Source organism: Nitratireductor aquimarinus (genome assembly GCF_017255295.1).
Lineage (GTDB): Bacteria > Pseudomonadota > Alphaproteobacteria > Rhizobiales > Rhizobiaceae > Nitratireductor > Nitratireductor aquimarinus.
The window spans coordinates 221928-279598 of record NZ_JAFKDE010000009.1 but is presented as its reverse complement, the minus strand read 5'-3'; the positions used below and the strand labels follow the sequence as shown (position 1 = coordinate 279598).

The window sequence follows — 57671 nt, the reverse complement described above, 5'->3', positions numbered from 1 at the left end:
CTCCGCTTCGATCAACGGTGTGCCGGTGGACAGCGCGCCGGTGCGGATGGCGATGCGAAGCATCTCATAGACGAGCTCGACAAAGGGGACGGCCTGGGCGCCACCCTTTTCGGTATCCGCCTGCTGAGCCTCGCCCTGACGCAGCGCGCCGGCGATCTGCCAGAAATCATCGCCGGCAATGACGCGCTCCTCAAGCTTGCGCAGCCAGGAAGGTGCGGTCTGACCGGACGGCATCATGCGCTCGCGCGGCAAAGGCCCTTCGATGACCCAGGCTCCATTCATTTGATGCTGCTCCCTGAGGATATTCATGTGGCTCAAATCGCTCCCTGATCAACCTGAGGAGCCCGAACCGCCGAAGCACAACCAATATTCCATAAAGCGTGCTCCATTCAAACCTTTGTTTGCATCCCTTGACGTATTCGTTTTTGGATGCTTTTTTGTATGCAAACTTTGTAACCAATCATCGGCATAACAATCAATGACAATCTGGACGCTCGACGAAACGCATGATCCCAACGCGGAAAGCTGGGTTCCCAGCGCCAATCTGGAGACCTCGGCGTTCGGCCTGCAAAACCTGCCCTATGGCGTCGCCACGGCAGGCAATGATGCAGAAGCGATGATTGTCGTTGCCATTGGCGACCAGGCGCTCAATCTGTCGGCCTGCGCCGCAGCGGGGCTTCTCGATGAAATCTTCGGCGCGGATGCGCGCGGCATTTTGTGTCGTGACGATCTGAACGCGCTGATGGCGCGCTCGCCGGCGGAATGGCGTGCGCTGCGTCTTTGGCTGCACCGCGCCCTGCGTGCCGGCTCCGAGATGCAGTCGAGCATCGAGGGGTCCCTTCTGCCGATTGAAACCCTGCAGATGCGCATGCCGGCCAGGATCGGCGACTACACGGATTTCTACTGCTCGGTCGAGCACGCCACCAATGTCGGCAAGCTGTTCCGGCCGGACAATCCGCTGCTTCCGAATTTCAAGAGCCTGCCGGTTGGCTATCACGGGCGCGCGTCCTCCATTGGTGTGTCGGGTGCAGAGGTGCGTCGTCCCAATGGTCAGATCCGGGTGGATGGCGACATCGTTTTCGCGCCGAGCCGCATGCTCGATTACGAGCTGGAACTGGGCGCGTTCATCGGCGGCGGCAGAAACGACAGCGGCGTGCACCGTCTGCCGGAAGCGCGGGAACGGCTGTTTGGCGTGTGCCTCGTCAATGACTGGAGCGCGCGCGACATTCAGGCGTGGGAGTACCAGCCGCTTGGTCCGTTCCTTTCCAAGAGCTTTTTAACGACCATCTCGCCCTGGGTGGTGACGATGGAAGCGCTGGCTCCTTTCCGGGTGGCGGCGCGCGAGAGGCTGGCGGACGATCCGGCGCTGCTCGACTACCTCGCCGATCAGGACGAGGCCGAGGGCGGCGCTCTGAACATCGATCTGACGGTGCGTCTTGAGAGCGCGGCGATGCGGGAGCGCGGCGATCAACCGCTCACCGTGACGCGCGCCAATGCGGAGGGGCTCTACTGGACCTTCGGACAGATGATCACGCACCACATGTCCAATGGCTGCCCGATGATGCCGGGCGACATGATCGCCAGCGGCACGATCTCCGGCGAAAAGCCGGGGTCGCAGGGTTGCATGCTCGAGCTGACGCGCCGCGGCGCGGAGCCGCTGGATCTGGGCAATGGAGAGAGCCGCAGCTTTCTGCAGGACGGAGATGAAATCGTACTCGAAGGCCGATGCGAACGGGAGGGTTTCCGGGCAATTGGCTTTGGCGAGTGCCGTGGAGCCGTGCTCCCGGCATCTGACTGGTCGTAGGCAAAACAGGGAGGACCGAATGTTTAACGACTGCAAGACAATGGCACAGAAGGCATCGCGCTGGATGCGCCACATGGGCGTGGCGGCTGCCGCGCTCGCAATCACCGGCGGGGTCGCCATGGCCCAGGAGCTGAAGCAGGTCACGGTGGTTCTGCCGGGCTCTTCCGCGATGGCCTGGTATCCGATGATCGTTGCGCAGCAGCGCGGTTTCTTCGAGGAAGAAGGCCTCGAGGTCACGATCAAGAGCCTGGACGGATCGGGTGCCGTTCTTCAGGCCATGGAAGCTGGCCGCGCTGAATTCGGCGCACCTGGACCGGGCCCGGTGCTGAACGCCGTTGCGCGCGGCGCTGACGTAAAATTCTTCTACAACCTGTTCTCGCGCGGCCTGTTCGTGCTTGCCGGTGACCGCAATGACGGCATCGAAAGCGCAGAAGGCCTGCGTGGCACGCAGATCGGCGTGTCCACCGCCGACGGCGCCGAGGTTTCGTTCGCCCGCAGCGCGCTTGCATCCGTTGGTGTCGAGCCGGACGAATACAAGTTCGTGACCATCGGTCAGGAAGGCATGGCCGTGACGGCGTTCGATCGTGACACGATCCACGCTTTTGCAGCATCCTTCACCGGTATCGCGGTGCTCAAGGACCGCGGCGTGGACGTGATCGACCTCACGCCTGAGGGCCTCGACCTGTTCGGCAACGGTCTGGCTGTTCGCGGTGAGATCTACCGTGACAACCCGGAGATGGTGGCCGGCTTCGCTAAGGCGATCCACAAGGCAACCAAATGGGGCATGGAGAACCCGGAAGGCGTTCTCGAAGACGGCGAGACCTACAATCCGCAGGAAGTGGAACGCCGTGAATATGCGCGTGCTCTTCTCGAGACCGTGAACCAGCAGTATGCGCCCATCGGCGGCAACACGCTCGGCTACCTGCCGGAGAGCGGCTGGAATGCATGGCACAAGAGCCTGCTCGACACGGGCGAACTTGATGCAGCGATCGAGGATCTGTCGGTCGTCTACACCAATGAGTTCGTCGAAAACCTGGAGGCCAAGTGATGCATGATGTGCGGTCGGACGGGGACGCGATCCTTCGTCTTGATAATGTAAACAAGCATTACCGCCGCGCACGATCAGGCCAAGCCGACATCATCCATGCCGCCAAGGATGTGTCGTTTGAGCTGGAGAGGGGCCAAATGGCCTCTCTCGTCGGTGCGAGTGGGTGTGGCAAGTCGACTGTTCTGAAGATGATTGCCGGCCTGATCCCGCCGACGGGCGGAGAAATCACGCTCAGAGGCGAGGCTCTGACCGGGCCGAATGAGCATATCGGCATCATGTTCCAGCAGCCCACGCTTCTGCCGTGGCGCAGCGTGATGGAAAACGTGCTGCTGCCCATCGAAATCCGCGAGGGGCGGAATGCCGCGAATGCTGCACGCGAACGCGCAACGCAACTTCTCGAGATGGCGGGACTTGCCGAGTTTGCCAATGCAGTGCCGGCAGAGCTTTCCGGCGGCATGGCGCAGCGCGCGGCCATTTGCCGGATGCTGGTGACCCAGCCGGAAATCCTGCTCCTGGACGAACCGTTCGGCGCGCTGGATGAATTTACGCGCGAGCAGATGAATGTGGAGTTCGAGCGGATCTGTCGTTCGCGCGAGGCCACGGCCATCATCGTTACGCACTCCATCCAGGAAGCGATCTTCCTGGCGGATTCCGTCTTCGTGATGTCGCCGCGACCGGGCCGGATCGTCAAGCGCATCGACATCGATCTGCCGCGTCCGCGTACGCCCGACATGATTACCGGCAACCGCTTCAACGAATATGTCCGCGAAATTCACGACCTGTTGTTCGGAAGCGGAGAGGGGGCCAGCCATGACTGACAAGGAAACTGTCGATCCCGAGGTGCTGATCGCGCTTGCCGAAAATGAACGCAAGACGCTGATCGAGCGCACGCCGCAATGGCTGCTCGTGCTGCTGTTCGGTGCGGCCGTTGTCACGGTGTGGCACATGGCCGTCACCTATAGCGGCATCTCGCAGCTGGTTCTGCCGGGGCCCTATCAGGTTCTGCAGGACCTCATCTTCACGCTCAACAATCTGTTCACCGGCGGTTATGTGGCCCATGCCACATGGATCACGCTGGTCGAGGTTGTCTTCGGCTTCCTGTTGGCTTCGGCCATCGGTCTCACGCTCGGCATGATCATCGGCGCGACCACGCTGGGGCGCAAGGCTATCATGCCCTATGTGGTGGCGATCAACACGATGCCGAAGGTGGCCTTCGCGCCGTTGTTCGTGGCGTGGTTCGGCTTCGGCATCGAGTCGAAGATCATGATGGCCGCGTTCATCTCGTTCTTTCCCGTGACGATCAACACGGCGGCGGGCCTGGCGGCAACCGACAGCAACATGTCGATGCTGTTCAAATCTCTTGAGGCGAACCGCTGGCAGACGCTCATCAAGCTGCAGATGCCCTATGCGACGCCCTACATCTTCGCCGGTCTCAAGCTGGCGGCAGTGTGGAGCGTGATCGGCGTTGTCGTCGGCGAGTATATGGGCGGCGGCGAGGGCCTGGGCGAGCTGGTCCGTGTCGCGGCAAGTCAGCTGCGCGTTGGCCGTGTTTTCGCGCAGATCCTTCTGCTCAGCCTGATGGGTCTCTCGGTGTTCGGTTTCGTGACACTGCTCGAGCGCTATTTCGTGCGCTGGAGGCGTTAGATCGCCGCGCGTTCGTTCGGATGCACAAAGGACGATCGAAACACTTGATAGAGGATCGGGCCGAAAACCGGTTTCCGCTTTTCGGCCCGATCCTCGAAATTTCTCCCCACAACATTGTTGTGTTTCCCAACTTGCACCCGCCTATCCGGCGGGTGTCTTTTTGTCTGGGAGCCGTTCTTTCGCGCAAACGCCATTCGCGGTTGCGTCGCGGTTCCTTCGCGGATAGGGTCGCCGCCGCATGCGGTTCCGCCTTTCGCGGATGAAAAGGGAACCCGGTGCGGTCTGCCAGACAGACCAATTCCGGGACTGCCCTCGCAACTGTAAGCGGCAAGTTCTTTCCAATGCCACTGGCGAAAGCCGGGAAGGCGGACCGAACGTTCGAGCCGCGAGTCAGGAGACCTGCCTCATGCATAGACCATGAACGCCGGACGAGGTGCGCCGGCAGGAGGCCCAGAATGCATGCAGGCGCTTTGCCGGCAACGAGTCCGTCTATCGGGACGTCACGTCTCCGATCCGTTTCCCGATTTCCTTTGGCGCAGGCCGAACTGAGCCGATTGTTCCAATGTGGTGCGCCGCATTCGGGCGGGTCGCGCCATGCGCGTTGATCTGGCAGGCTTTGCCCGTGAAGGCGCGCTTGGCGACCACCGGGCGCTGATGCGTCTTGTCGAACGGGCGGACGCGCTTGGTTTCGGCGGCATCTGGTTCAACGAATTTCATTTCGGTCGCGAAACGCTGCCCTATCCGTCCACGCTTCTGCTTGGCGCGGAGGTTCTGGCGCGGACGGAGAGGCTGCGGTTCGGCACGTCGATCCTCGTTTTGCCGCTCTATCATCCGCTGCTGCTTGCCGAGCAGATCGCGCAGCTCGATTTTCAGAGCGGCGGGCGCGTGGATGTGGGGATCGGGCGCGGCACCGAGCCCGGCACATTCACCGCGCTCGAGATTTCGCGCGATGACGCATCAAGGCGGTTTGCCGAAGCGCTGAGGATCATGATCGACGCCTGGACGAAACCACATTGTTCGGCGGATGGCGGGCCGTGGCGTTTTTCCAACGTCTCCGTCGGGCCGCCGCCGGTGCAAAAGCCGCATCCGCCGATCTATGTCGCCGGCGTCTCGGAAGAGACGGTCGACATCGCCGCCAGGAACGGTTTTCCGCTTCTCCTGAGCCTCGAACCCAATGAAGCGCGGCAATTGCCCGTGTTTCATGCAGCACTTGATCGCCATGGTGGATCGCGCGCGCCGCTCGTTGCTTCATCGCTGTCGCGTTACGTGATGATCGCGCCGACCCGGGCGGAGGCCATGGAGCGGGTCGATGCGCTTCTGGAAAAGCTCAATGCACGGCGCGCGGCACGGGCGCTGGAGCGTGGAATGCAGCCGCCTGCGCTGCGTGATCGCGCCGCCATGCTGGCGGATTTCACCATCGCGGGAACGCCTGAGGATTGCCTTGCACAATTGCGCGCGCTCTCGGCGGGGACCGGCGCGAACAGCATTCGCTGCCTGTTCAGCGCCAACGGCCTGATTGCCAACGATGTGGCGCTCGCCGGCATGGAACTGTTTGCAGCGGAGGTCATGCCAGCGCTCGGCCAGCCAGACCGATCCCTATCCCAAGTTGAAAGCGCCGGCGGCATGCCGGCCATAGAAGGAGTGAATTGATGTCGCGATTAATCGGTCTGCGCGGGCTTGCGGTCGCAGGTTTGGTTCTGGTGTCTGTGCCCGCCTTTGCCAATGAGGCAGGCTTTCCCTACACGGATGAGAATTGCGGCTACACCACCACCTATGAGGCGCCGCCGGAACGGGCGGTGACACTGAGCAACAATGCCACGGAGATGATGCTGGCGCTCGGTCTGGAAGACCGCATGGCCGGCACCTCCTATATGGCAAACCTCAAGATCAGCCCCCAATACGAGGCGACGTACAACACGGTCCCCGTGCTTTCGCCGCTGGTCGCCACCACCGAACAGCTCATCGAGGCGGAGGCCGATTTCGTCTATGCCGGTTATCCGGACGGGTTCAGCGAAAGCCGCCACACGCGCGATCAGCTTCACGATCTGGGCATGAAAACCCGCTTGAATACCGAGGGCTGCAATCTCGGCAAGTTCGGTTTCGACGAGCTTTATGCGGAAATCCGCTCCATGTCGGCAATCTTCGGCGTGCGCGAGCGCGGCGAGGCTTTGATCGCCGACATCGAGGAGCGCCTTGCCGAAGTGGAAGCAAAGCTCGATGGCGTCGAGGCCATGCCGGTGTTCATCTTCAATGGCGGCGAATCCGCACCGCGCGCCGTGCTCGGAAACACCATGCTTTCGCATGTGGTCGAGCGGGCCGGCGGGGCGAACATTTTTGGCGATGTGGCAAACCGCTATGGCCAGGTCTCCTGGGAGCAGATCGCCGAACGCGCGCCTGAATACATCGTTGTCTATTATTCAGGCACGGCCGGTGGCCAGGTGGTCGGCGATCCGGCCGGTGAGCTGGGGCAGGCGCGCATCGAGATCCTGAAGGCCAACCCGACGGTGGAGAATGTGCCCGGCATTTCGGGTGAGAAATTCGTCACCATCGATTCCGTCTGGGGACAGCCGGGGCCGAGCTCCATCGATGCGGTGGAAAAGCTCGCACGGGCATTCCATCCCGACCGGATCGAAAAGTAGCCGGCTTAGATACGGTTTCTAACGATGCATGCACCGGCCTCCAGAAAGGAAAAGGCGAACAGCCATGAAGCGCTGATCGCCATCCTCCAGTCCGCGCCGCCCGCGCGGGGCGGGGCCGTGCAGCATGGTCTTGAGGGTGGGGCGTCGCGGCGTGGCGTTACCGGCTATGCGCTGGTCATCGTCCTGATGGTTGTGGTGCTTCTCGGCGTCTCTCTTGCCGGGTTGATGCTTGGCTCGGTGCATATCCCCGGCGGCACGGCGCTTGCCATTCTCGCCAATCTCGTGCTCGGCGACGGGCTTGTCGAACCGGACTGGCGCACGGCTTACGAAACCATCGTCGTTCAGACGCGCATGCCGCGCGTTTTCCTTGCGGCTCTTGTCGGGGCGAGCCTTGGCGTGACGGGCATGACGATCCAGTCCATCGTTCGCAACCCGCTGGCGGGGCCGGGCATTCTGGGCGTTTCGTCCGGTGCTGCCACCGGCGCGGTGGTGGTGATGCGCTGGGGGCTTCTGGGATTTGGCGCGTTCACGCTGCATATTTCGGCCTTTCTGGGCGGGCTCGTCACGCTGTTTGTCGTGTTCTGGGTGGCGCGCACCGGCGGCCAGATGACCCCGACGCGGCTTGTGCTCGCGGGCGTGGCGATGAGCGCCATTCTGAGCGCGCTGACGAGCCTGATCGTGCTGACATCGCCGGACCCGCAGCTTGCTTCCCGCGTCCTGTTCTGGACGCTGGGCGGTTTCGGTACGGCGCAATGGAAGCTCATTCCCATACCGCTTGCCGCCCTTGCGCTCGGGCTTGGCGTGATGCTGGTGCAGGCGCGCCGGCTGAACCTGCTGATGGCCGGAGACGAAAGCGCCGTGGCGCTCGGCCTCAATGTGCAGCGCTTTCGCCAGAGCATGTTCGTGCTGGCGGCAGCGCTCACCGGCATCACCGTGGCGGTGTCCGGTGTGATCGGCTTTGTCGGGCTCATCATGCCACATATCGTGCGCTTTCTTGTCGGTGCGGATCATCGCCGCGCATTGCCGGCGGTGGCGCTTCTGGGGGCGAGTTTCACCATTGGCGCGGACCTTGTGGCGCGCACGGTCATCGCGCCGCTGGAGCTGCCGGTGGGCATCGTCACCGCGCTGGTGGGCGGGCCGTTCTTCATCTGGCTGCTGCGGCGCGATGCGCGCGCGCTTGGCGGTGCGCGATGAGCATGGAACCGGGAACGCTCGACCTGCGCTCGGTCACGTTTCGCGCGGGCGACAGGGTGCTGGTCGATGATGTGTCGATCAGCGTGGGCAAGGGCGAGATGGTCGGTCTTCTGGGGCCGAACGGCGCCGGAAAATCGAGCCTTCTGCGCACAATCTATCGCATCAACCGGCCGTCGTCCGGCTCGGTTTTCGTCGATGGCGAGGATGCCTGGCGGCAGCCGACCGAATGGGTGGCGCGCAATGTGGGCGCGGTGCTGCAGGACATGCCGGCGGAATTTCCGCTGACCGTGCGCGATGTGGTGGCCATGGGGCGCTCCGCGCACAAGCGGCTTCTGGAGGCAGACACGGCGCATGATCACGCGCTGATCGCGGCGGGGCTCGAATTGCTTGGGCTGACGGCGATGCAGGAGCGCGCGTTCCGCACGCTGTCGGGCGGCGAGCGGCAGCGCGTGCTCGTCGCGCGGGCGCTGGTGCAGCAGCCACGGCTGCTCGTTCTTGATGAGCCGACGAACCATCTCGACATTCACCATCAACTCCAGCTCCTGCGTTTCATGCGCGGGCTTGGCACCACAGTGGTGGCCGCGCTGCACGATCTCAATCTGGCGGCCATGTTCTGCGACCGGCTGTGCGTTCTGGATCATGGCAGGCTGGTTGCAGCGGGCACGCCGGACGCGGTGCTCAGACCGGCGCTTCTGAAGCGGGTCTACCGGATCGACGCGACGATAGGGCGGCATCCCGAAACGGGCACGGTGTGGGTGATGCCATCCGCCGCGCCGCCCATCGGCGCAAACGGCGTGGATCATAATTAACGCAGCCTTAAGCGGCGTCGCGCTTTATGAGGCAAGCGCAACAGGTTCTGATCCCGGTATGGCGAGCAACCCCGAACTTTCCCGATTGGCAGCCGTGACCTCCCAGGGGTCGCGCGGCAGCGGGCGCGGGTAGGCCATGAGCAGCACATATTCAGGGCCCTACGGGGCGGATGATTACGGTGCAGGCGCAAACCGTGCGGAGGCTAGCTGGAAGAAGCCCTCCTTCATCACACGGATGGTTGCGACGGGGCAGCCCTCCACGGTCATCGCGGCGGTACTCCTCACCATTCTGATGATTTCCTTCCGCCCGTTCCAGCCATCGGGGCCGCAGCTGAGCGGCAGCGGCGGCGACATCGTCAATCAGCTTGGCTTTGGCGGGCTTGGCGCGGTGGCGCTGGCCTCGCTGCTGATGCTCGTTGACCGACGGGTGCTGGTTGCCCTCCTGAGCCCGTGGTGGCTTCTTCTGCTTGGCTTCCTCGCCATTGCCACGCTCAACACGCCGGTGCCCACCGACACGATGCGCACCGTGGCGTTTTCCCTCATCGGCATCCTGACCGTTGCGGCCATTCTGACACTGCCGCGCGATGCGGATGCGTTTTCGCGCGTGCTTGTCTTCGCCGGTTTCGTGATCCTCGGGCTTTCCTATTTCGGCGTCGTCGCCCTGCGCGATGTGGCGGTTCACCAGGCCTATGATGTCGAAGCGCAGCATGCGGGCCTGTGGCGCGGCGTCTTCACGCACAAGAACATTGCCGGCCCGGTCATGGCCGGCCTCTCCTTTGCGGGGCTCTATCTGTGGCGGCGCGGCTGGCGCTGGTCTGGCGGGGCGATTACCGTTCTGGCGATGATCTTCGTCTTCCACACCGGCTCCAAGACCACCACGGCCACGGTGCCGCTGGCCGGCATGCTGGTGGCGCTGCCCGGTCTCTTCGGGCTGCGCTCGCTGGTGCCGGTTCTGGTGATCGCGGCGGTGACAACGCTGGCCGTGGCCACGCTCGGCATTGTCTATATCGGGCCGGTGAAGGATCTTGCGGCAACGCTGGCGCCGGATCTCACCTATACCGGCCGCACGCCCATCTGGGATTATGCGGGAGACATGATCGCGAAGAAGCCATTGTTCGGATACGGGTTCGAGAACTTCTGGCTCACGCAGACCGTGTTTTCCTCCGACCACCCGTTTGACCGTTCGTGGGATATCCGCGGCACGGTTCACGGGCACAATGGCTATGTCGACATGGCGCTCGGCATGGGGCTTCTGGCGCTCTGCACCGCCATCATCACCTTTCTCTTCGTGCCGTTGCGCGACTTTGCGCGCACCCCGCCCTATCGCGAGAACATCTTTCTCGCCGATCTCTTCATGATGATCGTGACGTTCAGCCTGTTCAACGCGTTTCTGGAGAGCTTCTTCTTCCGCCGCACAGACCCGGTCTGGATGCTCTTCGTCATGTCCGTTCTAGGCCTGCGTCTCGTGGCGCGGTTCAGGGTGCCGACGCGCATAGAGCGCTGAGTTTTCCTTTCCGGTCAAAAGCTGACGTCCAGCCGACATGTCGGCGCGCTATGAAGGCGTGACGGCAATGGGCGCAGCCCCTGCTGCATAACGGCGCACCGTGTGCGGCAGGCTTGCGTTCGGAACGGCAGGGTTCTACACAAATTTCAGAAATTACTGAAATCAATGTCAGGTGTGTTCATCATGAACCTCCCACCACTTTTGCAGTCCTTCGTGCTGCATTTTGGAGAAATGGGCAGCCGCTGGGGCATCAACCGCACGGTCGGGCAGATCTATGCACTGCTCTATGCTTCATCGAAGCCGCTCTGCGCGGATGACATTGTCGACGCGCTTTCCATTTCGCGCTCGAATGTCTCGATGAGCCTGCGCGAGCTTCAGGCTTGGAATCTCGTTCTTCTGAAACATATTCCAGGAGACCGGCGCGATTACTTCACGACGCCGGACGATGTCTGGCAGATTCTGCGCACACTCGCCGAGGAGCGCAAGAAGCGCGAAGTCGATCCCACGCTTTCGGTGCTGCGCGAGCTTCTGATGCAGTCGCCGGGCAGCGAGGAAGAGCGCCATGCACAGGCCAAGCTGGCGGAAATGCAGACGCTGATCGAGCAACTGACGAAATGGTATGACGATGTGAAGCATCTCGAGACGGAGCAGCTTGCAACATTGCTGAACCTCGGCTCCAAGGTGACGAAACTGATCGACACCAAGGACCGGATCGTTTCGCTCGGCCGCAAGCGCAAGGGATCGAAGACGTCATGACGAGTGTTGACGCGGCCCTTGAAGAGCGCTCCGCGCCCGCAGCCGGTCGCGCGGTTTCGCGCGCGCATCCGGCAGGACGGCAAGGCGACGCCGCGCAGGCAGAAAAGGGTGTCAGCCGCGCGGCGGTTCTTTTGCAGGTGACGGCTTCTCTCCTGTGGCTCCCGCAGGCGGCGCTTCTGGCCATGGCGGTTGGCGGCATTGCGGCGGGTGAGGGCGCATCGGCGGCATGGCTTCCCGCCCTTGGCATTCTTGTTCTCGGTGTGGCCCGGTCGGTGGCCGATGGCGCTGGCAGTCGTCTGGCCTTCCGGCAGGCGCGCAGCCAGCTGAGCGCATTGCGCGTTCAGGCGGTGGCGGCGCTTTGCGAAACCTCGCCGCTCGATACGACGCGGCCCTCGTCGGGCCTGGCCGCCAGCACGCTTGCGGAGCAGGCGGAAGCCATCGTTCCCTATGTGGCGCGTTTTCGCCCGGCGCGTCAGAAGGCGGCAATCGTGCCGCTTGCCATTCTCGCCTGCGTGTTCGTTTACTCCTGGGTCGCCGGGCTGGTGCTTTTGCTCGCCGCTCCGCTTATTCCCATCTTCATGGCGCTGGTCGGCTGGCGCGCCAAGCAGGCGAGCGAGGAACAGCTTGCCGAGATGGGCAGCATGAACGCGTTCCTGATGGACCGGCTGCGCGGCCTGACCACCATCCGCAGTTTCGACGCCGTGGACCGCACCGCCAACCGGCTGCGCGCCAGCGCTGAAGATCTGCGCCGCCGCACCATGGCGGTGCTGCGCATTGCCTTCCTGTCGTCTGCGGTGCTGGAACTCTTTGCCGCGCTCGGTGTGGCAATGGTCGCCGTCTATGTGGGGTTCCACCTGCTGGGCGAACTGAAATTCGGCGCATGGGGCGGCAAGCTGACCCTGGCCGAAGGGCTCTTCATCCTGCTTCTGGCCCCGTCCTTCTTCGAGCCGCTGCGCGATCTCTCCGCTGTCTGGCATGACCGGGCGTCCGGGCAGGCCGCGTTCGAGGCGCTGGAAAAACTGGCGCAGTCGGGCCGGCATCTGGTGGGCGCGTCCGCCACGCCGACATCTTTGCGGGAGGGGCAGTCGGGTGCGCTCTCGCTTTCGGTCGAGGATCTGCGCTTCAGTCACACGGCTGAAGGCGCGCCGGTCTTCTCCGGTTTCGATCTCCATATCCAGCCCGGCGAACGGGTCGCGCTGATGGCTCCAAGCGGCGAGGGCAAGTCGACGCTCCTCGCCCTTATTGCGGGCCTGGTTGCGCCAGATGGCGGGACGATCCGCATTGATGGACGCACACTGGACGATGCCGGTGCGGCAGATCTGCGTAGGGCAATCGCCTGGATCGGGCAGGATCCGCACATTTTCCCCGGCACGATCTCCAGCAATGTCGGACTGGGCCGCGAAGGCGTGGGACCGAAGCAGGTTTCCCATGCGCTTGAGGCGGTCAGCCTGTCGCGGCTTGCCGCTGCGCGTGGTCCGGCCATGATCGGCGAAGGCGGTTTCGGCCTGTCGGGCGGTGAAGCGCTGCGGCTCGCGCTGGCGCGCGCGTCGGCAACGCCCGAGACCGGCCTCGTGCTCGCCGACGAACCGACAGCGCATCTCGACCGGGAAACGGCGCAGGAGATTGCCGGCAGCCTTCTGCGCATCAGCGCGGGCAAGACGCTGGTGGTCGCCACGCACGATCCGGTGCTGGCGAGCCGCATGGATCGCGTGATCACGCTGCAGACGCCGCAGACTGCCGGAGGCGCGTTATGATCCGCAGCCGCAATCTTCGCGCGGTGGCCGCGCTTTTCTGGGCGGGCAACCGCAACAAGCTTCTCGCCGGCGCGCTGCTGTCGCTCGCCACGGTTCTGTGCGGCATCGCGCTTCTCGGCCTGTCGGGCTGGTTCATCGCCGCCACAGCCATTGCCGGGCTTTCCGTGGCGACGGCGCTCGCCTTTGACGTTTTCGCGCCCTCCGCCGGCATTCGCTTTCTCGCACTCGCACGCACCGCATCGCGTTATGGCGAGCGGATCGTCACCCATGACGCGACGCTGGAAGTGCTTGCCGAACTGCGCGAGAGACTGTTTCGCGGCTGGGCCGTTGCGGGTGCCGCCCGCGCCATGATGGCGCGTCCCGCGCGTCTGCTGTTCCGGCTGACCATCGATATCGACGCACTGGACTCGCTCTATCTTAGGGTGATGGTGCCGCTGTTTTCCGCCGCCGGCGCTGCGCTTGTCGCGGGGCTTGCGCTCGGCTTCATCGATGTTCGCCTCGGCCTCGGCGTGGCGCTGTTCCTTCTGGCGGTCGGGCTTGGTGTGCCGGCTTTTGCCGCGCGTCATGCGGAACGCCCGGCGCGCCGGCGGGCCCATGCGCTCGAGGTTCTGCGCGCGCGCAGCATTGATCTCGTGCGCGGTCAGGGCGAGCTTGTCATGGCAGGCCGCCTCGACGCCCAGAGCATGTCCATTGCCGAAGCGGATGCACGGCTTGCCGATGCCGACGACGGCATGAACCGCACGGAAACCGGCGTCAGTGTCGCGCTCGGCGTGGCCGGGGCCGTCTTGCTGGCGGCAGTCCTTCTCGTCGTCGCGACGCTGGCCGAGGCCGGCCAGATCGGCGCGCCGGTCGCAGCGCTGGCGCTTCTGGTCGCGCTGACGGCAACCGAGCCCTTCGCGGCCCTGCGGCGTGGCGCAGTGGAACTTGGCCGAACGTTGATGGCCGTGCGCCGTGTCGGCCCGCGCCTCAATGGCGAAGAAAGTGCGCCGGCAAATAAAATCCCGCAGGATGCCGGCATTGCCATTCGTCTGGAAGGCGTGACCGCACGCCATCCGGGCGCTGCGGAGGTTGCGCTTGCGGATGTATCGCTGCGCATCGAACGTGGCGAGCGCATCGCGCTGGTGGGGCAGAGCGGGGCAGGCAAGTCCTCCCTTCTTTCGGTGATCGCCGGCGAGCTGGCAGCCGATCAGGGCGATGTGGCCAGCCTGCCGGCCACGCTGTTCACCCAGCGCACGGAACTCTTTCACGACACGCTGCGCGGCAATCTCGCGCTCGCCAATCCGGCTGCGGATGACGACGCCATGCTGGCGGTGCTGGGGGCTGCGGGTCTTTCACGCCATTTCGCGACGCTTCCTGCCGGGCTCGACACGTGGCTTGGTGAAGGCGGTGCGGGCTTCTCTTCCGGTCAGGCGCGCCGGCTTGCCATGGCGCGGCTGGTGCTGCGCGATGCGCCGGTCTGGCTCCTTGATGAGCCGACAGAAGGGCTTGATCGTGAGACAGCAAACGACGTGATCGCGCGGGTCGCCAATTATGCCTCGGGCAAGACCCTGATGGTATCGACGCATATACGACGCGAAGCAGAAGGGGCGGATCGCATCCTTCACATGAACAATGGCCGGATCGTTGCCGATGTGCGGCGTGGCACGGCCGACTATGAAAGTCTGCTCGACGGTCTGAGACCGGATTGAGCGCTTCCCCCGAAGACCAAAGGAGCCGGAAAGCCGGATGAAACAATGGAACTGAACATCGTTGATCTCTCGCGGTTGCAGTTTGCGATTACCGCGCTCTATCACTTTCTGTTCGTCCCGCTGACGCTTGGGCTGTCGGTGCTGATCGCCATCATGGAGACTGTCTACGTGATGACCGGCCGCACCATCTGGCGGCAGATGACAAAGTTCTGGGGCACGCTTTTCGGTATCAACTTCGTGCTGGGCGTCGCCACCGGTATCGTGATGGAATTCCAGTTCGGCATGAACTGGAGCTATTACAGCCACTATGTGGGCGACATCTTCGGCGCGCCGCTTGCCATTGAGGGCCTGATGGCTTTCTTCCTGGAAGCGACCTTTGTCGGGTTGTTCTTCTTCGGTTGGGACAAGCTTTCAAGGCTAGGACATCTGGCCGCCACCTGGGCGGTGGCCATCGGCTCAAACTTCTCGGCGCTGTGGATCCTCATCGCCAATGGCTGGATGCAGAACCCGGTCGGCTCTGCCTTCAACCCGCAGACCATGCGCATGGAAGTAACCGACTTCTTCGCGGTGCTCACCAACCCGGTGGCGCAGGCGAAATTCGTTCACACGGTCTCCGCCGGCTATGTCACGGCTTCCGTTTTTGTGCTCGGCGTGTCCGCCTGGTACCTGCTCAAGGACCGGCACAGGGATCTGGCCAAGCGCTCGATGACGGTTGCGGCCTCGTTCGGTCTCGCCTCCGCGCTGTCGGTCGTGGTTCTGGGCGATGAGAGCGGCTATCTCGAAGGCGAGCATCAGAAGATGAAGCTCGCGGCCATTGAGGCCATGTGGGAGACGGAGCCCGCACCGGCATCCTTCACCGCTTTCGGCTTCCCCGATCAGGAGGCCCGCAAGACGCATTACGCCGTTCACATTCCATGGGTGATGGGCATCATCGCGACACGCTCGCTCACCACCGAGATCCCCGGCATCGTGGAACTGGTGGAGCATGCCGAGGAGCGCATCAGACAGGGCATCATCGCCTATGACGCGCTGCAGGACATTCGCGCTGCAGGCAGCACGGCCGCCATCCCGGATGAAGCCCGCGAGGCGTTTGAGGAGAATGGCGGGAACCTCGGCTACGCGCTGCTCCTGAAGCCCTATGTGGACGATCCGCGCGAGGCCACGGATGCACAGATCGCACAGGCGGCGAACGACACGGTTCCAAACGTGCCGACGCTGTTCTGGACCTTCCGCATCATGGTCGGGCTCGGCTTCTCCTTCATCGCGCTGATGGGCGTGTTCTTCTACCTGTCCGCACGTCACAGGCTGGATCGCTATCCGTTCCTGCTGCGCCTTGCGGTGATCGCGATCCCGCTGCCGTGGATCGCTGCCGAATGCGGCTGGATCGTCGCGGAGTTTGGCCGTCAGCCGTGGATCATCGAGGGCATCCTGCCCACCGCCGCCGCCGTGTCGAACCTTGGCGCTTCGACGGTGCTGATGACGATCATCGGCTTCTCGGCAATCTACACCGTGCTCTTCATTGTCGAGATGACGCTCATGCTGCGCGCCATCCGGAAGGGCCCCGAACCCGATGATGAGCCGGAGGCCGCGTTCGGTCCCCGCGCCTTCGTTCCGGCGGAGTAAAGATCATGATCCTTCACACGCTTATCGACTATGAAACCCTGCGCGTGATCTGGTGGCTGCTGCTCGGCGTGCTGCTGATCGGCTTCGCCGTCACTGATGGTTTCGACCTGGGAACGGGGGCGCTTCTGCCCTTCGTCGCCAAGACGGACACGGAGCGCCGTGTTGTCATCAATGCGGTCGGCCCGGTCTGGGAAGGCAACCAGGTCTGGCTGATCCTGGGCGGCGGCGCGATCTTCGCCGCCTGGCCGCCGCTCTATGCGGTGTCCTTCTCGGGCTTCTATCTCGCCATGTTCGCCATCCTGTTCGCGCTCATCCTGCGTCCGGTCGCCTTCAAGTACCGGTCCAAGCGCGAAAACCCGACCTGGCGGGCGACCTGGGACTGGGCGCTGTTCATCGGCGGTTTCGTGCCGTCGCTGATCTTCGGTGTGGCCGTGGGCAATGTCCTGCAGGGCGTGCCGTTCCGGCTCGAAAACGATCTGCGCATTTTCTATGAGGGCACGACGCTGTTCGAGCTGCTCAACCCGTTTGCGCTTCTTTGCGGCCTTCTGTCGGTTTCGATGCTGGTCATGCATGGCGCGTCCTGGCTGATGGTCAAGACGTCTGGTCCGATTGCCGAACGCGCCCGCGCCTTCGGCAGCATCGCTGCGGTCGCGACCATCGTTCTGTTCGCGCTCGGCGGGCTGTGGCTGTGGGCCGGCATCGACGGATACCGCATCACCAGCGCCATCGTCACGGACGGTCCGTCCAACCCGCTCGCCAAAACGGTGGAGCAGGCAGGCGGCGCATGGTTTGCCAATTATGCCGCGCATCCATGGATGATGGCCGCGCCCGCGTTCGGCTTTCTCGGCGCAGCGCTCGCCCTGATCCTGTTCCGCGCACGGCGCGAGGTGACGACGCTTCTTTCCAGTGCGCTGTCGGTGCTGGGCATCATCTCCACCGTTGGCGTGTCGATGTTTCCCTTCATCCTGCCGTCCTCCATCGCACCGGGTGCGAGCCTGACGGTGTGGGACGCCTCGTCCAGCCACCTCACCCTGTTCATCATGCTGGTGGTGACGGGCATCTTCGTGCCGCTGATCGTTGCCTATACGAGCTGGGTCTACAAGGTGCTGTGGGGCAAGGTCGACGAAGAGGAAATTCGCGAAGGCAAGGGCCACGCTTACTGAGCGGGCCGCGCGACAAAGACAAGGAGATCAGGACATGTGGTATTTCGCATGGTTGCTCGGACTTCCCCTCGCTGCGGCTTTCGCCGTGCTGAACGCGATGTGGTACGAGCTGATGGACGATGCAGCGAAGAAGAAGGAAGCCGGAGAGTAATCTTCGCGCCCTTTGCATCACGGATGAACATCGAAACGCCGGCCCCGCGCCGGCGTTTTGCTTTTCAGGCTCAGTCCCCGGTGGCGGGTCTCGCCTGGCCTGCCGGGGGCTGCTTCATGATCACCTCGCGGTGCGGATAGGGGATTTCGATGCCGTTTTCCTTCAGCGTGTCCCACAGCGCGAGCAGCACCTTGCCGCGCACATTGGTCAGGCCCTGCTGCGGGTCGCGGATCCAGAACCGCAGAACGAAGTCGAGTGAGGAATCGCCAAAACCGGTGAGCCAGCAGACGGGCCGGCGGTCGGCATCCACGCGCCCCACGCTGATCGCCGCCTCGATGGCAAGCGCGGAGACCTGATGCGGATCGGCCTCGTAGGAAACGCCGAACGGCACGTCGAGGCGCACCATCTCGTCGCTGAACGACCAGTTGATGACCTGCTGCGTGATGAAGTCCTCATTGGGGATCAGATATTCGCGCCCGTCGCGGGTGATGACGGAGACGAAACGCGCCCTCAGTTCGCGGATCCAGCCGAATGTGTCGCCGAGCGTGATCGTGTCGCCCGGCTTGATGGATTTGTCGAGCAGGATGATGATGCCCGAAATGAAGTTGGAGACGACCTTTTGCAGACCGAAGCCGAGGCCCACGCCAATGGCGCCGGAAAACACGGTGAGCGCCGTCAGGTCCACGCCGACGGAGGAAAGGGCGATGCCGCCGGCGGCGATCACCAGCCCGATCTTGACCAGCTTGCCGAGCAGGACGCGGATCGACGGCGTGAGTTCGTCGGAGCGCTGGACGCGCTCATCAAAGTAATTGCCGATGACGATGGCGAGCCAGACGGTGGCGGTGAGAAGCACCGCCGCCTTCAATAGCACCAGCGCGCTCAGTCGCGTCTTGCCGAGCGGCAGGGCCAGCGTGTCGAGAAAGGCGGCGGCCTCGTCATTGACGCCCAGAATGACGATGGCCGCGTAGGTCCAGGCGATCCAGCCGATGGTCCGGGCAAGCAGGCGGTTGCGGATGATGCGCGAGACGACCGAGGTGAACAGCCAGGCAAGCGACAGCGACAGCGTCAGCGAGATCAGAACGGTGCGGCTTGGCCAGGTGCTGGCGCGCAGCACGGTCAGCACGATGAAAAGCAGTATGACGAAGAGAATCCAGTCCGTGCGCCGCATCAGCGCGATGATCACGCGCAGAAGCCCCTGATGCCCCTTGATGCGCCGGGCGCGGGCCTCCAGCCGGTTCTCCAGTCCCTGCGAAGAGAGCTTCGCGACAATGAACAGGATCGCAATGATTGCGAGCTGGTAGAAGGTCCAGGGGTTGGCGAGATTGATGAGCTCGGTCCGCACCCAGTTCGCAATCTCGATCAGGATATCCACGAACGCCATGGCCAACAGTAGAGCATTTTTCTTCGCTGCGGAATGCTCGCCTCCGGTGTCGGGCGGATCGGGCGTTCGGCAAAAGAGTGGCTCAACCTTGCTTCACGTTGAAACTTCTTCTCCATCCGGCGAATTGACCGCGTGACGCTGGCGTGGTGAAAGCAGTGCATCATTTCTGACATCGGGAAGAGGAGTGTCTGCCAAATGGAAAATCGCGTTGAGCTTCATGGGTTGAAGGTTGCGGAAGAGCTGCGTGATTTCGCCGTAAAAGAGGCACTGCCCGGCACGGGCATCGAGCCCGACAGGTTCTGGAAAGCGCTGGCGGAGATCGTGAACGATCTCGCCCCGAAGAACCGCGCGCTGCTGGCCAAGCGCGACGCGCTGCAGGAAAAGATCGACGCCTGGTACAGGGAAAACGGCGCGCCCGCCGATCAGGAAGCCTATCAGGCGTTCCTGCGCGAGATCGGTTATCTGCTGCCGGAAGGCGAGGCCTTCTCGGTCTCCACGGAGAATGTCGATCCGGAAATCGCCACCGTCGCCGGGCCGCAGCTCGTCGTGCCGGTGATGAATGCGCGCTATGCGCTCAACGCGGCCAATGCACGCTGGGGCTCGCTCTACGATGCGCTTTACGGCACGGACGCCATCTCCGACGATGATGGCGCGGAGAAGGGCAAGGGCTACAATCCGAAGCGCGGCGAAAAGGTCATCGCCTGGGCGCGCGCCTTCCTCGATGGCAGCGCGCCGCTCGATGGTGCTTCCTGGACGGACGTCACCGGGCTTTCTGTTGTCGACGGTCAGCTCGTGGCGAAAACCCTGGGTGGTGAAGCGCGCCTGAAGGACGCTGCGAAGTTCACCGGTTATCGCGGCGAAGCCGATCAGCCGACCGCCGTTTTGCTCGCCACCAATGGCATGCATGCGGAAGTCGTGATCGACCGCACGCACCCGATCGGCAAGACCGATGCGGCGGGCATTGCCGATGTGGTGCTGGAATCGGCGCTGACCACGATCCAGGATTGCGAGGATTCCGTCGCCGCCGTGGACGCGGAAGACAAAATTGTCGTCTACCGCAACTGGCTCGGCCTGATGAAGGGCGACCTCGAAGAGCAGGTGACGAAGGGCGACAAGACCTTCACCCGCCGCCTGAACCCCGACCGCGAATACACCGCGCCCGATGGCGGCACGCTCACGCTGCCCGGCCGTTCGCTGATGCTGGTGCGCAATGTCGGTCACCTGATGACCAACCCGGCCATCCTAGACGCCGATGGCAATGAAGTGCCGGAAGGCATTATGGACGCGCTGTTCACCGCAGCCATCGCGCTGCACGATGTCGGCGCAGACGGTCGCCGCATGAACAGCCGCGCGGGCTCCATGTATGTGGTGAAGCCGAAGATGCACGGCCCTGAAGAAGTGGCCTTCGCGGTGGAACTGTTCGGTCGCGCCGAGGAAGCGCTCGGCATGGCGCCGAACACCATGAAAATGGGCATCATGGATGAGGAGCGCCGCACCACGATCAATCTGAAGGAGTGCATCCGCGCCGCGCGCGAGCGGGTGGTCTTCATCAACACCGGCTTCCTCGACCGCACCGGCGACGAGATCCACACCTCCATGGAAGCCGGCCCGATGATCCGCAAGGGCGACATGAAGCAGGCGGCCTGGATCGCGGCCTATGAGAACTGGAATGTCGATATCGGTCTGGAATGCGGCCTTTCCGGTCACGCACAGATCGGCAAGGGCATGTGGGCCATGCCGGATCTGATGGCGGAAATGCTGGTGCAGAAGATCGGCCATCCGAAGGCCGGTGCGAACACCGCCTGGGTGCCGTCGCCAACGGCAGCCACGCTCCACGCCACGCATTACCACACGGTTGATGTGCATGCGGTGCAGGCCGAATTGAAGAACCGCAAGCGCGCAGCGCTTTCCGATATCCTTTCGGTGCCGGTCGCCACGCGGCCCAACTGGACGCCGGAGGAAATCCAGAAGGAGCTCGACAACAACGCGCAGGGCATTCTGGGCTATGTGGTGCGCTGGATCGATCAGGGCGTCGGCTGTTCCAAGGTGCCGGACATCAATGATGTGGGCCTGATGGAAGACCGCGCAACGCTGCGGATTTCCGCACAGCACATGGCAAACTGGTTACACCATGGTGTCGCCAGCGAAGCGCAGGTGATGGAAACGATGAAGCGCATGGCGGCTGTCGTTGACCGGCAAAATGAAGGCGATCCACTCTATCGGCCGATGGCTTCGGATTTCGATGGTTCCATCGCTTTCCAGGCTGCCTGCGACCTTGTGTTCAAGGGACGGGATCAGCCCAATGGCTACACCGAGCCGGTTCTGCATGCGCGCCGTCTTGAACTCAAGGCGGCTGACAGGGCAAATAGGGCTTCCTGACCCGCTGATGGCGCATCGGATTCGCCGGCGGTTTGAAACGAAAAGGACGCCGGGCTGACGTCTCGATGAACATTCTTGCAATCGACACTGCGGCGGCGCTCTGCGCCGCCTGCGTTTATGACACCGATAAGGACCGCGAACTCGGCCGGCATGTTCTGGATCTGGGCAAGGGACATGCCGAACATGTCATGTCCGTGATCGAGCAGGCGCTTGCGAGCGCGGCCCTTGGCTATGACGCGCTTGAGGCGGTGGCCGTTTCGGTCGGGCCGGGCTCGTTCACCGGTGTGCGCGTGGGCGTTTCGGCCGCGCGCGGGCTGGCGCTGGCGCTCAAGGTTCCGGCCATCGGCGTTTCCACGCTGGAGGCGCTTGGAGCCGAGGCGCATGCAGCCATTCCCGGCCGTCCCGTTCTGGTGGCGCTGGGGCAGCGGGTGCAGAATTTGTTTGCCGCCGGTTACGACAGTGAAGGCCGCGCCGTTTTAGCGCCGGAAAGCCTGCCGGTGGAGGCGCTTGCCGAATGGGCGCTGCGCGAAAACGCCGTCGTCTATGGCGCTGCGGCGGCGCTGGTCGCCGAAGCCGCGCCATCCGCACTCGACATTCATTCTGCCGGAGCAACGGCTGACATTGCCACCTTTGCCCGTCTGGCGGCGGCCAAGGGGCCGGGCAGCGAGCCGCCCAGGCCGCTTTACCTGCGCGCGCCGGAAGCGGCTCCCCAGCAGAATTTCGCCCTGCCGCGAAAGGAAGGCTGATGGCGCTCTTTCCAAGACGGCGTGAGTTCGTCGTGCGGCCGCTGGAAGTGGCCGACAGTCTGGTTCTGGCTGACATGCATGCGGAGGGCTACGCCCGCCCGTGGAGCGATGCCGAGTTTGAATCGCTCCTCACGCAGGAGGGCGTGTTCGGTTTTGCGGTCGTGGAAGTGGGGCGCAAGCCCGGGCAGATGGCCGGCTTCGTGCTTGCGCGTCAGGCAGCGGATGAAGGCGAGATCCTCACGATACTCGTGACGCGCAGTCACAGACGCCAGGGCCTTGGCCGGCAACTGATGGATGCGGTTCTGTTCCGGCTGCATGGCGACCGTGTGTCGGCGCTCTTCCTCGAAGTGGACGAAACCAACACGGCGGCAATCGCGCTTTACCGCCGGCTCGGTTTCCTGCAGGTGGGCGGCCGACCGGACTATTACCGCGATGCGAGCGGCAACCGCACCAGCGCGCTGGTGATGCGCCGTGATCTTTAGACGGTTTCTGCCAGCGCGGTGTTTCCCCCCGGCGGAGAAATGCTGTAAGCGTCCATCCCTCGCAAGGGGGCCGCATTGGGCCGCAGAGAGGGGCTGATCAAGGGCTGATGTTCAGCACGTTTCGTTTCGTCATCGCGATCCTGGTGATCGCGCTCTACACGCTTCCGCTCATGGTGGTGCAGGAAATCGCGCTGCGCACACCGCTCCTCAGCGACCGCATCGTGCCGCGCCTGTGGCACCGGCTCACCCTGCGCATGCTTGGCGTTCGGGTGCGCATGGAAGGCAGCCCGGCGAAAGACCGGCCGTTGATGATCGTCGCCAACCATGTGTCATGGCTCGACATTCTGGTGCTTGGTTCGCTCGATGGCGTGCACTTCATTGCCAAGTCGGAAATGCGCAAATGGCCGATCCTCGGCACGTTCGCCAGGCAGCAGCGCTCCGTTTTTGTCGAGCGTGAGCGCCGTCGCTCCTCGCCGGAACAGGCGCGCGAGATCGCCGAACGGCTGGCCGATGGCGATCCGATGGTGCTTTTTGCCGAGGGCACGACCGGTGACGGAAACCGGGTGCTGCCCTTCAAGAGCACGCTGTTTGGCGCGGCACAGCTGGCGCTTGCCAGCGACAGGGCCGACAGCGTCACGCTGCAGCCGGTGGCGCTCATCTATGTGAGCAAGGGCGGGCTCCGGCTCGACCGACGCGAGCGGGCGGCCATTTCGTGGATCGGCGACACCGACCTTCTGCCCAATCTGATCACGCTCTGGCAGTCACGGCCTATCGATATCGCTGTGCGCTATGGCGATCCGATCCCGTTTCTGGCAAAAGGCGACCGCAAGACCGTCACGCGGGAAGCCGAGGCGCAGGTGCGCGCCATGCTTACGGCAGGCTTACGCGGCACCGAAATTTGACGGATTCATCACACAGCGAAGAATCGTCTGTTTTTTGACACGCAAAAACGTTAGGAAACCGGCATGGAAGAGAATATCGCGCCGGAAATTGGCGGCACCGAAAACACTGGCAACGCATCCGAAATGCGCCCCGCCGACAAGAAGGTTTTCGTAAAAACCTACGGCTGCCAGATGAATGTCTACGATTCGCAGCGCATGTCGGATGCGCTGGCGGCGGATGGCTATGCGCCAACGGACCAGATCGAAGAGGCGGACCTCGTTCTCCTCAACACCTGCCATATCCGCGAAAAGGCGGCGGAAAAGGTGTATTCGGAGCTGGGTCGTCTGCGCGTGCTCAAGGAAGAGCGCAGCCAGGCTGGCCGCGAAACGGTGATCGGCGTTGCCGGTTGCGTTGCGCAGGCCGAGGGGCAGGAAATCCTGCGCCGCGCGCCTGCCGTCGATCTGGTGATCGGGCCGCAGACCTATCATCGCCTGCCCAAGGTGGTGAAACGCGCGCTCGGCGGTGAGAAGGTCGTCGAGACCGAATACGCCATTGAAGACAAGTTCGAGCATCTGCCGCAGCCGCAGAAGCGCGTGGTGCGCAATCGTGGCGTGACGGCGTTTCTGACCGTGCAGGAAGGCTGCGACAAGTTCTGCACCTTCTGCGTCGTGCCCTATACGCGCGGTTCGGAAGTGTCGCGCCCGGTGGCGCAGATCGTTGCCGAGGCGGAGCGCCTTGCCGAGGGCGGCGTGCGCGAAGTCACGCTGCTTGGCCAGAACGTCAACGCCTGGCATGGCGAGGGCGCGGATGGCCGCGAATGGGGGCTCGGCGAGCTTCTGTTCCGGCTGGCGGAAATCCCCGGTCTTGACCGGCTTCGCTACACGACAAGCCATCCGCGCGACATGGATGATGCGCTGATCGCGGCCCATCGCGATCTGCCCAAGCTGATGCCCTATCTGCATTTGCCGGTTCAGTCGGGCTCCGACCGCATCCTCAAGGCCATGAACCGCAAGCACACGGGCGACGATTACCGCCGCCTGATCGACCGCATTCGCGCGGCGCGTCCCGATATCGCCATGTCGGGCGATTTCATCGTCGGCTTCCCCGGCGAGACGGATCAGGATTTCGAGGACACGATGCAGCTCGTGCGCGACGTGACCTATGCGCAGGCCTTTTCGTTCAAATATTCGCCGCGGCCGGGAACGCCGGGTGCGGATCTTGGCGATCAGGTGCCGGAGGCGGTCAAGGACGAGCGGCTTCAGGCGCTTCAGGCGCTGCTCATCGAGCAGCAGCGCGGTTTTGCCAAAAGCCTGATCGGTCGTGAGATGGACGTGCTTCTGGAGAAGCCCGGCCGTCAGCCGGGACAGCGCGTCGGGCGTTCGCCATGGCTCCAGCCTGTGATTGTTGATGAAAAGGCCGGCGAAATCGGCGACATTGTTTCTGTTAGAATCACGGAAGCGGGACCAAACAGCCTGTTTGCCGAACCGGTGTTGTAAAGGAGGGGCGCTTGACCGCCAGCACTGAGTTGAGGAACCAGCCCTCCGGGGCGTCGGACATGGCGCACATCGTGCTGACCTTCGATGACAACAAGCTGGCCAGCGCCCTTTACGGGCCTTTCGACGAGAATCTGGCCCAGATCGAGCAGCGGCTTGGCGTCGACATTCGCTCCAAGGGCAATGAGCTCTCGGTGAAGGGAGACAGCGTTGCAACGGCGCAGGCGCGCCGTGCGCTCGACTATCTCTATGATCTTCTCCAGAAGGGCACCGAGCTTGCTCCATCCGACGTGGACGGGGCCGTGCGCCTCGCCATTGCCGCCGATGAGCAGCTGACCCTTCCGACGATGGAGGCAAAGGGAAAGCTCGCCGCGGCGCAGATTTCCACGCGCAAGCGCACCGTGTACGCCCGCTCGGCCAATCAGGACGCCTATATGCGCGCTCTGGAGCGTTCGGAGCTGGTGTTCGGCATCGGGCCGGCCGGCACGGGCAAGACCTTCCTTGCCGTCGCCTATGCCGCCATGCTTCTGGAGCGCGGCGTTGTGGATCGCATCATCCTCTCGCGCCCGGCGGTTGAGGCGGGTGAGCGGCTGGGCTTCCTGCCCGGCGACATGCGCGAGAAGGTCGACCCCTATCTGCGCCCGCTCTATGACGCGCTATACGACATGATCCCGGCGGAAAAGGTGGAGCGCGCGCTGGCAGCCGACGTGATCGAGATCGCGCCGCTCGCCTTCATGCGCGGCCGCACGCTGGCCAATTCGGTGGTCATCCTCGATGAGGCGCAGAACACCACGCCGATGCAGATGAAAATGTTCCTGACGCGGCTTGGCGAGAATGCGCGCATGATCGTGACCGGCGATCCGAGCCAGATCGACCTGCCGCCCAACACCAAGTCGGGCCTGGTCGAAGCACTCGAGGTTCTGGGCGACGTGCCCGGCATCGTTACGGTTCGCTTCGGAGAGAAGGATGTGGTGCGCCATCCGCTGGTGGCAGCCATTGTCCGGGCCTACGACAAGAAGACGCGGGACTGATCCGCACAAGCCGATGACTGAAGTTTCCCCTGCCGGTGATATGCCGGCAATCGAGATTGAAATCACCGTTGAAGCCGGTGACTGGGCGCCTGAGGCCGCGCTTCAGGCGCTGGCCGAGCGCGCCATCGGGGCTGCGGCCGCGACAATCGCGCTTCAGCCCGACGAGAGTGGCGCGGTGAGCCTGCTGTTTACGGGCGACGCCGAGATCCGCGTTCTCAATCGCGAATGGCGCGGCAAGGACAAGCCGACCAACGTGCTTTCGTTTCCGGCCCCCGACATGATCAATCCGGGACCGGAACTGCCGCCTCTCGGCGACATCATCATCGCCCATGAAACCGTTGCGCGCGAAGCGGCGGAAGAGGCGAAAACGTTCGATCATCACCTCACCCACCTCATCATTCACGGTTTTTTGCATATCATGGGATATGATCATGAGACCGATGAAGAGGCGGAAGAGATGGAAGATCTGGAACGCAAAGCGTTGCAGACCCTTGCCATTGATGATCCCTATGCCTAACTGAAGGTCTCAATTGAACAAACGGCCATGACAGAAAACACGATGATCGCAACAGGCGACGCGCCTGGAGGCGAGACGAGATCCCCCGAGGAGGGGGAAGAGGGGTCTAGTAGACCTCCCCCGCGAAGCTCCGGAAGCCGCCTGTCCCTCTGGGAGAGAATGATGGCTGCACTTGGCATTCGAAACGGATCTTCGATCCGCGAAGACCTTGCAGACGCGCTCGACGAGCAGACCCACGACACTGCTGCCTTCTCGCCCGGCGAACGGGCGATGCTCAAGAACATCCTGAGGCTGCGCGAACTACGCGTCGAGGATGTGATGGTGCCGCGCGCCGATATCGAAGCCATCGAACTCGGCACCACGCTTGGCGAACTGCTCAACGCGTTTGAGAAGTCCGGACATTCCCGCATGCCGGTCTATGGCGAGACGCTGGATGATCCGCGCGGCATGGTGCACATTCGTGATGTGGTCAGCCACATCACCAAGACCGCGCGTGCGAAGAGAAGCCGCAGCCGCAAAACCCCGGAACCGGTGGCTTTTGACCTCGCAAAGGTGGATCTGGATCGCACGATCGGCGATCTCAGCCTTCTGCGCTCGATCCTGTTCGTCCCGCCGTCCATGCTGGCGTCCGACCTGATGGCGCGCATGCAGGCCTCCCGCACGCAGATGGCGCTCGTCATCGATGAGTATGGCGGCACCGACGGTCTCGTATCGCTGGAAGACATTGTCGAAATGGTTGTCGGCGATATCGAGGACGAGCACGATGACGACGCCCCGCTGATCGAGCAGATCGGCGAGGATGCGTTTGTCGTGGACGCCAAGGCGGAGATCGAGGACGTCGCGGAGGTGATCGGCGACGAGTTCCACGCCGAGGAGCACTCCGAGGACGTGGACACGATTGGCGGTGTGATCTTCAACACGCTGGGCCGCGTGCCCGCGCGTGGCGAAGTCGTGCAGGCCATCCCGGGCTTTGAATTCCAGGTGCTCGATGCCGATCCGCGCCGTGTCAAACGTGTCCGTATTGTACACAATCGGGCGGCTGAGCGGCGTCGGCGTGCCACGCGCGCGCCCGAAAACGGGGTGGATCAGGCCTCCTGACCACCGCGTTTTCCCCCTGAAACAGGCCCTTATGCACACGAAACAGTTTGCCGAAACGGTTTCAAACCTCGGCAAACTGTAGATACTTCAGCTACGTATGATTCGTGTTGCGCGGGTGGTTTGATGGAAAGCGTCGCCGGACGGCTGATTTTGCTTAGCGGATGGCGGCGCTATTTTGTCGCACTTTTGGCCGGCGGGCTGGCTGCATTTGCGCAGCCGCCGTTTGATTTTTTCGCCGCCTGCTTTGTTTCTTTCCCGATTCTTGTCTGGCTTCTCGATGGCGCGGTTGGCGACGGTCGGGGGCTTCTGGCGCGGCTGCTGCCGGCATTCAAAATCGGTTGGTGGTTCGGCTTCGGCTATTTTCTGTTCGGGCTCTGGTGGATCGGCAATGCGTTGCTGGTGGAAGCAGAGAACTTTGCCTGGCTCCTGCCATTTGCTGTCGTCGGACTGCCGGCAGTTCTTGCTGTCTTTTACGGATTGGCTGCAGCGCTTGCGCGATCATTCTGGTCGGACGGAATTTTCAGGCTCGTTGCTCTCGCCTTTGCTTTCGGTGTCATCGAATGGATTAGAAGCGTCGTCCTGACGGGCTTTCCGTGGCATGCAATTGGTTATGCCGCCATGCCGACTTTGCTCACGATGCAATCGGCTAAGCTGGTTGGATTAGCCGGGATGAATTTCCTTTCAGTCCTTGTATTTTCCATGCCCGCATTGCTTGGCACACGGCGTCATCTCTTCGCAGGCATGAGTATTGCAATTGGTCTTGTCGCTATACATTTGGTCTATGGATACATAAGTCTTTCTACTTCCAGTGACGTCGAGAAGACCATCGCCGTGCGCATGGTCCAGCCGTCAATAATGCAGACCGAGAAATGGGATGCCGAGGAGCAGGCGCGCATCTTCGATCTGCTGCTGAGCCTGTCCCGTCAGCCGGCAATCGACGGCGCACCAAAGCCAAGCGTCATCATCTGGCCCGAGACTGCGGTGCCTTTCCTGTTCACCGATCGCCCCGAAGCGCTGGCGGAACTGGGCGACCTTCTGGGTGATGGGCAGATCCTGATCACCGGGGCGGTGCGCTCGGAGCCAGGCGAAACGCTGGCCGCGACGCGCTATTACAATTCGGTGGTGGCGATCGGCCCGGACGGTTCTATCCTGGATGCGGTCGACAAGGTGCATCTGGTGCCGTTCGGCGAATATGTGCCGCTTGCCAACTTGTTGAATAAGCTTGGAATTGAAGAGCTCGTGCAGTCGGCAGGGCCGTTTACCGCCGGCGGATCCCGGCACGCGATCTCGCTCAATTCGGATGTTAATGCTTTACCTTTTGTTTGCTATGAAATCATTTTCCCGTGGCTTGTCGATGGCGCTGCAGAGAAGGCGGATGTCCTTCTGAACGTCACCAATGATGCATGGTTCGGCGTGTCGCCGGGGCCCTATCAGCACTTCCGCCAGGCACGCCTGCGCGCAATCGAAAACGGCGTTCCACTGGTGCGTTCGGCCAATTCAGGCATCTCGGCCGTGGTGGATTCAACGGGCCGCATAGTCGATGCATTCGACCTGAATGTCGTCGGTGTTATGGACGTCGCGGTCCCCCTCGATAGAAATAATCAATTTAAATTTTTAAAACCGGGAACCAACTGGCTGTTTATCGCGTTTGGTTTTGGGTTCCTGCTTTTGATGTCAAGTATTGTTCGGCGGCTGAGGGCGAATTGACATCGCCCCTTTCAGCTACGCATAGTGCATAAGCCGACTACATCGCAGTTCGATTTTCGCAGGCTTGGGGCTCTGTGAGTCGGGCTGGTACGTCGGTCAATGGCAACCCCGTGCCGGATGGCGAGGGAAGTGATGAACAAAAACAAGAAAAAACCGAATCCGATCGATATTCATGTTGGTGGTCGGATCAGGCTTCGTAGAAACATGCTTGGTATGAGCCAGGAGAAACTTGGCGAGAGTCTGGGCATAACGTTTCAACAAATTCAGAAATACGAGAAGGGCACAAACCGCGTCGGTGCGAGCCGGCTTCAGGCCATTGCTTCGGTCTTAAGCGCGCCGGTGTCGTTTTTCTTTGAGGGCGCACCGGGCGAAGACACGGAGTCCGCGAAGGGCATGGGCGAGGAGAGCGCCGACTTCGTTGTAGACTTCCTCAACAGCAGCGAAGGCGTTCAGCTGAATCGTGCTTTCGTGAAAATTTCGGACCCCAAGGTCCGCCGGCGGGTCATTGACCTCGTCAAGGTTCTGGCCACCGAAAACCAGGATTGAGCCAGGCTCGATCTCATCCATTCAAACAGTTCGATGGATTGATCACGACCCAGGTGCGGGGAGTGGGCGTATGTCCACTCCCCGTTTTGACTCGTGTGACCGCCGTTTTGCTTGACGTTTGAGGCAGAGCTTGGCTAACAGGGGGCGCCTGTTGCCGGCATATTGACCGGCTTCTTCTCAGAGGGGATACCCGTGGCGCGCAAGAACTATCTCTTTACAAGTGAATCCGTTTCCGAAGGCCATCCGGACAAGGTGTGTGATCGCATCTCGGACGAGATCGTCGATCTGGTCTATCGGGAAGCCAAGAAGTGCGGCATGGATCCGTGGAAGGTCCGTGTTGCGTGCGAAACGCTGGCCACGACCAACCGCGTCGTGATCGCCGGTGAGGTTCGCGTCCCCGAGACGCTGCTCAAGCGGGACAAGCAGACCGGCGAGATCGCCACGGATTCCCAGGGCAATCCGCTGATCAACCCGTCGCGCTTCCGTTCGGCTGCGCGCCGCGCAATCCGCGCCATTGGCTATGAGCAGGACGGTTTTCACTGGAAGACCGCGAAGATCGACGTGCTGCTGCACGGCCAGTCTCCCGACATCGGCCAGGGCGTCGACAATGCCGCCGACCGTCAGGGCGAAGAAGGCGCTGGCGACCAGGGCATCATGTTCGGTTACGCCTGCCGCGAGACGCCGGACCTGATGCCGGCGCCGATCTACTATTCGCACAAGATCCTTCAGCTTCTGGCCGATGCCCGCAAGGCGGGTGAAGGCGATGCCGGCAAGCTTGGCCCGGATGCGAAGGCGCAGGTTACCGTCCGTTACGTGGATGGCATGCCCAAGGAAGTGACGGAAATCGTTCTGTCCACCCAGCATCTCGATCCGTCCTGGAACAGCGCCAAGGTGCGTGAAGTCGTCGAGCCTTACATTCATGAGGCGCTTTCTTCCGGCGGCATCGAGATTGCGGCTGACTGCAACTGGTACATCAACCCGACCGGCAAGTTCGTCATTGGCGGCCCGGACGGCGATGCAGGTCTCACCGGCCGCAAGATCATCGTCGACACCTATGGCGGCGCAGCGCCCCATGGCGGCGGCGCGTTCTCCGGCAAGGACACCACCAAGGTGGACCGTTCCGCAGCTTACGCCGCGCGTTACCTGGCGAAGAATGTCGTTGCGGCCAATCTTGCCGAGCGTTGCACCATCCAGCTTTCCTACGCCATCGGCGTTGCCCAGCCCCTGTCGGTCTATGTGGATCTGCATGGCACAGGCCGCGTCTCCGAGGAGGAGCTGGAAGTGGCAATCCGTGAGGTGATGGATCTGTCGCCGAGCGGCATTCGCCGTCATCTCGACCTGAACCGCCCGATCTACGCCAAGACCGCAGCCTATGGTCATTTCGGTCGCAAGGCAGGGCGTGACGGTTCGTTCTCCTGGGAGCGCACCGATCTGGTGAAGGCTCTCAAGCAGGCAGTCGCAAAAGCCGCTTAAGGCGGCTTTTGCTGGATTTTTCGGAACGACACATGGCTGAAGAGCGGCGCACACGATCAACGGAAGCCTTTTTCGGCCGTCGTCACGGAAAGCGGCTGCGTCCCAAGCAGGACGCAGCCCTTGCCGCCCTTCTGGACGGCGCATTGATCGATCTGGGTGAGGCGACGCCTGCCGATGTGCGGGCGCTTTTTCCCGGTTCGGTCGAAAATGTGCGGCTGGAGATCGGTTTCGGCGGTGGCGAGCACCTGCTTAGCGAGCTGGCGCGTCATCCACAGAGCGGTTTCATCGGTGTGGAGCCCTTCGTCAACGGCATGGCCAAGCTGGCCTCGGCGGTCGATGAGGCCGGCGGCGTACCGTCCAATCTGCGGATTTACAATGATGACGCGACGGAGCTTCTGGACTGGCTTCCCGAGGCGTCCATAAGCGGGATCGATCTGCTTTATCCCGACCCGTGGCCGAAGAAGAAGCACTGGAAGCGGCGGTTCGTGAATTCGGTCAATCTGGACCGGTTCGCACGCGTGCTGAAACCCGGTGGCCGGTTCCGGTTTGCGTCCGATATCGACACCTATGTCGACTGGACCTTGCTGCACTGCGATGCGCATCCGGCTTTCACCTGGCCGGCGCAGAGTGCGGATGACTGGCGCGAGCCCTATGAAGGCTGGCCGGGAACGCGTTACGAGGCGAAAGCCATCCGTGAGGGCAGAACGCCTGCCTATCTCACTTTTCTCAGGGTCTAGGCTGGGCCATTCTCAGGCCCGTGAGCATTGTGCCGCCAGGTGGTGTCGCCTGACCGGCAGCAATTCCAGGCAAAGTGGGAACCGGTTTTCCGTCCGGAATTGCGTAAAGACAATGAGTCAGGGCATTTTCGCGTTTCAACGAAAAGCGGAAATGCTCTAGCACAGGGTAACAGGCCTGAACGGCCGCATTCTTAACGGTTGCGCGTGGCGTAAAACTGCTCGGGATCAATGCCGAGACGGCGCAAATCGGCATCCGGTGCGCGACGGCGATTGCGGACTGCGGACGATACGGCGACCGCGCTTTCGATAACGCCGAAAAATTCACCGATTCCAGACATGAAGCTGCGTGCGGACATCTCTCTGCTCCTTCAATTGTGCGATGCAGCATAGTTAGGCCGCAGCCGGAGATTTGGGAACCGACGTTACGGCAGGGCTGCCATGCATTTGTGCGGTGCAACAATTGCGCGCCGGGTTGCCAGCAGCGCGCCGGCAAATGCAGCGCGGGCCTTGAAAAGAAGCAGCGTCTCGGCTATATGAAATTCAAATTCTTGGTCGATATGACGGAGAGTGGGTCCCGCCGGTCCCGCTCTTTTTTGTTAGATACGACCGTCCGGAGGTTGGATGACGGCAATTTCAGAAGACAGGAACGACGATGATCGGCTGATCCGCGAAAGCGGAATCGAGGCGCGCGTTGCTGCGATCATCATCCCTGTTCTTGGGGCAATCGGCTATCGTCTGGTGCGCGTCCGCATGACCGCGCAGGACGGTGCGACGCTGCAGATCATGGCCGAGCGGCCCGACGGCACGATGACCGTCGAGGATTGCGAGGAAGTCAGCCGGGCGCTTTCGCCCGTGCTTGATGTGGAAGATCCCATCGATACGGCCTATCAGCTTGAGATCTCTTCGCCGGGCATCGACCGCCCGCTGGTGCGCAAGGAAGATTTCGCTTCGGGTGAAGGGCATCTGGTCAAAATCGAAACCTCGATCCTGCTCGACGGGCGCAAGCGCTTCCGCGGCTTCATCGTCGAGAACGACGAGGAAACCGTGACGATCGAGCCGGAAACGGTCGAGGAAGATGGGGACGAGGATGTCCTCTTTGGTATCCCCTTTGAGGCGATTGCCGAGGCACGGCTTGTCCTGACGGACGATCTGGTGCGCGACGCCCTGAAGCAGGAAAAGGAAGAGCGCCGCGAGCGCAAGCGCAATCGCCGCCCTTCCGCATCGGAAAGGGCCGCGCAGCGGTCCGCCAAACAAGACGCAACTGAGCCGGCCGGGGACGAAGAACCCGGAACCCACGCCGAAGGAGAGTGATATGGCAGTCAGTGCGAACAGGCTGGAGCTTCTCCAGATCGCCGACGCGGTGGCCCGCGAGAAGTCCATCGACAAGCAGATCGTCATCGCCGCCATGGCCGATGCCATCCAGAAGGCCGCGCGGTCGCGCTATGGTCAGGAGACCAATATCCGCGCCGACATCAACCCGCAGACGGGTGAGATGAAGCTGCAGCGCCTGATGGAAGTCGTCGAGAATGTCGAAGAGCCGGCACGCGAGATTTCCATGCGCGATGCCCGCACGCGCAATCCGGACGCACAGCCCGGCGATTTCCTCGCCGAGCAGCTTCCGCCCATGGATTTCGGCCGCATCGCCGCACAGTCCGCCAAGCAGGTGATCGTGCAGAAGGTGCGCGAGGCCGAGCGCGACCGTCAGTATGACGAGTACAAGGATCGCATCGGCGAGATCGTCAACGGCACCGTCAAACGCGTCGAATATGGCAATGTCATCGTCGATCTGGGCCGTGGCGAAGCGATCATCCGTCGCGACGAGCTGATCCCCCGCGAAATCTTCAAATATGGCGACCGCGTCCGCGCCTATGTCTATGACGTGCGGCGCGAGCAGCGCGGCCCGCAGATCTTCCTGTCGCGCACGCATCCGCAGTTCATGGCGAAGCTCTTCACCATGGAAGTGCCGGAAATCTACGACGGCATCATCGAGATCCGTTCGGTGGCCCGCGATCCGGGCTCGCGCGCGAAGATCGCGGTCATCAGCCACGATTCCTCGATCGATCCGGTCGGCGCCTGTGTGGGTATGCGTGGTAGCCGCGTTCAGGCGGTTGTCGGCGAGCTTCAGGGCGAGAAGATCGACATCATTCCGTGGAACGAGAACGCCGCTTCCTTCATCGTCAACGCACTGCAGCCGGCCGAAGTCGCCAAGGTGGTGCTGGATGAGGACGCAGAGCGCATCGAGGTTGTGGTGCCGGACGACCAGCTTTCGCTGGCCATTGGCCGCCGCGGTCAGAACGTGCGCCTGGCGTCGCAGCTCACCGGCTGGGACATCGACATCCTGACCGAGGAAGAAGAGTCGGGCCGCCGCCAGAAGGAATTCACCGAGCGTTCGTCGCTCTTCATGGATGCGCTCAACGTCGACGAGATGGTTGGCCAGGTGCTTGCTTCCGAAGGCTTCAGCAGCGTCGAGGAAGTGGCTTACGTGGACTCCGGCGAGATTGCCTCCATCGATGGCTTCGATGAGGAAACAGCCGAAGAGATCCAGATGCGCGCCCGCGAATATCTCGAGCGCATCGAGGCCGAGTTCGACGCCAAGCGCAAGGAGCTGGGCGTTGAGGACGAGCTGCGGGAGATCCCGGGCATCACCACCGCGATGATGGTTGCCGTCGGCGAAGACGACGTGAAGACCATCGAGGACTTCGCAGGCTACGCCGTCGATGATCTGGTTGGCTGGAAAGAGCGCAAGGACGGCGAGACCAAATTCGAGCCGGGCGTTCTGTCCAAGTTCGACGTTTCGCGCGCCGAGGCCGAGCAGATGGTTGTGGCCGCCCGTCTGAAGATGGGCTGGATTTCCGAGGAAGACCTCGTGACCGAGGCTGAGGAAGAGGCAGAAGCCTCTGCTGAGGTTGAGGCCGAGGCTGTGGAAGGCGCTGAAGAAGCTGCCGTCGAGGGTGCGGAAGCGCCCGAGAAGGCAGAAGGCGCAGAGGCCTGATATGATGGCTGCAGAGCGCGTGACGGTCCCCGTGACACATGCAGCGCGCTCTGCAAACCTGTTTGATCGTGGTCCTGTGGAGCCGCGCTGCGATGCGCGTTAGCAGGATGTTCTGGAGATATCGTGGAAGACATGAACGACCGCAAATGCATTGTCTCGCGCGAGGCGCGACCTGCGGAGGACCTGATCCGGTTCGTCGCGGGCCCGGACGGCATGGTCGTTCCCGATCTGAAGCGCAATCTACCGGGACGCGGGTGCTGGGTTACTGCTGACCGCGCCCATGTCGACAAGGCAGCGGAGAAGAACCTTTTCGCCCGTGCCTTGAAAACTTCGGTCAGACCGCCAGATAATCTCGGCGCTCTGGTCGATGAATTGCTCTCAAAAGCCGCTCTCGGCTCTCTTGGGCTTGCGCGCAAGGCCGGAGCCGTGGCATTGGGTGCGGCGAAGGTTGAGGCTTCGGTGCGCAGTGGCAAGGCCTATGGCGTGTTGCATGCCCGCGAAGGCTCGCATGACGGGGTTCGCAAGATCACCGCTGCCCGACGCGCGGTGGTTCATATGGGCGGACCAGCGATACCGGCTTACAAACTCTTTTCCGAAGAAGAAATGAGTTTGGCATTGGGAGCCACAAATGTGATACATGCTGCCGTGTTCGGGCGGGACGCGGGCAAGGCGGCGCTGAAACGCGTAAATGCGCTCGGGACTTTTCGAGGCGAAAGCGCGGACAAACCGGCAGCGGTTGCACTGGGCACCGCAGAGGATGTGGAATGACGGATACGAAAACCGGTGACGACAAGACGCTGAGCGTCGAGAAGAAGAAAACACTGACGCTGAAGCGGCCCTCCGTTGAGCAGGGCACCGTGCGCCAGAGCTTCTCGCATGGACGCTCCAAGTCTGTCGTCGTCGAGACGAAGAAGCGAAAGTTCTCGCGGCCTGACGAACGCGGCGAGGCGGCTCCGGCGCCGACACCCGCACCGGCCCCGACTCCGGCGGCGGCAAAGCCGAAGCCGGCTGCGCCCAAGCCTGCGCCACAGCGCCATCGTGAGCGTCCGCGTCCGCCGCAGGGCGGCAACCGTTCCGGTGTGGTTCTGAACGAACTCTCCAAGGAAGAGCTGGAAGCGCGCCGTCGCGCCCTTCAGGATTCCAAGGTTCGTGAGGCCGAGGAGCGCAAGCGCGCTGCCGAGGACGCCAAGCGCCGGGCAGAAGAAGAAGAGCGCCGTGAGCGCGAGCGGGCAGAGTCCGCACGCCGCCAGGCCGAAGAAGAAGAGCGTCTCAAGGCCGAAGCCGAAGCGCGTCGTCGCGCAGAGGAAGAAGCCAGCCGCCGCGCACCGCCGGCTCCCGCCGCAGAGGCGACGCCCGCCCCCGCGCCGAGCGACGATGGCGATTCCCGCTCCAAGAGCAAGGGCACGCCGATCAAGCGCGCCGCGCCCAAGGTTGAGGCTCCGCGCACGCCTGCAAAGCCGCGCACAGACGATCAGCGTCGCCGTGGCAAGCTCACGCTCAATCGCGCGCTTTCCGACGATGGCGAGACGCGCGGACGTTCGCTCTCCTCGATGCGTCGCCGCCAGGAGAAGTTCAAGCGCGCCCAGCATCAGGAGCCGCGTGAGAAGATCGCCCGCGAGGTGGTTGTTCCCGAGACGATCACCATCCAGGAACTCGCCCAGCGTATGGCCGAGCGCGCCGTGGACGTGATCAAGTTCTTCATGAAGCAGGGCCAGATGTTGAAGCCCGGCGACGTGATCGACGCGGACACCGCCGAGCTGGTGGCCGAGGAGTTTGGCCACACCGTGAAGCGCGTTGCCGAGTCCGATGTGGAAGAGGGCCTCTTCAACATTGAGGACAAGACCGAGGACCTGAAGTCGCGTCCGCCGGTCGTGACCATCATGGGCCACGTCGACCACGGCAAGACCTCGCTTCTCGACGCGATCCGCAAGGCGAACGTCGTTTCGGGCGAAGCCGGTGGCATCACCCAGCATATCGGCGCATACCAGGTCGAGCAGGACGGTCAGAAGATCACCTTCATCGATACGCCTGGTCACGCCGCCTTTACCGCGATGCGCGCCCGTGGTGCGGAAGCCACCGACATCGCCATCCTCGTGGTGGCGGCTGACGACAGCGTAATGCCGCAGACCATCGAGTCCATCAATCACGCCAAGGCTGCCGGCGTTCCGATCATTGTTGCCATCAACAAGGTCGACAAGCCGGAAGCAGACCCGAACAAGGTCCGCACCGAGCTGCTGCAGCACGAGGTGTTCGTGGAATCCATGGGTGGTGAAGTCCTCGATGTCGAGGTCTCCGCCGTCAAGGGAACCAACCTCGACAAGCTGCTCGAAGCCGTTCTGCTGCAGTCCGAGGTTCTGGAACTCAAGGCCAACCCGGATCGCTCCGCCGAAGGCGTCGTCATCGAAGCCAAGCTCGACCGCGGTCGTGGCTCGGTCGCCACCGTGCTGGTGCAGGCCGGCACGCTCAAGACCGGTGACATCATCGTTGCCGGCAATGAGTGGGGCCGCGTGCGTGCGCTGATCGACGATCATGGCGACCAGGTGAAGGAAGCTCCGCCCTCCATGCCGGTTGAGGTTCTGGGTCTTCAGGGCCCGCCGCAGGCCGGTGACCGCATTGCGGTTGTCGAGAGCGAAGCCCGCGCCCGCGAGATCTCCGAATACCGCCAGCGTCTGGCGCGCGAGAAGTCCGTTGCCCGCCAGGCGGGGCAGCGCGGTTCGCTCGAGCAGATGATGTCGCAGCTGCAGGACACGGGCCTGAAAGAGTTCCCGCTCATCGTCAAGGGCGACGTGCAGGGCTCCATCGAAGCCATTGCCGGCGCGCTCGACAAGCTGGGCACCGACGAGGTTCGCGCACACATCGTTCACTCGGGTGCCGGCGCGATCACGGAAAGCGACGTGTCGCTGGCCGAGACCTCGGGCGCCGCGATCATCGGCTTCAACGTTCGCGCCAACAAGCAGGCGCGCGACGCAGCCGAGGATGCAGGCATCGAGATCCGCTACTACAACATCATCTACGACCTCGTGGATGACATCAAAGCGGCCATGTCCGGCCTTCTGTCGCCGGAGCGTCGCGAGACCTTCCTCGGCAACGCCGAGATCCTGGAAACCTTCAACGTCACGAAGGTCGGCAAGGTTGCCGGTTGCCGTGTCACCGAAGGCAAGGTCGAGCGTGGCGCCGGCGTGCGTCTCATCCGCGACAGCGTGGTGATCCACGAAGGCAAGCTGAAGACGCTCAAGCGCTTCAAGGACGAGGTTTCCGAAGTGCCTGCCGGTCAGGAATGCGGCATGGCGTTCGAGAACTACGAAGACATTCGCCCCGGCGATGTCATCGAGGCCTATCGCGTCGAGATGGTCACGCGCTCGCTCTAGGTCGTCGTGCGTCCATCCGGACGCACAAAGGACGATCCGGATTGTTGATGGAGCATCGGAACTGCCGAAAACCGGTTTTCACTTTTCGGTCCGATGCTCTGGTGCGCGTACGTTTGGAACGTGGAAGATGGGGCACTTGATGCCCCATCTCTCATTCCGGCGTCTGACGTTCCGCTTTCATAATTTGCCGATATCCGCGATGCGGATACAATAGGGCTTTCCCCGCAAGAAGGTGCTCCATGCCGTCTTCCGCTCCCTCACAACGCCAGCTCCGCGTCGGCGAGCAGGTCCGTCATGCAATCTCGCAGGCGCTGCAGCGCGGCGATGTCAGCGACGATGCGCTCGCCAATACGGTGATTTCGGTTTCCGAGGTGCGCATGTCGCCGGACCTCAAGATCGCCACGGCCTATGTTTCGCCGCTGGGCGCTGCCGACAAGGATGTGGTTGTCGCGGCGCTCAACCGCCATGCGCGCTACATTCGCGGCCGCATCACGCCGGCCCTGCGGCAGATGAAATACATGCCGGAGCTGCGGTTCCGGGTGGATGACAGTTTCGAGAATTTCAACAAGATCGATCGCCTTCTGAAGTCGCCGGAAGTGGCCCGCGACCTGGGGGACGACGACGGCAATGAGGATGATCTTTGATGGCGCGACGCGGTAAGCGAAAGGGACGTCGTATCAATGGCTGGCTGATCCTGGACAAGACAGCCAATATGGGGTCCACCAACGCCGTTTCGAAGATCAAGTGGTTGTTCAATGCGGAGAAAGCGGGCCATGCAGGCACGCTCGATCCGCTGGCTTCCGGCATGCTGCCCATCGCGCTTGGCGATGCGACCAAGACCGTTCCCTTCGTCATGGACGGCGCGAAGGTCTATCGCTTCAAGGTTGCCTGGGGCGAGGAGCGCTCCACCGACGATCTTGAGGGTCCGGTCACCCAGACATCCGACGAGCGCCCGACCGAAGAGGCCGTGCGCGCGCTTCTGCCGAATTACACCGGCATCATCATGCAGACGCCGCCCCAGTATTCCGCCGTGAAGATCGGCGGCGAGCGTGCTTATGATCTTGCCCGCGAGGGCGAGACTGTGGAGATCGCCGCGCGCGAAATCGAGATCGGCCGGCTGGACCTGGTTTCGTTCACGCCGGATGAGGCGGTTTTCGAGGTCGAATGCGGCAAGGGCACCTATGTGCGCAGCCTCGCACGCGACATGGGGCGCGATCTGGGTTGCTACGGCCACATCGCCGAACTGCGCCGTACCGAGGTCTATCCGTTCGTGGACGAACAGCTCGTCACGCTGGAAGCCCTTGAGGAAGCGCTGGAAGACTGCGACCGCGAGGCTGGCGACTTTGCAGCGCTCGACGCCTATCTTCTCGACATTGCAACGGCGCTCGAAGGGCTGCCGGAAGTTGCCGTCACCGATGACGCCGCAGCGCGTCTCAGGCTCGGCAATCCGGTGATCGTGCGCGGACGAGATGCGCCGGTGGAAGCGCCCGAAGCCTGGGCAAGCGCCCGCGGACGCCTTGTGGCGCTTGGCGCCGTCGAGGCCGGCATGTTCAAGCCGAAGCGCGTTTTCGCCGCCTGAAGCTGTCGGGGCCCGACCACTCCGATCTCAATCCGGCAACAGAACGATTTCTGCAATTCGCCGCGCAACCCTTGGCCGTTTCGTGCATTGTGTACACAAACAAGGCTAGGGTCGGGCGAATTGCATGCAGTCAACGGATAGCGCGTCTCGGGGAACACTGTCTGAGCGCATAGGGGCGTTTGTCTCAGGTCCCAAACCAATCAGCTTCTTTCTGTTCCTCCTGATCGCGGTCACCATCATCCCCGCGATCGGGGTTTCGGTCGTTCTGCTTCAACGCAACAATGAAGCACAGCGCGAAGTGGTGACGACACTGGCCGAAGCCATGGCCGGTTCCATCGCCGAGGCGGTGGACCGCGAATTGAGCGGCATGAACACCACGCTGCGCGTCCTCTCCACCACGCCGTCGCTGACCGAGGGCGACATGGAGGACTTTTACTACCGCGCCAAGCTTGCCCTGGCGGGCAGCGGCTCCAACCTGCGCGTACTGGACGAGAACTTCAAACCGCTGCTCAACACGAATGTGCCGTTTGGCGAGGCTTTGCAGCCCTTTGACGATCCCATGGTCGCCGAGGCAGCACTGAAGGGCAAGGCCACGGTCACCTCGGGCGTTCTGTTCGGCAAGCTCGCCGGCAAGTGGAGCTTCAAGGTGGTCAAGCCGTTCTTTCCCGATTCCGGACCACCGCGCACGCTCGTCATGACGCGCTATGCGGATACGCTGACGGACGTGCTGTCCCAGCAGATGCTGCGTGGCGGCTGGAACGCCTCGGTGGTGGACAAGAACAACACCGTGGTCGCTTCGTCCTTCATGTCTTCGGAGGTCGGGAAGCCGTTCTTCCTGGATCTGGAGGGCGATGGCATCTACCGCGAGGCGGAGCCAGCAGAGGGCCGGGAGGGCGGCACCTATATCACGATCATCGATGAATCGGGCTTCAGCGGCTGGAAATCCGTGGTCTGGGCTTCCACCACGACGATCGAGGAGCCCATGCGTTATTCGCTGCGCATGCTTCTGGCTGGCGGTCTTCTGGTCATCGCCATCGGCGCATTCGCGGCATGGCTTCTCGGTCGGCAGATCGCCGGGCCGGTGCGCCGGCTTGCACGTGATGCGCGACGGCTGGGGGCGGGCGAACCGGTCCACGCCATCGAATATCCGATTGCCGAGGTCGCAACCGTGTCCTCTGCACTTGCCGAAGCCGCGCTTGACCGAGAGCAGGCGGAAAACGAGATCCGTCTTCTCATGCGCGAGGTGGCGCATCGCTCGAAGAACCAGCTCACCGTGGTTTCGTCCATGGCCAAGCAGACGGCGCGCAGTTCGCGCACCTTCGCCGGTTTCCAGGATGCGTTCCAGAAGCGCCTGTACGGTCTGGCGCGCTCCACCGATCTGCTCATCGCCGGCGGTGCGGCCGGCGTGGAACTCCATGAACTTCTGTCGGTGCAGGTCGATCCGTTCCGCCCCGACAGCCCTGATCGCCTGACGATGAACGGTCCGAAATTCCGTCTCGCAAACCAGCCGGCCCAGACTATTGGTCTTGCCGTGCACGAACTGGCGACCAACGCCGCCAAGTATGGTGCGTTTTCGAACAATGACGGGCGTCTCGACATCACCTGGAAAATCAGGGACGACATGCTGGTCATCAACTGGCGTGAACATGTGGCGCGGGCGCGCCGGCGCACAAACCGTCGCGGTTTCGGCACGGAGATCATCGATCGCATGGTGGGCGGTACGCTGGACGCGGAGATTTCACGTGTCTTCCACCGTGACGGGCTGGAATGCGTGTTCAAGATTCCGGTCGACAGGCTCGAGCCGGATCTCACCAAAGCGGCGCGCGGCGAGGAGCCCCAGGGCTGAGCGGCGGGCTGAGCGGCGGCGCAACGGACAATGTTTGGGCTGGTAATCGCATGCGATTTCGCCTATATGCCAGCCATCATTGCGCCTTGAGTGCGCATTGTTGAATGGCCCCGGCTGGACGACATCCCGGCTGAGGGCGACCCTTTTCCCTAAATTCCAGAAAGGAAGCCGATGTCGATTACTGCAGAGCGCAAACAGGATTTGCTGAAAGAATTTGCCACCGTTCAGGGCGACACGGGTTCTCCGGAAGTCCAGGTCGCTATTCTGACCGAGCGGATCAAGAACCTCACCGAGCACTTCAAGGACCACAAGAAGGACAACCACTCCCGTCGTGGCCTCCTGAAGCTCGTCTCCCAGCGTCGCCGTCTTCTGGACTATCTGAAGAAGAAGGACGAAGGCCGCTACAAGACGCTGATCGAGAAGCTCGGACTGCGGCGCTAAGCTGATTTGACCGGCGGATACCAAGGGGTGTCCGCCGGTCTCATTTGGGCATGCGAAAGATTTGCATGTCTCACGGCTCCGGCCAGGCATGATTGCGACGGCGGCTTTGCCGCCATCTCATGCCTGCAAGACCGGATAGCCGAGGCCCTAATGGACAGGTCATGGGGCAGGATTGCAGGATGCTTGCGGCACAGAGCCGGCCAAACCCAAGCCTCCCGTTGTCTTGCCCGTGGCTCGTCCGACAACGAAGCAGAGCCGGAGAGACGCGCAGCCAGGCGTTGGCGCACCCTTCGGCGCAAAAGGACAAGATATGTTCAAGCACCACAAAGTTGAGATCGAATGGGGCGGTCGTCCGCTCATTCTTGAGACCGGCCAGATTGCCCGTCAGGCAGACGGCGCAGTGCTCGCCACCTATGGCGAGACCGTTGTTCTCGCCACTGTCGTTTCCGCGAAAGAGCCGAAGCCGGGCTTCGACTTCTTCCCGCTGACCGTCAACTACCAGGAAAAGACCTTTGCCGCCGGCAAGATCCCGGGTGGCTACTTCAAGCGCGAAGGCCGTCCGAGCGAGAAGGAGACGCTGGTCTCCCGCCTGATCGACCGCCCGATCCGCCCGCTCTTTGTCGATGGCTACAAGAACGACACGCAGGTCATCGCCACCGTGCTGCAGCACGATCTGGAGAATGATCCGGACATCGTCGCCATGGTTGCCGTTTCCGCAGCGCTCACGCTCTCCGGCGTTCCCTTCATGGGCCCGATCGGCGCAGCGCGCGTTGGCTACATCGGTGGTGAGTACGTCCTCAACCCGCATGTCGACGAGATGGAAGAGACCAAGCTCGACCTCGTCGTCGCCGGTACGGGCGATGCCGTTCTGATGGTGGAATCGGAAGCTCAGCAGCTCCCCGAGGACGTCATGCTCGGCGCCGTCATGTTCGGCCACAAGAACTTCCAGCCGGTCATCGACGCGGTCATCAAGCTCGCCGAAGTTGCCGCCAAGGAACCCCGCGACTTCACGCCGCCGGATCTCTCCGAGCTCGAAGGCGAGATGCTCAAGATCGTCGAAAGCGATCTGCGCGAAGCCTACAAGATCACCGACAAGCAGAAGCGCTACGACGCCGTTGACGCCGCCAAGGCGAAGGTGAAAGAGACGCTCCTGCCGGAAGGCGAGGAAGAGACCAAGTGGTCGGCCGAGCAGGTCAACACGGTCTTCAAGAGCCTGCAGGGCAAGATCGTTCGCTGGAACATCCTCGACACCGGCGGCCGCATCGACGGACGCGACCTGAAGACGGTGCGCCCGATCGCAGCCCAGGCAGGCCTTCTGCCGCGCACGCACGGTTCCGCGCTCTTCACCCGTGGTGAGACGCAGGCCCTCGTGGTCGCAACGCTGGGCACCGGCGAAGACGAGCAGTTCATCGACTCGCTCACCGGCACCTACAAGGAGGCTTTCCTCCTGCACTACAACTTCCCGCCCTACTCTGTGGGCGAGACGGGCCGCATGGGTTCGCCCGGCCGTCGTGAGATCGGTCATGGCAAGCTCGCATGGCGCGCCATCCACCCGATGCTGCCGGAAGCGGACCAGTTCCCCTACACGCTGCGCGTCGTTTCCGAGGTCACCGAGTCCAACGGTTCGTCCTCCATGGCAACCGTCTGCGGCACCTCGCTGGCCCTCATGGACGCCGGCGTGCCGCTGGCAAAGCCGGTTGCCGGCATCGCCATGGGCCTGATCAAGGAAGACGAGCGCTTCGCCGTTCTCTCCGACATCCTGGGTGACGAAGATCACCTCGGCGACATGGACTTCAAGGTCGCCGGCACGGATGAGGGCATCACCTCGCTCCAGATGGACATCAAGATCGATGGCATCACCGAGGAGATCATGCAGATCGCCCTCGACCAGGCCAAGGACGGCCGTCTGCACATTCTCGGCGAGATGGCCAAGGCCCTTTCCGAGAGCCGTGGTGAGCTGGGTGAGTTCGCTCCGCGCATCGAGGTCATGCAGATCCCGACCGACAAAATCCGCGACGTGATCGGTTCCGGCGGCAAGGTGATCCGCGAGATCGTCGAGAAGACCGGCGCCAAGATCAACATCGAGGACGACGGCACGGTGAAGATCGCTTCTTCCAACGCCAAGGAAATCGAGGCAGCGAAGAAGTGGATCCACTCCATCACGGCAGAGCCGGAAGTGGGCGAGATCTACGAAGGCACGGTCGTCAAGACCGCCGACTTCGGCGCATTCGTGAACTTCTTCGGTCCGCGCGACGGTCTGGTGCACATCTCGCAGCTCGCGCAGGAGCGCGTTGGCAAGACCACCGACGTCGTCAAGGAAGGCGACAAGGTGTTCGTGAAGCTGATGGGCTTCGATGAGCGCGGCAAGGTTCGCCTCTCCATGAAGGTCGTCGACCAGGAGACGGGCAAGGAAATCGTCCGCGAGAAGAAGAAGGAAGAGGCCGAGGACGCCGAGGGCTGATCCCGCTTCCCTTCTGAACCAACATGCGGGCGCGGCCATTCAGGTCGCGCCCGTTTTCATATCCGGAACCGCATCCATGACCGACACACCGCTTCCCACCCTACTGTTTCCATTCGAGCGCGGGCTGATCGATCCGCCGGGCGAGGGGGAGCGTGTGCTTTTTCTGGGCGCACCGGGCGGCCTGCTGCTGCCATCCGACTTCTCGGGAAGTCTCACGGCCATTCAGGGCTATCGGCCCGACTATCTGGCGCTCAGCCAGGCTGGCGTGACCGTGGAGCCGGAGCCGGTGGGCGAGGGCTATGACATGGCGCTTGTCCTGCTTGGCAGGCACCGGCGTGAGAATGAACAGCGCCTTGCCGAGGCTTTGAACCGGACGCGCGCCGGCGCGCTCATCATTGCGGCCTGCGCCAAGAAAGACGGCGGCGGCAGCGTGCGCAAGCGCATGGCGTCGCTGGTGGAGCTTGAGGATCATGCCTCCAAGCATCATGGTGTCGTGTTCTGGCTGCGCCGGCCTGAGCGGCTGGAGCCTGCGCTGATGGCCGAGCTGAGCGCCGGCGACAGCGAGGCGGACGGTTTCGCCACCGCAGCCGGCGGCTTTTCCGATGACGGCATTGATCCGGGCTCGGCGCTTCTCGTTGAATGCCTGCCGGACAATCTGTCAGGCGCGATAGCTGATTTCGCGGCCGGCTGGGGCTATCTTTCCGTTGCCGCGGCCGAGCGCGCACCGGAGGTGAAGAGTATCGATCTCTATGAGGCGCATCACGCGTCTCTGGAGGCGGCCCGCCGCAACATGGCCGCAAGGGCGCCGCAGATGCCGGCGCGCTTCTTCTGGCAGGACCTTCTGGGAGAGCCGGTGAACGAGCGCTATGACGTGATCCTGATGAACCCGCCTTTCCATCGCAGCCGGGCTGCGGAGCCCGATATGGGCCATGCGATGATCGCGGCGGCGGCAAAAGCGCTCAAGCCGCGCGGGCGGCTGTTCCTCGTCGCCAACAGGCAGCTCCCCTATGAAGAGAGCCTCCAAAAGCATTTCGCGGCACAGGGTGAGCTGCGCCGCGATACGGTGTTCAAGGTTTTGTGGGCCCGCAAGTAGCGGGCCGATCTGATCCGGTTCAGTCGTCGCCGGTGGCGGCGCTGATCCGCTTCAGCTCTTCCATGGTGGGCATGGAAACGGTGTTGTAGCCGGAATCCACATAGTGGATTTCGCCGGTCACGCCGGACGACAGGTCGGACAGGAGGTAAAGCGCCGATCCGCCGATCTCGTCGATCACCACAGTGCGCCGCAGCGGCGCATTGCGCTGCTGGTAGGAGAACATGTAGCGGGCGTCGGAGATGCCAGCGCCAGCCAGGGTGCGCACCGGGCCTGCCGAGATCGCGTTGACGCGGATGTTGCGCGGGCCGTAGTCGCTCGCCAGATACCGCACGCTTGCCTCAAGACCGGCCTTGGCCACGCCCATCACGTTGTAATTGGGCATGACGCGGGTGGAACCCGCATAGGTCAGCGTCAGCATCTGCCCGCCATTGTCCATCATTTCAGCCGCCTTGCGGGCAACTTCGGTGAAGGAATAGCAGGAGATCACCATGGTGCGCACGAAGTTCTCGCGCGTGGTGTTGGCGTAGAGGCCCTTCAGCTCGTTGCGGTCGGAGAAACCGATCGCGTGAACGATGAAGTCGAGAGAACCCCACTCTTCCTTCAGACCGTCGAAGACGGAGTTGATGGAAGCGCTGTCTTCCACGTCGCACGGGAAGAGCAGCTTGGAGTTCACTTTCTCGGCCAGCGGCTTCACACGGCGGCCAAAAGCGTCGCCCTGATAGGTGAAGGCAAGCTCCGCGCCCTGTTCGGCAAGCTTCTTGGCAATGCCCCAGGCAATCGAATGGTCGTTGGCGACCCCCATAATGAGGCCGCGCTTACCCTTCATCAAACCGTCCATGGACCTTATCTCAACCTGCGTAGCGCTGGAAAACCAGCGTGGCGTTGGTGCCGCCAAAGCCGAAGGAGTTGGAAAGCACAGTGTCGATCTTGGCGTTGTCGATGCGCTTGCGCACGATCGGCGCGCCCTCGAACTCGGGGTCGAGCTCGGTGATGTGCGCGCTCTCGCCAATGAATCCTGCCTGCATCATCAGGATCGAATAGATCGATTCCTGTGCGCCTGCACCGCCGAGCGAGTGACCGGTCAGCGACTTGGTCGATGCGATGTGCGGGATCTTGTCGCCGAACACCTGGCGGATGGCTTCGATCTCGCGGGAATCGCCCACCGGCGTCGCCGTGCCATGCGTGTTGATGTAATCGACATCGCCGGTCACCGTGGAAAGCGCCTGCTTCATGCAGCGCACCGCGCCTTCACCCGAAGGAGCAACCATGTCGAAACCGTCGGAGGTCGCGCCATAGCCGGTCAGCTCCGCATAGATCTTCGCACCGCGCGCCTTGGCGTGCTCGAGCTCTTCCAGAACCAGAACGCCCGCGCCGCCAGCGATGACGAAGCCGTCACGCGTCGCGTCATAAGCACGCGAGGCCGTGGCCGGTGTGTCGTTGTGCTTGGAGGACATGGCGCCCATGGCGTCGAAGAGGTTCGACATGGTCCAGTCGAGATCTTCGTGGCCGCCGGCGAACATGATGTCCTGCTTGCCCCACTGGATCAATTCCGCCGCATTGCCGATGCAGTGTGCGGAGGTCGAGCAGGCCGACGAGATCGAGTAGTTCACGCCGTGGATCTTGAACCAGGTGGCGAGCGTCGCCGACGCCGTCGAAGACATGGCCTTCGGCACGGCGAACGGTCCGATGCGCTTGGGCGAGCCCTTTTCGATGGTCGTCTGCGCGGCTTCAAAGATGGTGCGGGTGGACGGACCGCCCGAACCCATGATGATGCCGGTGCGCTCGTTGGTGATGTCGCCTTCCTCGAGGCCGGAGTCGGCAATCGCCTGCTCCATGGCCACGTGGTTCCATGCGCCGCCCTTCGAGAGGAAGCGCATGGCGCGGCGGTCGACGACCTCAGCCGGATCGAGCGTCGGTGCGCCCCATACCTGGCAACGGAAGCCGTGTTCGGCGAAATCTTCCGAGAACGAAATGCCCGATTTTGCATCGCGCAGCGAGGCGGTCACCTCGTCTGCGTCGTTGCCAATCGAGGATACGATTCCGAGACCGGTGACGACGACACGTCTCATGATGCTCTCCTTGGGCCGAACGTCGGCCGCCAGTCAGTGATTGAAAATCAGGCTTCCTGCTTGGCCAGGCCGACGCGCAGGTCGGTTGCCTTGTAGATCTGTTCGCCATCGGCCTTGAGCCAGCCATCAGCGATGCCGAGCACGAGGCGGCCCTTCATCACCCGCTTGAAGTCGATGCCGTATTCGACCTTCTTCACGTCAGGCGTGACCATGCCCTTGAACTTCACTTCACCGGTGGAGAGCGCCATGCCCTTGCCGGGTAAGCCAAGCCAGCCGAGGTAGAAGCCGGTCAGCTGCCACATGGCGTCGAGGCCAAGGCAGCCAGGCATCACCGGGTTGCCGATGAAGTGGCAGGGGAAGAACCAGAGGTCCGGCTTGATGTCGAACTCGGCGCGGGCATAGCCCTTTCCAAACTCACCGCCCTCTTCCTGAATGTCGGTGATGCGGTCGAACATCAACATGGGCGGAGCAGGCAACTGGGCGTTGCCGGGTCCAAAAAGTTCACCCCGGCCGCAGGCCAGGAGATCTTCGTAGTCGTAGCTGTTCTTCGTTTGCGCCATCAAAAGCCATCCCGTCCATGGTCCGGTCGTGCCGAAACCTTTCTTGTCATTGTGCGCTCTCCCTATCACAGCTTGTTTCTTGCTGGAAACAGCCGTTGTGGGAATTTGCAAAACCGGCCATGACTGCCCCCGAAAAACTGCCGCTATTGATCGCTTTGAATGGAGCGAATATATGTCGGATGAAGAAAATGCTGCAGCCAGAGCCGGGAAATACAATCCGGGGCTCATGCAACAGGAAAGACGGACGGTTTCATTGTCTATCTCGAACGAAGGACAGAACGTCACGCTGGAAGAGCGTTTGAGGAATGCGGGTCTGCGCCCGACACGCCAGCGCATCGCGCTTGCCGATCTCCTCTTCGCCTCCGGTGACCGCCATGTCTCGGCCGAGGCACTGCATGAGGAAGCCCAGCATGCCGGCTTCTCCGTTTCGCTTGCCACCGTCTACAACACGCTGCACCAGTTCACCGAGGCGGGCATGCTGCGCATCGTTCAGGTGGAAGGCGCACGCACCTATTTCGACACCAATGTGTCCGATCACCATCACTTCTTCTTCGAGGAGGACGAGACGGTGTTCGACATTCCCTCGCGTGGCGTCGAGGTCCGCAATCTTCCCGAACCGCCGGAAGGTATGGAAATCGCGAATGTCGATATCGTTGTGAGACTGCGCCGCAAGCGCCACTAGAGCAATTCCAGGAAAAGTGGGAACCGGTTTTCCGTCCGGAATTGCGCAAAAACAAGCATTCGAGCGTTTTTGCAATTCCAGGAAGAGCGGGAACGCTCTGGATCGCCGTGCATCCAGTCGGATGCACGAAGGACGCGCCAGCCCCCCTGCTTTCACTTTTCAGTCCGATATTCTGAGGCTGCGGCGTTCGCCGCCCGCGATCAATCCTTGATCGTTTCGCCGGGATAGGCGCCCCAGATCTGCGACTGGTTCACCCAGCCCGAATAACCGGCGAATTCCATTTCGCACCAGTCTCCGTTGCAGAGCTTGATGGAGCCGATCGCGCCGGGCTCGATATGGGCCACGAGGCGCGCGTCTTCCTGCGGGTCTGCGCGCAGTTCGATATCGGCTTCCTTGCCCTTGAACCACGGGGCCGCGATGGCCGTGCGGCGGCCTGAAAGCAGCGCCTGGTTGATCCAGCCTTCCGCGCCATCGGCGTCGCGCACGCGCCGCCAGTTGTCGTATTCCTGGATGATCTCCATCGGTAGACCGGACTTCATGTACATCCAGTTCACCGCGTAGCTCAGCCCGGGGCCGACGCGCATGTTCACGCGGCTCGATTTCAGGCTGACGAAACGGGGCAGGGGCAGCCCGCTCGGGCCGACCTTCTCATTCGGTTCAGTGTTTGCCTGTGCATGTGTCGTCATTGGCGTCGCAACCAGCATGGCGACGGCAAGGGCTGCAAACAGTGAACGGAATGGCGCGTTGGCCGGCATTGCGGAACTCCCGGTAACCTTGTTCTGGCGGAACGAGCGCTTCCACCCTTTTTCTTTGTCTTGGCCGCCACCGCTTGATAGAGAGAAGGCAGCCCGGCTCGGCATTGCAGTGTCGCGTATCTTGGTTAAAGAGGTATCAACAGGGCGTTATTTTGGAGACCATATGACCGTCAGGAAGAAGCCTCTCGTCGTCATCACCCGCAAGCTGCCGGATCAGGTCGAAACGCGCATGCGCGAACTGTTCGACGCGCGCCTCAATCTCGACGACAGGCGGATGACGCAGCCCGAACTGGTGGCTGCGGTCAAGGAAGCCGACGTTCTTGTTCCCACGATCACGGACCGGATCGACGCCGCTCTCATCGCGCAGGCCGGCGACCAGCTCAAGCTGATCGCCAATTTCGGCAATGGCGTCGACAATGTCGATGTGGTGGCCGCCGCCAAGAAGGGCATCACCGTCACCAACACGCCCAATGTTCTCAATGAAGACACGGCCGACATGACCATGGCGCTCATGCTCGCCGTGCCGCGCCGTCTGACCGAGGGCGCAGAGGTTCTGCGCAGCGGCGGCAAGTGGGATGGCTGGTCGCCCACATGGATGCTGGGGCACCGCATCTGGGGCAAGCGTCTTGGCATTGTCGGCATGGGTCGCGTCGGCACCGCCGTGGCGCGGCGCGCAAAGGCGTTCGGCCTGTCGATCCATTATCACAACCGTCAGCGGGTTTCCCCGGCCATCGAAGACGAACTGGAGGCAACCTATTGGGACAGCCTCGACCAGATGCTGGCCCGCATGGACATCATCTCCGTCAACTGCCCTTCAACGCCTGCAACCTTCCATCTCCTGTCGGCGCGCCGGCTGGAGCTGATGCAGCCGCGCGCCTATCTGGTGAACACGGCCCGCGGCGATGTGGTGGATGAGGATGCGCTGATCCGCCTGGTCGAAGAGGGCAAGCTGGCAGGCGCAGGGCTCGACGTCTTCGAGCATGAGCCGTCGGTCAATCCCAAGCTTCTCAAGCTCGCGAAGAAGAACAAGATCGTGATTCTGCCGCATATGGGCTCGGCGACCATCGAGGGTCGCATCGACATGGGCGAGAAGGTCATCATCAACATCCGCACCTTCTTCGATGGTCATCGCCCGCCGGACCGGGTTCTGCCGAAAAACGTCTGAGCAGACGACACATTGCCTTGTGGGCTTGATCACTGCGTGGTGCTCGCCGCGCAGCGATTTCGTTTGCCCAAGGTTTCCTGACCGTCGCGTGGTGCGTGGTTCGACAAGCTCACCATGAGGGACGGGGGGTTGTGTAGACGGGGTGGTGAACTGCCCCGAGTATTCGAACCGGCCTCCCTGCCAGACACAACGACCCTCATGGTGAGCTTGTCGAACCACGCAGGGTCTCACTGCAACGGGTAAGCGGTAATCTCAGCCCGCACGCCGCCGGTATTTCACTGTTTCAAAACGGGCTGCCAGCGCATCGTAAAGCAGTAGGCGGCCGATCAGCGGTTCACCCGCTCCGGTGATCAGCTTGATCACCTCCATCGCCTCCAGCGTTCCCATCACGCCGGTCAGCGCGCCGACAATGCCGGCTTCCGCGCAGCTTGGCACCAGTCCCGCCGGCGGCGGTTCGGGAAAGAGATGGCGATAGCCCGGCAGCGGGTTGCCGTCGCCGTCCCGCTCGAAGGGCTTGAGCACGGTCAGCGACCCGTCGAAGCGGCCCACCGCCGCCGTCACGAGCGGGCGCTCCACCGCCGCGCATGTGTCGGCCAGAAGGTAGCGCGTGGCGAAATTGTCCGAGCCGTCCACCACGATGTCATAGGCGGCGATGATGCCGGCCGCATTCTCCTCATCAAGCCGCTTCACATGCGTTTCGACCGTCACATGCGGGTTGATGCGGAGAATGCTTGCCCGGGCGCTCTCCACCTTTTCCATGCCGACACTGCCCGTGTCGTGGATCACCTGGCGCTGCAGGTTGGAGAGCGACACCGTGTCGTCGTCGATCACGCCCAGCGTGCCTATGCCGGCAGCCGCCAGATAGCTCAGAACCGGTGCGCCGAGCCCGCCTGCGCCGATCACCAGAACCCGCGCCTTCTTGAGCTTCTGCTGCCCGGCTCCGCCGATCTCCGGCAGAACGATATGGCGGGCATAGCGCTCCAGCTCGGTGTCGGAAAGGGCGGTGGGGGATGTGTTTGTCTCGGTCATGCGGCGATCTTATCCAGCAGGAGAGAGGGTGTCAGCGTGGTTCGTGGATCGCGCCGGTCGATACGGAGAAAAACTGCGCGCGGCCTTCGATGGCCGAGAACAGGCTTGCCTCCGTGCCGGTCATGAAGGCCTGACAGTTCAGCTCTTCCAGAATCGAGAAGAGCGCTGCCCGCCGGTCCGGGTCGAAATGCGCGGAGATCTCGTCCAGCAGAAGGATGGGCGCGCTGCCCGAAAGCTCGCCGGTCAGGCGCGCGTGAGCGAGAATCAGCCCCACGAGCAGCGCCTTCTGCTCGCCGGTGGAACAGCGTGCGGCGGGCATGTCCTTGGGCACGTGCCGCACCAGAAGCTCGCTGCGGTGCGGGCCTTCCAGCGTGCGCCCGGCAGCGCGGTCGCGCGGGCGGTGGTCGCGCAGGAGCCGGCGGAACATTTCCTCGACATCCACGGCGGCGTTCCGGCCGATCTCCGCATCGATCGTGCCTTCGAGCGCAATCTCGGCGGTGGGGAAGGGGCCATCGGCGGGCAGGCGCTCATTCATCGCCGCCAGAAGGCGCACCATCTCGGCGCGGGCAGCTGCAATCGCCACGCCGGTTTCGGCCATCTGGGTCTCGATGGCGTCGAACCAGCCGGCGTCGCGCGAATCCTCCGACAGAAGGCGGTTGCGCGCCCGCATTGCCTTCTCATAGTCGAGCGCGCGACGGCCATGGGCCGGGTCAATGGCCAGAACGAGACGGTCGAGGAAGCGGCGGCGGTCGCCGGCAGGCCCGGTAAACAGCGCATCCATGGCCGGTGTCAGCCACAGGACGCGCACCCATTCGAGCATGGCGTCGGCGGTTCGCGCGGTTTCGCCATTGATGCGCAGGCGGCGGCCGGTTTCAGCGCCCGGCTGCATTCCGGCAGTGCCGGTGCCTATCTCGCATTCGCCGAAAGGCCCTTCAAGCCTTGCATGGATGGCAAAGCCCGTTTCAGCGCCTACGCGCGCAACATCGTCGAACTTGGCGCGGCGCAGGCCACGGCCGGGGGAGAGGAAGGAAACGGCTTCGAGCAGGTTCGTCTTGCCGGCGCCGTTCTCGCCGGTCAAAACCACGGCGCCCGGCGCGAGATCCAGCGCCAGGGCGTGATAATTGCGGAAGTCGGTCAGGCTAAGCCTGGTTACGTGAACCTGGGCTACGGGCTGCCTGCCGGATGTCTGCTCGACCAAGGGAGAGCCATCGACGCCTAGACGCGCATCGGCATCAGAACGTAGAGCGTGCTTTCGTCGCCTTCATCCTGCACGAGGGTCGGCGAACCGGCATCGGCCAGGAGGAAGCGTGCATTGCCGCCCGAAAGCTGCGCCGCCACATCCAGAAGATAGCGGGCGTTGAAGCCGATCTCGATGGGGTCGGATTCGTAATCCGCCGCCAGCTCTTCCGTTGCCGAGCCCGAATCCGGGTTGTTGACGGTGAGCGTCACCTGGCCCTCGGCGATGGTCAGCTTCACGGCGCGACCGCGCTCGGAAGAGATGGTCGAAACGCGGTCCACGGCAGAAGCGAAGGTCTGGCGGTCGATCACCAGCTGCTTGTCATTGCCGGTCGGGATCACGCGCTGATAGTCGGGGAAGGTGCCGTCGATCAGCTTCGAAGTCAGGATCACGCTGCCGATTGTGAAGCGGATCTTCGTGTCCGAAAGCTCAACCGTCACGGCCACGTCAGGCGCGTCCACCAGCTTCTGCAGCTCACCCACGGTCTTGCGCGGGATGATGATGCCCGGCATGCCTTCGGAGCCGGCCGGCGCTTCCATCTCGGCGCGTGCAAGGCGGTGTCCGTCGGTTGCCACGGAGCGCAGCTTGAGGCTGCCCTCGGACTCGATCGTGTGCAGGAAGATACCGTTCAGATAATAGCGCGTCTCCTCGGTGGAGATGGCGAACTGCGTCTTCTCGATCAGCGCCTTCAGATCAGCCGAGTCGAGGCGGAAGATGTGCGAGAAATTGCCGGCGGAAAGCTCGGGGAAGTCAGACTGCGGCAGGCACTGGAGGCGGAAGCTGGAACGTCCGGCCATCACCGACATGGCATTGCCGTCTTCGTCCGTCTTCAGCATCACCTCTGCGCCGTCCGGCAGCTTGCGCACGATGTCGTAGAGCAGGTGCGCGGGCACGGTCGTCGCGCCGGCCTGCTCGATTGTCGCGCCCGCAGCCTCGGTCACTTCGAGGTCGAGGTCGGTCGCCTTCAATTGCAGGCTCGCGCCGTCAGCGCTCAGAAGCACGTTGGACAGAATCGGGATGGTGTTGCGGCGCTCCACCACGCGATGAACATGGTTCAGGGACTTCAAAAGGGTGGAGCGTTCCAGAATAACACGCATGACCAATCAATCTCACTTGAATGAAGAATAGCCCGGCAAACATGACGCATGTCCAGGACAGCCGTGAACAGGCTTGATTTGACCCAAAATGACAGGAAATCAACGGGAAACGCAAGCCTGTCATGGGCTTACGCGCTCGTTCGCCGCGCATTCTGGGGAAAAGAAGGCTCCTGGCGGCGTTGCGCCGCGCCGCCCTGGCTGCGATGCGCCCCCTGCCGGGAACAAAAGAGCGCTTTTCCGGCTGGCGGCGGCGCTCCAAAAGGAAAATGCCGGCAGGCTCGAAAACCTGCCGGCCTGTCCGGTTAAGCCTGGTCGCTGATCAGGCGCTTCAGGAGTTCGATCTCCTGTGCAAGCTGCCTGTCGCCATCGGTCAGACCCTCGATCTTGCGCACCGCATGCAGCACCGTCGTGTGGTCACGCCCGCCGAAGCGGCGGCCGATCTCGGGCAGCGAGCGCGGCGTCATGACCTTGGAGAGGTACATGGCCACCTGGCGCGGTTTCACGATGGTCCGCGTGCGGCGGTTGGACAGAAGCTCCGTCTTCGACACGTTGTAGTGCCGTGCGACGATGCGCTGGATGTCCTCGATGCGCACACGCTTGGGCTCGCCTGCACGGCACACATGGCCGAGTATCTCGTCGATCCGGTCAATGGTGATCTGCGGCTCGAAGGAGTGGCGGAACAGAAGCTGGTTGAACGCGCCTTCCAGTTCGCGACCGCTGCCGGTCACGGAACGTGCGACATGGACCAGGATCTCCTCCGGGATATCCAGCGATGCGTCCTCGGCCTGCGCGCTCTCAAGGCGCTGCTTCAGGATCGAAAGGCGCATGGCGAAATCCGGTGCGCCGATCTCCAGCGAAACGCCGCCATTGAGGCGCGACTTCACGCGCGGCTCAAGCGATTCCAGCTCTGAGGGCGGCCGGTCTGCGGCCACCACCACCTGACGGGCACTGTCGAGCAGCATGTTCAGGAGATGGCAGAACTCGTTCTGGATCGACTTGCCCTGCAGGAACTGCATGTCATCGATGATGAGAAGATCGATGTCGCGCAGCTGCTCCTTCAGGGTCAGCGCATTGTTGTCGCGGATCGCGGTTGCGAAGCGCCACATGAAGTATTCCGCCGTCAGGTAGACGACACGGGCCTGCGGCTTGCGGCGCAGCGATTCTGCGGCGATTGCCTGCAGCATGTGCGTCTTGCCGAGGCCGACGGATGCGTGGAGAAACAGCGGGTTGAAGCGAACTGCATTGGAATCGGATTCCGCAACAGTGCGCGCCGCCGCGCATGCCACGCGGTTGGATGTGCCCTCGATGAGGGATTCAAACGTGTACCGGCTATCGAGAGGGGACCCCAGAATGTTGGAGCGTCCCTCAAGGTCCGGCATCTGCGCGGGAGCGGACCGTGCGGCCGGGTTCGCCGAAAGCGTTCCCGTGGCCAGTGCGGTCTGCGGCCGGGTCGAAACCTTGCGCGCTGCCGCCGGCTTGCTGTCCTGGGAGGTGCGTACATTGCGCGTTGCCGTGCGTACGACGATCTCCACCTTCAGCGTGTCTGGCGATTCTTTCTTCCAGAGCTCGGTAATGAGGTCCAGATAATGCCCGTTGATCCAAGAGCGCAGGAAGGCGGTCGGAACCGAGATGCGCACGGAGCCCTTGGAGGCTTCCATGAGCTTCATACGACCGAACCAGCTGGAGTAGACCTCACTGCCCAGACGTGCACGGAGCTGCGTTTTCACGCGCTCGAATACTGCGTCGGAAGGTCCTGCCTTGCTGTCGCTGTTGCCTGCTTCTTTGGTCTCAGTGTCCTTCTGAGACATCTGCTCTTGAAAAGAAAATCCCCCCGAAACTTCCCTTTCAGCGCCGCTTTGCATTCCTTGTGTCCCTGTCGCTTTGAGTGGTGTTTTTACGGAAGAGCCCACCTGAGTTAATTGCCCCTGCTCATTCCGTATCTTTTTGATTGGTGTGTTTGTTCCAGTCAGTGTTGCTCGTCTGACTTTCGGCCCCAAACGCTCCTTTTGCTTTCTACAGACGTAAACTGCAGTTCCAATTAATGTGCGCAGCCACCGGATGATAAAATCGCCGGCGGCAGCATAGCCTTGCGCTCGCTTGAGCAAGTGGCGCGGATGCGCCTCGATCGGTCCCCGACAGACAAGCGGGCAGGGCTGTTTCGAGAGCGCACGAAGCCCCTGCGCAGAATCGGGATTCCGCGTTTCAGTAGGTGCCGATTTGGGCTTAAATTCGTTGGGCTCTGTCCGCCCTCTCGATGGCCTGACATTACCGAAATCCTTGTGGAAAGGGCAAGGGCGAGACTGCCGCTTTTTTGTCGAATCTGCTCTTGTTTCCCGCGCTGAAATCGGCATCGCCCAAGGGGTGTGGCGATAAGCTGTTTGGATTCAAGAGCCTTTTTCATTTGCCGCGTGACCGAGTCGGGGCGGAAAAAAATCTCAAAAAATAACTTGACATTTCAGGGTCTCTCCGGCGTCGGGGATGACATGGATAACCTGTGGATAAAGGTTTGTAAAACACTGAAATAAAAGGGGAATATCGAATGACGACCGTTGGGTGGCGTTCGATATGTGACGGCTTTTCACGATTCCCGGCCGTCTTCCTTCAAGAAAAGAAAAAGGCCGGTCTCAAACGTCGGTGACGTGCTGAGAGCCAACCTTTTGATGGGCAAAGAAAAACCCGGCACATGGCCGGGTTTCTCAGGAATATCTAAGCGATATATCAGGCGCTAAGCGATTTCACGCGCGCGGCAAGGCGGGACACTTTCCGCGATGCCGTGTTGCGGTGAAGGACGCCCTTGCCGGCAGCGCGCATCAGCTCGGGCTGTGCTGCCTTGAAGGCGGTTTCCGCTGCAGCCTTGTCGCCAGCGGCCAGCGCTTCTTCGACCTTGCGAACGAAGCTGCGCACGCGCGAGCGACGGTTCTTGTTAACCGCAGTACGGCGAGCAATCTTGCGAACCGCCTTCTTGGCCGAAGTCGTGTTGGCCATGTTTCCTCTCTCGTCTCTACAGATTTTGCCGCGAAGTCTCTCGCGGACGCAAAACAAAAAGGG

Annotated in this window: 51 protein-coding genes and 1 riboswitch (1 of these 52 only partly in view); of the genes, 39 read left to right on the top strand and 12 right to left on the bottom strand. The window is 62.6% G+C overall.

Annotated elements, in window-relative coordinates:
* Positions 1–282, bottom strand: the 5' portion of a protein-coding gene (locus tag JYP46_RS17225) for a GntR family transcriptional regulator (protein WP_206548800.1). 540 nt of this gene lie to the left of the window's left edge; the window shows 282 of its 822 coding nt (coding positions 1–282); its start codon is at positions 280–282; the stop codon falls past the left edge of the window.
* Positions 283–478: 196 nt separating this feature from the next.
* Here JYP46_RS17225 and fahA point away from each other — a divergent pair, with 196 nt between their 5' ends.
* From fahA to cydX, 15 genes are all read left to right on the top strand, one after another.
* Positions 479–1804, top strand: coding sequence for a fumarylacetoacetase (gene fahA, locus JYP46_RS17220; RefSeq protein WP_206548799.1), 1326 nt, complete (start codon positions 479–481; stop codon positions 1802–1804).
* A gap of 19 nt (positions 1805–1823) precedes the next feature.
* Positions 1824–2852 (top strand): ABC transporter substrate-binding protein, encoded by a 1029-nt coding sequence (locus JYP46_RS17215; RefSeq protein WP_206548798.1) that lies wholly within the window; start codon positions 1824–1826, stop codon positions 2850–2852.
* The gene (locus tag JYP46_RS17210; protein ID WP_206548797.1) at positions 2852–3670 is read left to right on the top strand and encodes an ABC transporter ATP-binding protein; all 819 of its coding nucleotides are present in this window, start codon (positions 2852–2854) and stop codon (positions 3668–3670) included. The genes JYP46_RS17215 and JYP46_RS17210 overlap by 1 nt, the downstream gene beginning before the upstream one ends.
* Positions 3663–4496 carry an ABC transporter permease gene (locus tag JYP46_RS17205; protein ID WP_206548796.1) on the top strand — a complete coding sequence of 278 codons (834 nt, stop codon included), beginning with the start codon at positions 3663–3665 and terminating at the stop codon, positions 4494–4496. The genes JYP46_RS17210 and JYP46_RS17205 overlap by 8 nt, the downstream gene beginning before the upstream one ends.
* Positions 4497–4720: 224 nt before the next feature.
* Positions 4721–4917: riboswitch (cobalamin riboswitch) on the top strand.
* A gap of 173 nt (positions 4918–5090) precedes the next feature.
* Positions 5091–6146, top strand: coding sequence for an LLM class flavin-dependent oxidoreductase (locus JYP46_RS17200; protein ID WP_206548795.1), 1056 nt, complete (start codon positions 5091–5093; stop codon positions 6144–6146).
* On the top strand, positions 6146–7135 hold the full coding sequence (locus JYP46_RS17195) for an ABC transporter substrate-binding protein (protein WP_206548794.1): 990 nt from the start codon (positions 6146–6148) through the stop codon (positions 7133–7135). The genes JYP46_RS17200 and JYP46_RS17195 overlap by 1 nt, the downstream gene beginning before the upstream one ends.
* Before the next feature lie 24 nt (positions 7136–7159).
* Positions 7160–8329, top strand: coding sequence for a FecCD family ABC transporter permease (locus tag JYP46_RS17190; RefSeq protein WP_206548793.1), 1170 nt, complete (start codon positions 7160–7162; stop codon positions 8327–8329).
* Complete coding sequence (locus tag JYP46_RS17185; RefSeq protein WP_206548792.1) at positions 8326–9138, top strand: ABC transporter ATP-binding protein; 813 nt, start codon at positions 8326–8328, stop codon at positions 9136–9138. The genes JYP46_RS17190 and JYP46_RS17185 overlap by 4 nt, the downstream gene beginning before the upstream one ends.
* Positions 9139–9274: 136 nt before the next feature.
* The gene (locus JYP46_RS17180) at positions 9275–10642 is read left to right on the top strand and encodes an O-antigen ligase family protein (protein ID WP_222474207.1); all 1368 of its coding nucleotides are present in this window, start codon (positions 9275–9277) and stop codon (positions 10640–10642) included.
* 183 nt (positions 10643–10825) lie between these two features.
* Entirely contained in the window at positions 10826–11398 is a 573-nt protein-coding gene (locus tag JYP46_RS17175; protein ID WP_113156119.1) for a GbsR/MarR family transcriptional regulator, read from the top strand.
* Positions 11395–13152 (top strand): thiol reductant ABC exporter subunit CydD, encoded by a 1758-nt coding sequence (gene cydD / locus JYP46_RS17170; RefSeq protein WP_206548791.1) that lies wholly within the window; start codon positions 11395–11397, stop codon positions 13150–13152. The genes JYP46_RS17175 and cydD overlap by 4 nt, the downstream gene beginning before the upstream one ends.
* The gene (locus JYP46_RS17165) at positions 13149–14840 is read left to right on the top strand and encodes an amino acid ABC transporter ATP-binding/permease protein (RefSeq protein WP_206548790.1); all 1692 of its coding nucleotides are present in this window, start codon (positions 13149–13151) and stop codon (positions 14838–14840) included. Before cydD ends, JYP46_RS17165 begins: the two co-directional genes overlap by 4 nt.
* Before the next feature lie 45 nt (positions 14841–14885).
* Positions 14886–16463, top strand: a complete 1578-nt coding sequence (locus JYP46_RS17160; protein ID WP_206544355.1) for a cytochrome ubiquinol oxidase subunit I — start codon at positions 14886–14888, stop codon at positions 16461–16463.
* A 5-nt stretch (positions 16464–16468) separates the two neighbouring features.
* Positions 16469–17626 (top strand): cytochrome d ubiquinol oxidase subunit II, encoded by a 1158-nt coding sequence (gene cydB, locus JYP46_RS17155; RefSeq protein ID WP_206548789.1) that lies wholly within the window; start codon positions 16469–16471, stop codon positions 17624–17626.
* Between the two features lie 34 nt (positions 17627–17660).
* Positions 17661–17777 (top strand): cytochrome bd-I oxidase subunit CydX, encoded by a 117-nt coding sequence (gene cydX, locus JYP46_RS17150; RefSeq protein ID WP_113153809.1) that lies wholly within the window; start codon positions 17661–17663, stop codon positions 17775–17777.
* Between the two features lie 70 nt (positions 17778–17847).
* Here cydX and JYP46_RS17145 read toward each other — a convergent pair whose 3' ends face one another.
* The gene (locus JYP46_RS17145; RefSeq protein ID WP_206544774.1) at positions 17848–19158 is read right to left on the bottom strand and encodes a mechanosensitive ion channel family protein; all 1311 of its coding nucleotides are present in this window, start codon (positions 19156–19158) and stop codon (positions 17848–17850) included.
* Positions 19159–19353: 195 nt separating this feature from the next.
* On the opposite strand from JYP46_RS17145, the gene JYP46_RS17140 reads away from it, so the two are divergent.
* From JYP46_RS17140 to trmB, 12 genes are all read left to right on the top strand, one after another.
* Positions 19354–21537 (top strand): malate synthase G, encoded by a 2184-nt coding sequence (locus tag JYP46_RS17140; protein ID WP_206548788.1) that lies wholly within the window; start codon positions 19354–19356, stop codon positions 21535–21537.
* A gap of 65 nt (positions 21538–21602) precedes the next feature.
* On the top strand, positions 21603–22283 hold the full coding sequence (tsaB, locus tag JYP46_RS17135; RefSeq protein WP_206548787.1) for a tRNA (adenosine(37)-N6)-threonylcarbamoyltransferase complex dimerization subunit type 1 TsaB: 681 nt from the start codon (positions 21603–21605) through the stop codon (positions 22281–22283).
* Positions 22283–22765: a GNAT family N-acetyltransferase gene (locus JYP46_RS17130; RefSeq protein ID WP_206548786.1), complete on the top strand. Its 483-nt coding sequence runs from the start codon at positions 22283–22285 to the stop codon at positions 22763–22765. Before tsaB ends, JYP46_RS17130 begins: the two co-directional genes overlap by 1 nt.
* A gap of 107 nt (positions 22766–22872) precedes the next feature.
* Positions 22873–23667 carry a lyso-ornithine lipid O-acyltransferase gene (gene olsA, locus JYP46_RS17125; protein ID WP_206548785.1) on the top strand — a complete coding sequence of 265 codons (795 nt, stop codon included), beginning with the start codon at positions 22873–22875 and terminating at the stop codon, positions 23665–23667.
* Between the two features lie 123 nt (positions 23668–23790).
* The gene (gene miaB / locus JYP46_RS17120; RefSeq protein ID WP_222474220.1) at positions 23791–25143 is read left to right on the top strand and encodes a tRNA (N6-isopentenyl adenosine(37)-C2)-methylthiotransferase MiaB; all 1353 of its coding nucleotides are present in this window, start codon (positions 23791–23793) and stop codon (positions 25141–25143) included.
* A 59-nt stretch (positions 25144–25202) separates the two neighbouring features.
* Positions 25203–26171, top strand: a complete 969-nt coding sequence (locus JYP46_RS17115) for a PhoH family protein (protein ID WP_113153816.1) — start codon at positions 25203–25205, stop codon at positions 26169–26171.
* A 13-nt stretch (positions 26172–26184) separates the two neighbouring features.
* Entirely contained in the window at positions 26185–26688 is a 504-nt protein-coding gene (gene ybeY / locus JYP46_RS17110) for an rRNA maturation RNase YbeY (RefSeq protein ID WP_224924682.1), read from the top strand.
* Between the two features lie 162 nt (positions 26689–26850).
* Positions 26851–27786 carry a hemolysin family protein gene (locus tag JYP46_RS17105; RefSeq protein ID WP_206544776.1) on the top strand — a complete coding sequence of 312 codons (936 nt, stop codon included), beginning with the start codon at positions 26851–26853 and terminating at the stop codon, positions 27784–27786.
* A 123-nt stretch (positions 27787–27909) separates the two neighbouring features.
* Positions 27910–29493 (top strand): apolipoprotein N-acyltransferase, encoded by a 1584-nt coding sequence (lnt, locus tag JYP46_RS17100; RefSeq protein ID WP_206548783.1) that lies wholly within the window; start codon positions 27910–27912, stop codon positions 29491–29493.
* 132 nt (positions 29494–29625) lie between these two features.
* Positions 29626–30039 carry a helix-turn-helix domain-containing protein gene (locus JYP46_RS17095; protein WP_113156121.1) on the top strand — a complete coding sequence of 138 codons (414 nt, stop codon included), beginning with the start codon at positions 29626–29628 and terminating at the stop codon, positions 30037–30039.
* A gap of 192 nt (positions 30040–30231) precedes the next feature.
* Positions 30232–31512, top strand: coding sequence for a methionine adenosyltransferase (gene metK, locus JYP46_RS17090; RefSeq protein WP_206544362.1), 1281 nt, complete (start codon positions 30232–30234; stop codon positions 31510–31512).
* Between the two features lie 32 nt (positions 31513–31544).
* Positions 31545–32249, top strand: a complete 705-nt coding sequence (gene trmB / locus JYP46_RS17085; RefSeq protein ID WP_206548782.1) for a tRNA (guanine(46)-N(7))-methyltransferase TrmB — start codon at positions 31545–31547, stop codon at positions 32247–32249.
* A gap of 191 nt (positions 32250–32440) precedes the next feature.
* Here the strand turns inward: trmB and JYP46_RS17080 are convergent, their stop codons facing one another.
* Positions 32441–32605: a hypothetical protein gene (locus JYP46_RS17080; protein WP_206548781.1), complete on the bottom strand. Its 165-nt coding sequence runs from the start codon at positions 32603–32605 to the stop codon at positions 32441–32443.
* A 265-nt stretch (positions 32606–32870) separates the two neighbouring features.
* On the opposite strand from JYP46_RS17080, the gene rimP reads away from it, so the two are divergent.
* The 10 genes from rimP (at position 32871) to JYP46_RS17030 (ending at position 46029) form a co-directional block, all read left to right on the top strand.
* Positions 32871–33560, top strand: a complete 690-nt coding sequence (gene rimP, locus JYP46_RS17075) for a ribosome maturation factor RimP (protein WP_206548780.1) — start codon at positions 32871–32873, stop codon at positions 33558–33560.
* 1 nt (position 33561) lies between these two features.
* The gene (nusA, locus tag JYP46_RS17070) at positions 33562–35241 is read left to right on the top strand and encodes a transcription termination factor NusA (RefSeq protein WP_113153821.1); all 1680 of its coding nucleotides are present in this window, start codon (positions 33562–33564) and stop codon (positions 35239–35241) included.
* Between the two features lie 132 nt (positions 35242–35373).
* Positions 35374–36009: an RNA-binding protein gene (locus tag JYP46_RS17065; RefSeq protein ID WP_113153822.1), complete on the top strand. Its 636-nt coding sequence runs from the start codon at positions 35374–35376 to the stop codon at positions 36007–36009.
* Positions 36006–38609 (top strand): translation initiation factor IF-2, encoded by a 2604-nt coding sequence (infB, locus tag JYP46_RS17060; RefSeq protein ID WP_206548779.1) that lies wholly within the window; start codon positions 36006–36008, stop codon positions 38607–38609. The genes JYP46_RS17065 and infB overlap by 4 nt, the downstream gene beginning before the upstream one ends.
* Before the next feature lie 239 nt (positions 38610–38848).
* Positions 38849–39253 (top strand): 30S ribosome-binding factor RbfA, encoded by a 405-nt coding sequence (gene rbfA, locus JYP46_RS17055; protein ID WP_113153824.1) that lies wholly within the window; start codon positions 38849–38851, stop codon positions 39251–39253.
* A complete protein-coding gene (gene truB / locus JYP46_RS17050) occupies positions 39253–40188 on the top strand; it encodes a tRNA pseudouridine(55) synthase TruB (protein ID WP_113153825.1) in 936 nt (311 codons plus the stop codon). Before rbfA ends, truB begins: the two co-directional genes overlap by 1 nt.
* Before the next feature lie 124 nt (positions 40189–40312).
* Positions 40313–42034 carry a sensor histidine kinase gene (locus JYP46_RS17045; RefSeq protein ID WP_206544364.1) on the top strand — a complete coding sequence of 574 codons (1722 nt, stop codon included), beginning with the start codon at positions 40313–40315 and terminating at the stop codon, positions 42032–42034.
* 171 nt (positions 42035–42205) lie between these two features.
* Positions 42206–42475: a 30S ribosomal protein S15 gene (gene rpsO / locus JYP46_RS17040; RefSeq protein WP_113153827.1), complete on the top strand. Its 270-nt coding sequence runs from the start codon at positions 42206–42208 to the stop codon at positions 42473–42475.
* Positions 42476–42785: 310 nt separating this feature from the next.
* Positions 42786–44936 (top strand): polyribonucleotide nucleotidyltransferase, encoded by a 2151-nt coding sequence (gene pnp, locus JYP46_RS17035; protein WP_113153828.1) that lies wholly within the window; start codon positions 42786–42788, stop codon positions 44934–44936.
* 76 nt (positions 44937–45012) lie between these two features.
* The gene (locus JYP46_RS17030; RefSeq protein ID WP_206548778.1) at positions 45013–46029 is read left to right on the top strand and encodes a class I SAM-dependent methyltransferase; all 1017 of its coding nucleotides are present in this window, start codon (positions 45013–45015) and stop codon (positions 46027–46029) included.
* Positions 46030–46048: 19 nt separating this feature from the next.
* Here the strand turns inward: JYP46_RS17030 and fabI are convergent, their stop codons facing one another.
* From fabI to fabA, 3 genes are read right to left on the bottom strand one after another with little or no spacing between them, the layout of a single operon-like run.
* On the bottom strand, positions 46049–46867 hold the full coding sequence (fabI, locus tag JYP46_RS17025) for an enoyl-ACP reductase FabI (protein WP_113153830.1): 819 nt from the start codon (positions 46865–46867) through the stop codon (positions 46049–46051).
* Between the two features lie 10 nt (positions 46868–46877).
* Positions 46878–48098, bottom strand: coding sequence for a beta-ketoacyl-ACP synthase I (gene fabB / locus JYP46_RS17020; protein ID WP_113153831.1), 1221 nt, complete (start codon positions 48096–48098; stop codon positions 46878–46880).
* Positions 48099–48145: 47 nt separating this feature from the next.
* Positions 48146–48658 carry a 3-hydroxyacyl-[acyl-carrier-protein] dehydratase FabA gene (gene fabA, locus JYP46_RS17015; RefSeq protein ID WP_113153832.1) on the bottom strand — a complete coding sequence of 171 codons (513 nt, stop codon included), beginning with the start codon at positions 48656–48658 and terminating at the stop codon, positions 48146–48148.
* A 253-nt stretch (positions 48659–48911) separates the two neighbouring features.
* On the opposite strand from fabA, the gene irrA reads away from it, so the two are divergent.
* Positions 48912–49340, top strand: coding sequence for an iron response transcriptional regulator IrrA (gene irrA, locus JYP46_RS17010; RefSeq protein ID WP_236042250.1), 429 nt, complete (start codon positions 48912–48914; stop codon positions 49338–49340).
* A 200-nt stretch (positions 49341–49540) separates the two neighbouring features.
* Here the strand turns inward: irrA and JYP46_RS17005 are convergent, their stop codons facing one another.
* Positions 49541–50095, bottom strand: coding sequence for an SH3 domain-containing protein (locus tag JYP46_RS17005; RefSeq protein ID WP_113153833.1), 555 nt, complete (start codon positions 50093–50095; stop codon positions 49541–49543).
* Between the two features lie 163 nt (positions 50096–50258).
* Here JYP46_RS17005 and JYP46_RS17000 point away from each other — a divergent pair, with 163 nt between their 5' ends.
* Positions 50259–51260 carry a 2-hydroxyacid dehydrogenase gene (locus JYP46_RS17000; RefSeq protein ID WP_113153834.1) on the top strand — a complete coding sequence of 334 codons (1002 nt, stop codon included), beginning with the start codon at positions 50259–50261 and terminating at the stop codon, positions 51258–51260.
* Positions 51261–51512: 252 nt separating this feature from the next.
* Here JYP46_RS17000 and JYP46_RS16995 read toward each other — a convergent pair whose 3' ends face one another.
* From JYP46_RS16995 to rpsT, 5 genes are all read right to left on the bottom strand, one after another.
* Positions 51513–52289, bottom strand: coding sequence for a molybdopterin-synthase adenylyltransferase MoeB (locus tag JYP46_RS16995; protein ID WP_206548777.1), 777 nt, complete (start codon positions 52287–52289; stop codon positions 51513–51515).
* A gap of 31 nt (positions 52290–52320) precedes the next feature.
* Positions 52321–53487 carry a DNA replication/repair protein RecF gene (gene recF / locus JYP46_RS16990; protein ID WP_206548776.1) on the bottom strand — a complete coding sequence of 389 codons (1167 nt, stop codon included), beginning with the start codon at positions 53485–53487 and terminating at the stop codon, positions 52321–52323.
* 17 nt (positions 53488–53504) lie between these two features.
* Positions 53505–54623, bottom strand: a complete 1119-nt coding sequence (gene dnaN, locus JYP46_RS16985; protein ID WP_206544368.1) for a DNA polymerase III subunit beta — start codon at positions 54621–54623, stop codon at positions 53505–53507.
* A gap of 302 nt (positions 54624–54925) precedes the next feature.
* Positions 54926–56431: a chromosomal replication initiator protein DnaA gene (gene dnaA / locus JYP46_RS16980; protein WP_222474204.1), complete on the bottom strand. Its 1506-nt coding sequence runs from the start codon at positions 56429–56431 to the stop codon at positions 54926–54928.
* Between the two features lie 910 nt (positions 56432–57341).
* Positions 57342–57608, bottom strand: coding sequence for a 30S ribosomal protein S20 (gene rpsT / locus JYP46_RS16975; RefSeq protein WP_113153839.1), 267 nt, complete (start codon positions 57606–57608; stop codon positions 57342–57344).
* Between the last annotated feature and the right edge of the window lie 63 nt (positions 57609–57671).

Bases quoted from the DNA above. Each gene is read 5' to 3' on its own strand.
- fahA (WP_206548799.1), top strand. From the start codon at position 479: ATGACAATCTGGACGCTCGACGAAACGCATGATCCCAACGCGGAAAGC.
- JYP46_RS17215 (WP_206548798.1), top strand. From the start codon at position 1,824: ATGTTTAACGACTGCAAGACAATGGCACAGAAGGCATCGCGCTGGATG.
- JYP46_RS17210 (WP_206548797.1), top strand. From the start codon at position 2,852: ATGCATGATGTGCGGTCGGACGGGGACGCGATCCTTCGTCTTGATAAT.
- JYP46_RS17205 (WP_206548796.1), top strand. From the start codon at position 3,663: ATGACTGACAAGGAAACTGTCGATCCCGAGGTGCTGATCGCGCTTGCC.
- JYP46_RS17200 (WP_206548795.1), top strand. From the start codon at position 5,091: ATGCGCGTTGATCTGGCAGGCTTTGCCCGTGAAGGCGCGCTTGGCGAC.
- JYP46_RS17195 (WP_206548794.1), top strand. From the start codon at position 6,146: ATGTCGCGATTAATCGGTCTGCGCGGGCTTGCGGTCGCAGGTTTGGTT.
- JYP46_RS17190 (WP_206548793.1), top strand. From the start codon at position 7,160: ATGCATGCACCGGCCTCCAGAAAGGAAAAGGCGAACAGCCATGAAGCG.
- JYP46_RS17185 (WP_206548792.1), top strand. From the start codon at position 8,326: ATGAGCATGGAACCGGGAACGCTCGACCTGCGCTCGGTCACGTTTCGC.
- JYP46_RS17180 (WP_222474207.1), top strand. From the start codon at position 9,275: ATGAGCAGCACATATTCAGGGCCCTACGGGGCGGATGATTACGGTGCA.
- JYP46_RS17175 (WP_113156119.1), top strand. From the start codon at position 10,826: ATGAACCTCCCACCACTTTTGCAGTCCTTCGTGCTGCATTTTGGAGAA.
- cydD (WP_206548791.1), top strand. From the start codon at position 11,395: ATGACGAGTGTTGACGCGGCCCTTGAAGAGCGCTCCGCGCCCGCAGCC.
- JYP46_RS17165 (WP_206548790.1), top strand. From the start codon at position 13,149: ATGATCCGCAGCCGCAATCTTCGCGCGGTGGCCGCGCTTTTCTGGGCG.
- JYP46_RS17160 (WP_206544355.1), top strand. From the start codon at position 14,886: ATGGAACTGAACATCGTTGATCTCTCGCGGTTGCAGTTTGCGATTACC.
- cydB (WP_206548789.1), top strand. From the start codon at position 16,469: ATGATCCTTCACACGCTTATCGACTATGAAACCCTGCGCGTGATCTGG.
- cydX (WP_113153809.1), top strand. From the start codon at position 17,661: ATGTGGTATTTCGCATGGTTGCTCGGACTTCCCCTCGCTGCGGCTTTC.
- JYP46_RS17145 (WP_206544774.1), bottom strand. From the start codon at position 19,158: ATGGCGTTCGTGGATATCCTGATCGAGATTGCGAACTGGGTGCGGACC.
- JYP46_RS17140 (WP_206548788.1), top strand. From the start codon at position 19,354: ATGGAAAATCGCGTTGAGCTTCATGGGTTGAAGGTTGCGGAAGAGCTG.
- tsaB (WP_206548787.1), top strand. From the start codon at position 21,603: ATGAACATTCTTGCAATCGACACTGCGGCGGCGCTCTGCGCCGCCTGC.
- JYP46_RS17130 (WP_206548786.1), top strand. From the start codon at position 22,283: ATGGCGCTCTTTCCAAGACGGCGTGAGTTCGTCGTGCGGCCGCTGGAA.
- olsA (WP_206548785.1), top strand. From the start codon at position 22,873: ATGTTCAGCACGTTTCGTTTCGTCATCGCGATCCTGGTGATCGCGCTC.
- miaB (WP_222474220.1), top strand. From the start codon at position 23,791: ATGCGCCCCGCCGACAAGAAGGTTTTCGTAAAAACCTACGGCTGCCAG.
- JYP46_RS17115 (WP_113153816.1), top strand. From the start codon at position 25,203: ATGGCGCACATCGTGCTGACCTTCGATGACAACAAGCTGGCCAGCGCC.
- ybeY (WP_224924682.1), top strand. From the start codon at position 26,185: ATGACTGAAGTTTCCCCTGCCGGTGATATGCCGGCAATCGAGATTGAA.
- JYP46_RS17105 (WP_206544776.1), top strand. From the start codon at position 26,851: ATGGCTGCACTTGGCATTCGAAACGGATCTTCGATCCGCGAAGACCTT.
- lnt (WP_206548783.1), top strand. From the start codon at position 27,910: ATGGAAAGCGTCGCCGGACGGCTGATTTTGCTTAGCGGATGGCGGCGC.
- JYP46_RS17095 (WP_113156121.1), top strand. From the start codon at position 29,626: ATGAACAAAAACAAGAAAAAACCGAATCCGATCGATATTCATGTTGGT.
- trmB (WP_206548782.1), top strand. From the start codon at position 31,545: ATGGCTGAAGAGCGGCGCACACGATCAACGGAAGCCTTTTTCGGCCGT.
- JYP46_RS17080 (WP_206548781.1), bottom strand. From the start codon at position 32,605: ATGTCCGCACGCAGCTTCATGTCTGGAATCGGTGAATTTTTCGGCGTT.
- rimP (WP_206548780.1), top strand. From the start codon at position 32,871: ATGACGGCAATTTCAGAAGACAGGAACGACGATGATCGGCTGATCCGC.
- nusA (WP_113153821.1), top strand. From the start codon at position 33,562: ATGGCAGTCAGTGCGAACAGGCTGGAGCTTCTCCAGATCGCCGACGCG.
- JYP46_RS17065 (WP_113153822.1), top strand. From the start codon at position 35,374: ATGAACGACCGCAAATGCATTGTCTCGCGCGAGGCGCGACCTGCGGAG.
- infB (WP_206548779.1), top strand. From the start codon at position 36,006: ATGACGGATACGAAAACCGGTGACGACAAGACGCTGAGCGTCGAGAAG.
- rbfA (WP_113153824.1), top strand. From the start codon at position 38,849: ATGCCGTCTTCCGCTCCCTCACAACGCCAGCTCCGCGTCGGCGAGCAG.
- truB (WP_113153825.1), top strand. From the start codon at position 39,253: ATGGCGCGACGCGGTAAGCGAAAGGGACGTCGTATCAATGGCTGGCTG.
- JYP46_RS17045 (WP_206544364.1), top strand. From the start codon at position 40,313: ATGCAGTCAACGGATAGCGCGTCTCGGGGAACACTGTCTGAGCGCATA.
- rpsO (WP_113153827.1), top strand. From the start codon at position 42,206: ATGTCGATTACTGCAGAGCGCAAACAGGATTTGCTGAAAGAATTTGCC.
- pnp (WP_113153828.1), top strand. From the start codon at position 42,786: ATGTTCAAGCACCACAAAGTTGAGATCGAATGGGGCGGTCGTCCGCTC.
- JYP46_RS17030 (WP_206548778.1), top strand. From the start codon at position 45,013: ATGACCGACACACCGCTTCCCACCCTACTGTTTCCATTCGAGCGCGGG.
- fabI (WP_113153830.1), bottom strand. From the start codon at position 46,867: ATGGACGGTTTGATGAAGGGTAAGCGCGGCCTCATTATGGGGGTCGCC.
- fabB (WP_113153831.1), bottom strand. From the start codon at position 48,098: ATGAGACGTGTCGTCGTCACCGGTCTCGGAATCGTATCCTCGATTGGC.
- fabA (WP_113153832.1), bottom strand. From the start codon at position 48,658: ATGGCGCAAACGAAGAACAGCTACGACTACGAAGATCTCCTGGCCTGC.
- JYP46_RS17005 (WP_113153833.1), bottom strand. From the start codon at position 50,095: ATGCCGGCCAACGCGCCATTCCGTTCACTGTTTGCAGCCCTTGCCGTC.
- JYP46_RS17000 (WP_113153834.1), top strand. From the start codon at position 50,259: ATGACCGTCAGGAAGAAGCCTCTCGTCGTCATCACCCGCAAGCTGCCG.
- JYP46_RS16995 (WP_206548777.1), bottom strand. From the start codon at position 52,289: ATGACCGAGACAAACACATCCCCCACCGCCCTTTCCGACACCGAGCTG.
- dnaN (WP_206544368.1), bottom strand. From the start codon at position 54,623: ATGCGTGTTATTCTGGAACGCTCCACCCTTTTGAAGTCCCTGAACCAT.
- dnaA (WP_222474204.1), bottom strand. From the start codon at position 56,431: ATGTCTCAGAAGGACACTGAGACCAAAGAAGCAGGCAACAGCGACAGC.
- rpsT (WP_113153839.1), bottom strand. From the start codon at position 57,608: ATGGCCAACACGACTTCGGCCAAGAAGGCGGTTCGCAAGATTGCTCGC.